The 56823-nt window shown below is 50.2% G+C and carries 57 protein-coding genes (1 of these 57 only partly in view); 25 read left to right on the top strand and 32 right to left on the bottom strand.

What is annotated here, in order from left to right:
• A protein-coding gene (recJ, locus tag AC5JO6_RS29150; RefSeq protein ID WP_496084553.1) for a single-stranded-DNA-specific exonuclease RecJ crosses the window boundary here: on the top strand, positions 1 to 1169 show its 3' portion. 883 nt of this gene lie to the left of the window's left edge; the window shows 1169 of its 2052 coding nt (coding positions 884–2052); the start codon falls outside the window, past its left edge; it ends in the stop codon at positions 1167 to 1169.
• A gap of 107 nt (positions 1170 to 1276) precedes the next feature.
• Here recJ and AC5JO6_RS29145 read toward each other — a convergent pair whose 3' ends face one another.
• Positions 1277 to 1648: a hypothetical protein gene (locus tag AC5JO6_RS29145; protein ID WP_496084552.1), complete on the bottom strand. Its 372-nt coding sequence runs from the start codon at positions 1646 to 1648 to the stop codon at positions 1277 to 1279.
• Positions 1649 to 1661: 13 nt separating this feature from the next.
• Positions 1662 to 1970: a hypothetical protein gene (locus AC5JO6_RS29140; protein ID WP_496084551.1), complete on the bottom strand. Its 309-nt coding sequence runs from the start codon at positions 1968 to 1970 to the stop codon at positions 1662 to 1664.
• A 151-nt stretch (positions 1971 to 2121) separates the two neighbouring features.
• On the opposite strand from AC5JO6_RS29140, the gene AC5JO6_RS29135 reads away from it, so the two are divergent.
• Positions 2122 to 2961: an alpha/beta hydrolase gene (locus AC5JO6_RS29135; protein WP_496084550.1), complete on the top strand. Its 840-nt coding sequence runs from the start codon at positions 2122 to 2124 to the stop codon at positions 2959 to 2961.
• A 217-nt stretch (positions 2962 to 3178) separates the two neighbouring features.
• Here AC5JO6_RS29135 and psb30 read toward each other — a convergent pair whose 3' ends face one another.
• Complete coding sequence (psb30, locus tag AC5JO6_RS29130; RefSeq protein WP_496084549.1) at positions 3179 to 3274, bottom strand: photosystem II reaction center protein Ycf12/Psb30; 96 nt, start codon at positions 3272 to 3274, stop codon at positions 3179 to 3181.
• A gap of 131 nt (positions 3275 to 3405) precedes the next feature.
• On the opposite strand from psb30, the gene AC5JO6_RS29125 reads away from it, so the two are divergent.
• From AC5JO6_RS29125 to gshB, 6 genes are all read left to right on the top strand, one after another.
• On the top strand, positions 3406 to 3546 hold the full coding sequence (locus AC5JO6_RS29125; RefSeq protein WP_496084548.1) for a hypothetical protein: 141 nt from the start codon (positions 3406 to 3408) through the stop codon (positions 3544 to 3546).
• 94 nt (positions 3547 to 3640) lie between these two features.
• Complete coding sequence (locus AC5JO6_RS29120) at positions 3641 to 4015, top strand: YkgJ family cysteine cluster protein (protein WP_496084547.1); 375 nt, start codon at positions 3641 to 3643, stop codon at positions 4013 to 4015.
• A gap of 61 nt (positions 4016 to 4076) precedes the next feature.
• Positions 4077 to 4583, top strand: coding sequence for a TMEM165/GDT1 family protein (locus AC5JO6_RS29115; protein ID WP_496084546.1), 507 nt, complete (start codon positions 4077 to 4079; stop codon positions 4581 to 4583).
• A 54-nt stretch (positions 4584 to 4637) separates the two neighbouring features.
• Positions 4638 to 4943: a TMEM165/GDT1 family protein gene (locus tag AC5JO6_RS29110; protein WP_496084545.1), complete on the top strand. Its 306-nt coding sequence runs from the start codon at positions 4638 to 4640 to the stop codon at positions 4941 to 4943.
• Positions 4944 to 5009: 66 nt separating this feature from the next.
• Positions 5010 to 5273, top strand: a complete 264-nt coding sequence (gene grxC / locus AC5JO6_RS29105) for a glutaredoxin 3 (protein ID WP_496084544.1) — start codon at positions 5010 to 5012, stop codon at positions 5271 to 5273.
• A gap of 88 nt (positions 5274 to 5361) precedes the next feature.
• Positions 5362 to 6351, top strand: coding sequence for a glutathione synthase (gene gshB, locus AC5JO6_RS29100; RefSeq protein ID WP_496084649.1), 990 nt, complete (start codon positions 5362 to 5364; stop codon positions 6349 to 6351).
• A gap of 250 nt (positions 6352 to 6601) precedes the next feature.
• Here gshB and AC5JO6_RS29095 read toward each other — a convergent pair whose 3' ends face one another.
• Positions 6602 to 7192, bottom strand: a complete 591-nt coding sequence (locus tag AC5JO6_RS29095) for a GIY-YIG nuclease family protein (protein WP_496084543.1) — start codon at positions 7190 to 7192, stop codon at positions 6602 to 6604.
• 170 nt (positions 7193 to 7362) lie between these two features.
• Between AC5JO6_RS29095 and AC5JO6_RS29090 the strand changes: the two genes are divergently transcribed.
• Positions 7363 to 7530, top strand: coding sequence for a hypothetical protein (locus tag AC5JO6_RS29090; protein ID WP_496084542.1), 168 nt, complete (start codon positions 7363 to 7365; stop codon positions 7528 to 7530).
• A gap of 116 nt (positions 7531 to 7646) precedes the next feature.
• On the opposite strand, the gene AC5JO6_RS29085 is transcribed toward AC5JO6_RS29090, so the two are convergent.
• The 5 genes from AC5JO6_RS29085 to ntcA form a co-directional block, all read right to left on the bottom strand.
• Positions 7647 to 8027 carry an STAS domain-containing protein gene (locus AC5JO6_RS29085; protein WP_496084648.1) on the bottom strand — a complete coding sequence of 127 codons (381 nt, stop codon included), beginning with the start codon at positions 8025 to 8027 and terminating at the stop codon, positions 7647 to 7649.
• A 282-nt stretch (positions 8028 to 8309) separates the two neighbouring features.
• Positions 8310 to 9365: an oxygen-dependent coproporphyrinogen oxidase gene (gene hemF / locus AC5JO6_RS29080; protein WP_496084541.1), complete on the bottom strand. Its 1056-nt coding sequence runs from the start codon at positions 9363 to 9365 to the stop codon at positions 8310 to 8312.
• 167 nt (positions 9366 to 9532) lie between these two features.
• Entirely contained in the window at positions 9533 to 9985 is a 453-nt protein-coding gene (locus AC5JO6_RS29075; protein ID WP_496084540.1) for a pre-16S rRNA-processing nuclease YqgF, read from the bottom strand.
• A 37-nt stretch (positions 9986 to 10022) separates the two neighbouring features.
• Positions 10023 to 11345 carry a DUF3084 family protein gene (locus AC5JO6_RS29070; protein ID WP_496084539.1) on the bottom strand — a complete coding sequence of 441 codons (1323 nt, stop codon included), beginning with the start codon at positions 11343 to 11345 and terminating at the stop codon, positions 10023 to 10025.
• A gap of 195 nt (positions 11346 to 11540) precedes the next feature.
• Positions 11541 to 12212, bottom strand: coding sequence for a global nitrogen regulator NtcA (gene ntcA / locus AC5JO6_RS29065; protein ID WP_496084538.1), 672 nt, complete (start codon positions 12210 to 12212; stop codon positions 11541 to 11543).
• Between the two features lie 310 nt (positions 12213 to 12522).
• Between ntcA and AC5JO6_RS29060 the strand changes: the two genes are divergently transcribed.
• From AC5JO6_RS29060 to AC5JO6_RS29045, 4 genes are all read left to right on the top strand, one after another.
• Positions 12523 to 12663, top strand: coding sequence for a hypothetical protein (locus AC5JO6_RS29060; protein WP_496084537.1), 141 nt, complete (start codon positions 12523 to 12525; stop codon positions 12661 to 12663).
• Positions 12664 to 12687: 24 nt separating this feature from the next.
• Positions 12688 to 13479, top strand: a complete 792-nt coding sequence (gene fabI / locus AC5JO6_RS29055) for an enoyl-ACP reductase FabI (RefSeq protein WP_496084536.1) — start codon at positions 12688 to 12690, stop codon at positions 13477 to 13479.
• A 346-nt stretch (positions 13480 to 13825) separates the two neighbouring features.
• Positions 13826 to 15241 (top strand): glycogen synthase GlgA, encoded by a 1416-nt coding sequence (gene glgA, locus AC5JO6_RS29050; RefSeq protein ID WP_496084535.1) that lies wholly within the window; start codon positions 13826 to 13828, stop codon positions 15239 to 15241.
• 38 nt (positions 15242 to 15279) lie between these two features.
• Positions 15280 to 15759, top strand: coding sequence for a hypothetical protein (locus tag AC5JO6_RS29045; RefSeq protein ID WP_496084534.1), 480 nt, complete (start codon positions 15280 to 15282; stop codon positions 15757 to 15759).
• Between the two features lie 103 nt (positions 15760 to 15862).
• Here the strand turns inward: AC5JO6_RS29045 and AC5JO6_RS29040 are convergent, their stop codons facing one another.
• The 5 genes from AC5JO6_RS29040 to AC5JO6_RS29020 form a co-directional block, all read right to left on the bottom strand.
• Positions 15863 to 17338, bottom strand: a complete 1476-nt coding sequence (locus tag AC5JO6_RS29040) for a CoA-acylating methylmalonate-semialdehyde dehydrogenase (protein WP_496084533.1) — start codon at positions 17336 to 17338, stop codon at positions 15863 to 15865.
• 246 nt (positions 17339 to 17584) lie between these two features.
• Entirely contained in the window at positions 17585 to 18109 is a 525-nt protein-coding gene (locus AC5JO6_RS29035; RefSeq protein WP_496084532.1) for a type IV pilin-like G/H family protein, read from the bottom strand.
• 861 nt (positions 18110 to 18970) lie between these two features.
• Complete coding sequence (locus AC5JO6_RS29030) at positions 18971 to 20683, bottom strand: transglutaminase domain-containing protein (RefSeq protein WP_496084531.1); 1713 nt, start codon at positions 20681 to 20683, stop codon at positions 18971 to 18973.
• A gap of 512 nt (positions 20684 to 21195) precedes the next feature.
• Positions 21196 to 21534 (bottom strand): hypothetical protein, encoded by a 339-nt coding sequence (locus tag AC5JO6_RS29025; RefSeq protein ID WP_496084530.1) that lies wholly within the window; start codon positions 21532 to 21534, stop codon positions 21196 to 21198.
• Positions 21535 to 21806: 272 nt separating this feature from the next.
• Complete coding sequence (locus AC5JO6_RS29020; RefSeq protein WP_496084529.1) at positions 21807 to 22535, bottom strand: LmeA family phospholipid-binding protein; 729 nt, start codon at positions 22533 to 22535, stop codon at positions 21807 to 21809.
• A gap of 139 nt (positions 22536 to 22674) precedes the next feature.
• Here AC5JO6_RS29020 and AC5JO6_RS29015 point away from each other — a divergent pair, with 139 nt between their 5' ends.
• Both AC5JO6_RS29015 and AC5JO6_RS29010 read left to right on the top strand, forming a co-directional pair.
• A complete protein-coding gene (locus AC5JO6_RS29015) occupies positions 22675 to 23874 on the top strand; it encodes an ATP-grasp domain-containing protein (RefSeq protein WP_496084528.1) in 1200 nt (399 codons plus the stop codon).
• Between the two features lie 383 nt (positions 23875 to 24257).
• Entirely contained in the window at positions 24258 to 25163 is a 906-nt protein-coding gene (locus AC5JO6_RS29010; RefSeq protein WP_496084527.1) for a succinate--CoA ligase subunit alpha, read from the top strand.
• Positions 25164 to 25349: 186 nt separating this feature from the next.
• Here the strand turns inward: AC5JO6_RS29010 and AC5JO6_RS29005 are convergent, their stop codons facing one another.
• The 3 genes from AC5JO6_RS29005 to AC5JO6_RS28995 all read right to left on the bottom strand — a co-directional run bounded on the left by AC5JO6_RS29005 (position 25350) and on the right by AC5JO6_RS28995 (position 28973).
• Positions 25350 to 26963, bottom strand: a complete 1614-nt coding sequence (locus tag AC5JO6_RS29005; protein WP_496084526.1) for a hypothetical protein — start codon at positions 26961 to 26963, stop codon at positions 25350 to 25352.
• Between the two features lie 64 nt (positions 26964 to 27027).
• A complete protein-coding gene (locus AC5JO6_RS29000) occupies positions 27028 to 27891 on the bottom strand; it encodes a hypothetical protein (protein ID WP_496084525.1) in 864 nt (287 codons plus the stop codon).
• A 131-nt stretch (positions 27892 to 28022) separates the two neighbouring features.
• Positions 28023 to 28973 carry an ABC transporter ATP-binding protein gene (locus tag AC5JO6_RS28995; protein WP_496084524.1) on the bottom strand — a complete coding sequence of 317 codons (951 nt, stop codon included), beginning with the start codon at positions 28971 to 28973 and terminating at the stop codon, positions 28023 to 28025.
• Positions 28974 to 29268: 295 nt separating this feature from the next.
• Between AC5JO6_RS28995 and AC5JO6_RS28990 the strand changes: the two genes are divergently transcribed.
• From AC5JO6_RS28990 to AC5JO6_RS28975, 4 genes are all read left to right on the top strand, one after another.
• Positions 29269 to 29787, top strand: coding sequence for a pentapeptide repeat-containing protein (locus AC5JO6_RS28990; RefSeq protein WP_496084523.1), 519 nt, complete (start codon positions 29269 to 29271; stop codon positions 29785 to 29787).
• Between the two features lie 88 nt (positions 29788 to 29875).
• Positions 29876 to 31039 carry a 5-(carboxyamino)imidazole ribonucleotide synthase gene (locus tag AC5JO6_RS28985; protein WP_496084647.1) on the top strand — a complete coding sequence of 388 codons (1164 nt, stop codon included), beginning with the start codon at positions 29876 to 29878 and terminating at the stop codon, positions 31037 to 31039.
• 187 nt (positions 31040 to 31226) lie between these two features.
• Entirely contained in the window at positions 31227 to 31412 is a 186-nt protein-coding gene (locus AC5JO6_RS28980) for a type II toxin-antitoxin system HicA family toxin (RefSeq protein ID WP_496084522.1), read from the top strand.
• Positions 31412 to 31624 (top strand): type II toxin-antitoxin system HicB family antitoxin, encoded by a 213-nt coding sequence (locus AC5JO6_RS28975; protein WP_496084521.1) that lies wholly within the window; start codon positions 31412 to 31414, stop codon positions 31622 to 31624. The genes AC5JO6_RS28980 and AC5JO6_RS28975 overlap by 1 nt, the downstream gene beginning before the upstream one ends.
• A 140-nt stretch (positions 31625 to 31764) precedes the next feature.
• Here AC5JO6_RS28975 and AC5JO6_RS28970 read toward each other — a convergent pair whose 3' ends face one another.
• From AC5JO6_RS28970 to AC5JO6_RS28955, 4 genes are all read right to left on the bottom strand, one after another.
• Positions 31765 to 34008, bottom strand: coding sequence for a CHASE2 domain-containing protein (locus AC5JO6_RS28970; protein WP_496084520.1), 2244 nt, complete (start codon positions 34006 to 34008; stop codon positions 31765 to 31767).
• A gap of 107 nt (positions 34009 to 34115) precedes the next feature.
• Positions 34116 to 34901, bottom strand: a complete 786-nt coding sequence (locus tag AC5JO6_RS28965) for a DUF928 domain-containing protein (RefSeq protein WP_496084519.1) — start codon at positions 34899 to 34901, stop codon at positions 34116 to 34118.
• Between the two features lie 339 nt (positions 34902 to 35240).
• Complete coding sequence (locus tag AC5JO6_RS28960; RefSeq protein WP_496084518.1) at positions 35241 to 36998, bottom strand: ABC transporter ATP-binding protein; 1758 nt, start codon at positions 36996 to 36998, stop codon at positions 35241 to 35243.
• 106 nt (positions 36999 to 37104) lie between these two features.
• On the bottom strand, positions 37105 to 38568 hold the full coding sequence (locus AC5JO6_RS28955; RefSeq protein ID WP_496084517.1) for a YdcF family protein: 1464 nt from the start codon (positions 38566 to 38568) through the stop codon (positions 37105 to 37107).
• Here AC5JO6_RS28955 and AC5JO6_RS28950 point away from each other — a divergent pair.
• Complete coding sequence (locus tag AC5JO6_RS28950; protein WP_496084516.1) at positions 38567 to 38689, top strand: hypothetical protein; 123 nt, start codon at positions 38567 to 38569, stop codon at positions 38687 to 38689. The two genes, AC5JO6_RS28955 and AC5JO6_RS28950, sit on opposite strands and share 2 nt — an antisense overlap.
• A gap of 445 nt (positions 38690 to 39134) precedes the next feature.
• Here the strand turns inward: AC5JO6_RS28950 and AC5JO6_RS28945 are convergent, their stop codons facing one another.
• Together AC5JO6_RS28945 and rdgB are read right to left on the bottom strand one after the other, a co-directional pair.
• Positions 39135 to 39785: a sugar transferase gene (locus AC5JO6_RS28945; RefSeq protein ID WP_496084646.1), complete on the bottom strand. Its 651-nt coding sequence runs from the start codon at positions 39783 to 39785 to the stop codon at positions 39135 to 39137.
• Between the two features lie 350 nt (positions 39786 to 40135).
• Positions 40136 to 40705 (bottom strand): RdgB/HAM1 family non-canonical purine NTP pyrophosphatase, encoded by a 570-nt coding sequence (gene rdgB / locus AC5JO6_RS28940; protein WP_496084515.1) that lies wholly within the window; start codon positions 40703 to 40705, stop codon positions 40136 to 40138.
• A 506-nt stretch (positions 40706 to 41211) separates the two neighbouring features.
• On the opposite strand from rdgB, the gene AC5JO6_RS28935 reads away from it, so the two are divergent.
• The 4 genes from AC5JO6_RS28935 (at position 41212) to AC5JO6_RS28920 (ending at position 45503) form a co-directional block, all read left to right on the top strand.
• Positions 41212 to 41439 (top strand): DNA-directed RNA polymerase subunit omega, encoded by a 228-nt coding sequence (locus AC5JO6_RS28935; RefSeq protein WP_496084514.1) that lies wholly within the window; start codon positions 41212 to 41214, stop codon positions 41437 to 41439.
• Positions 41440 to 41770: 331 nt separating this feature from the next.
• The gene (locus AC5JO6_RS28930) at positions 41771 to 42334 is read left to right on the top strand and encodes a hypothetical protein (protein ID WP_496084513.1); all 564 of its coding nucleotides are present in this window, start codon (positions 41771 to 41773) and stop codon (positions 42332 to 42334) included.
• A 413-nt stretch (positions 42335 to 42747) separates the two neighbouring features.
• Entirely contained in the window at positions 42748 to 43125 is a 378-nt protein-coding gene (locus AC5JO6_RS28925; RefSeq protein ID WP_496084512.1) for an effector-associated constant component EACC1, read from the top strand.
• A gap of 20 nt (positions 43126 to 43145) precedes the next feature.
• Complete coding sequence (locus tag AC5JO6_RS28920; protein WP_496084511.1) at positions 43146 to 45503, top strand: caspase, EACC1-associated type; 2358 nt, start codon at positions 43146 to 43148, stop codon at positions 45501 to 45503.
• Here the strand turns inward: AC5JO6_RS28920 and AC5JO6_RS28915 are convergent.
• The 6 genes from AC5JO6_RS28915 to AC5JO6_RS28890 all read right to left on the bottom strand — a co-directional run bounded on the left by AC5JO6_RS28915 (position 45455) and on the right by AC5JO6_RS28890 (position 54706).
• A complete protein-coding gene (locus tag AC5JO6_RS28915) occupies positions 45455 to 45610 on the bottom strand; it encodes a hypothetical protein (protein ID WP_496084645.1) in 156 nt (51 codons plus the stop codon). The two genes, AC5JO6_RS28920 and AC5JO6_RS28915, sit on opposite strands and share 49 nt — an antisense overlap.
• A gap of 499 nt (positions 45611 to 46109) precedes the next feature.
• Positions 46110 to 46826, bottom strand: coding sequence for an SDR family oxidoreductase (locus AC5JO6_RS28910; RefSeq protein WP_496084510.1), 717 nt, complete (start codon positions 46824 to 46826; stop codon positions 46110 to 46112).
• A gap of 232 nt (positions 46827 to 47058) precedes the next feature.
• The gene (locus tag AC5JO6_RS28905) at positions 47059 to 48555 is read right to left on the bottom strand and encodes an aldehyde dehydrogenase family protein (RefSeq protein ID WP_496084509.1); all 1497 of its coding nucleotides are present in this window, start codon (positions 48553 to 48555) and stop codon (positions 47059 to 47061) included.
• Between the two features lie 117 nt (positions 48556 to 48672).
• Positions 48673 to 49485 (bottom strand): helix-turn-helix domain-containing protein, encoded by an 813-nt coding sequence (locus AC5JO6_RS28900; RefSeq protein ID WP_496084508.1) that lies wholly within the window; start codon positions 49483 to 49485, stop codon positions 48673 to 48675.
• Positions 49486 to 50093: 608 nt separating this feature from the next.
• A complete protein-coding gene (locus tag AC5JO6_RS28895; protein ID WP_496084507.1) occupies positions 50094 to 50483 on the bottom strand; it encodes a hypothetical protein in 390 nt (129 codons plus the stop codon).
• Positions 50484 to 51292: 809 nt separating this feature from the next.
• Positions 51293 to 54706: an AAA family ATPase gene (locus tag AC5JO6_RS28890; protein WP_496084506.1), complete on the bottom strand. Its 3414-nt coding sequence runs from the start codon at positions 54704 to 54706 to the stop codon at positions 51293 to 51295.
• A 44-nt stretch (positions 54707 to 54750) separates the two neighbouring features.
• Between AC5JO6_RS28890 and AC5JO6_RS28885 the strand changes: the two genes are divergently transcribed.
• Positions 54751 to 54897, top strand: a complete 147-nt coding sequence (locus AC5JO6_RS28885; RefSeq protein WP_496084505.1) for a hypothetical protein — start codon at positions 54751 to 54753, stop codon at positions 54895 to 54897.
• Here the strand turns inward: AC5JO6_RS28885 and rsmD are convergent.
• From rsmD to hisH, 3 genes are all read right to left on the bottom strand, one after another.
• On the bottom strand, positions 54879 to 55424 hold the full coding sequence (gene rsmD, locus AC5JO6_RS28880) for a 16S rRNA (guanine(966)-N(2))-methyltransferase RsmD (RefSeq protein WP_496084504.1): 546 nt from the start codon (positions 55422 to 55424) through the stop codon (positions 54879 to 54881). The genes AC5JO6_RS28885 and rsmD overlap by 19 nt on opposite strands.
• A 30-nt stretch (positions 55425 to 55454) precedes the next feature.
• Complete coding sequence (locus AC5JO6_RS28875; protein WP_496084503.1) at positions 55455 to 55814, bottom strand: four helix bundle protein; 360 nt, start codon at positions 55812 to 55814, stop codon at positions 55455 to 55457.
• Positions 55815 to 56000: 186 nt separating this feature from the next.
• Complete coding sequence (gene hisH, locus AC5JO6_RS28870; RefSeq protein WP_496084502.1) at positions 56001 to 56654, bottom strand: imidazole glycerol phosphate synthase subunit HisH; 654 nt, start codon at positions 56652 to 56654, stop codon at positions 56001 to 56003.
• Positions 56655 to 56823: the final 169 nt, after the last annotated feature.

The raw sequence follows: 56823 nt of genomic DNA, 5'->3' as shown, positions 1-56823 counted from the left end.
AGGCGATCGGCTTTCGCTTAGGACCACGCATCAACGCTGTGGGTCGGCTGGCTGATCCGCAAATTGTGATCGAGTTACTGACCACTGATGATGATGGCATCGCGCTAGAACGGGCAATGCAGTGTGAGCAGATCAACAAACAGCGCCAACAGTTGTGTGAACAGATTGAGCAAGAAGCGATCGCGATCGTCGAAGCTGCCATCAACCAGTCTGACCGTCCAGAAGCCCAATTTGCCGCACCTGCTGAAGGACGTGTACTGGTGGTCGTGCAACCCCACTGGCATCATGGCGTGATTGGCATTGTTGCTTCGCGCCTGGTCGAGCGCTACGGTGTGCCCGTCTTTATTGGCACCTACGAAGATGCAGCACAGACGCACATTCGAGGATCAGCGCGGAGCATTCCTGAATTCAACGTGTTTGATGCCCTTCAGTTTTGCCACGATTTACTCGGCAGGTTTGGCGGGCATCGCGCGGCGGGCGGGTTCTCCTTAGAAGCGGCAAATTTGGGAGCATTGCGATCGCGCCTCCAAACCTTCGCGCACCAGTGCCTCCAACCCGAACACCTGAAGCCCTTAGTGGTCATCGACACGCAGGCGACGTTTGATCAACTTGATCTCAGCCTCTATGCCCAAATTGACGCACTACATCCCTGTGGTATTGAGAATCCCGATCCAGTTTTCTGGTCTGCCAACGTTCGTATTGATGAGCAAAAACGCATTGGCAAAGGACATATCAAGCTAATCGTTAGCCAGGATGAAGGGATGCCCGAAGCGCGCAAATTCACCGCGATCGCGTGGCGTTGGGGAGACTACTATCCTCTGCCCAATCATCTCGATCTTGCCTATCGTCTACGAACCAACGACTGGAATGGCGAAGTCTCTCTGGAACTGGAGCTAGTCGGTGCCCGAAAACCCGCCGCGATCGCGACACCTGTTGATTTTTGGCACAACGATCGCGCCTATACCTGCGAGGTGCTTCAGCACACAACAGGCAAGCAACTCAGAATCTGCAACGGGCAAGGCAAAGAGTTAATCATCCAGCAAGGTCAACCAATGGGCACCTTAAACCAAGATCAGCGCGAACCAACCTCTGTCAGCGTCTGCAAACCTTCCCCTTATTACGAAGTGATTAAAGCTGCCTTAAGTGCGCTAGAAAAAACTGACGGCTAACGGTTCAGTGCAGCGGTTGTTGAAGTCTTTACATCTAACTCAGACGGCTTCAGTAAATCCGCTGCACCTGAATTGTTAAACTGTCCCGTTTCAGTAAATTCTACTAATTACTCATCGTACTTATATTTGACTTTCATTACATATTTAGTTTCTCCTTTACTTCCCAATGTTATCTCAGCACCTTTTATACCATCAATGCTGAACCCTGTTGTAACATTGCGACTCATCTCAATTTCCATTTCATCAACTTTTTGATTACGCCCTTCCTCGATAATTTTTCTTATATTTTCAGCATCATCTTGAGTAAGATTTCCTGGCGAATTGAAGCGGTCAACAATATACCTAATACCCTCCCACAACATCATGGGTAGACCTAAGCCAGGAACTAAAGTCCCTACGTGGTATATCCACTCAACTTCCCTAAGTTCAAATTTCTTGGTCTTCTCGTCATAAACCAGTCTTATCGGCTTGCCCATCATATTCGCGTACCTATCATGAAAAGCAGTACTGGCACTTATTGAGAATATAGTTTGCAATCAGTTCACCAGTTTCTAGATCATAAACAGGAAGACTCGTCCCATCACTAAAAACGTGAGCCGGAAGAGCACTTATATTAGTAAGACCAATAAAGTTACTCAAGTCTGCATGAACAAGGTTATGAGAACCCCAAAAATTATCCAAACCAACACAATGCAACTCGCCAGTATTTGGATTAAGGATGTAATCAAAACCAATCTCTTGAAATTCTTGGTAGAGGCGAAGATTTTTAAGCTTTCTACCAAAAAGCTTCAGACTTGTCATAAGCAATACTCTGTACTACAGAATAATACTAACTCATGCTCCTGGCTAAAGGCTGAACTTGAGGACGAGTGGATATCCGAGGAGTGTCCGACATGAGGCTTGATGGTCTACATAGTAAGTCAACGTTACCGTTCGGATGGGAGTGTTACCAGTGGTACCTGACAGCGATCGCACAAGCAACCACAGCCGCCTCAGAACACTACTGCTGGGCAAATTTTCTCTTGGGCGGATGATGCGAGCAGTCCTTTTCGTTTATCTGGCGATCGGCGGGTATGCCTTCTTTTTTGCCGATCGTCAAATCTTTCAGCCACAGCCTTCTAGCTACCAGGACGATCGGACGACGATCAAGCTGTTTTCTGCACCAAATGTGCAGCTTTCTGCCGTCTATCTGCCTCATCCCAACGCCACCTACACCGTCCTCTACAGTCACGGTAATGGCGAAGATCTGGGGGATGTCCGTCCTCTTCTGGCACAAATTCAAGCGATCGGCGTGAATGTTTTTGCCTATGACTATCGGGGCTACGGCACCAGTCAGGGCAAATCGTCTGAGCAGACGGCATATCAGGATATTGACGCTGCCTACAGTTACCTGACAACGACGCTGAAGCAGCCACCCAACCGCATCATCCTCTATGGACGATCGGTGGGCAGCGGTCCCAGCATTGACTTAGCCACTCGTCGTCCTGTTGCCGGGTTAGTGGTTGAAAGCGGCTTCACCAGTGCTTTTCGGGTGCTTACTCAAATTCCCCTTTTTCCGTTTGATAAGTTTAGTAATATCAACAAGATTGGCGCTGTCCACTGCCCATTGCTATTCATTCACGGCACACGCGATCGCACCATTCCCTTTCAGCACGGACGCACACTCTTTGATCGCGCCAATCAGCCCAAAACCTTCTTGGTGGTGGACGGTGCAGATCATAATGATGTCCAGCAAATTGCTGGAGAACGTTACAATCAAGCACTACGAACATTCATTCGGTCACTTGATTAACCCGTAGCACCCTCAGAAGGCTCCCAATAAAAAAGCCCGACGTGAATCGGGCTGGTTACTACTCTCTCATACCTGGAAAAACGTTTAGACAAGCACGGCTTTGATCACTTCAACGCAGCTGATCAGCTCCTCAATGAGCGCGTCCGAAAACCAAAGCGGCTTTTAGAAAAAACTTACCACCGCAGGGAAAATACCATTCGCTACTACAACAAGTTGCTTACAGATCGCCGCCACTGGCTGCCAACAGAAAAATTACAGCAGGACCAGCAATCACGATCGCGGCTAACATCGCAAGCTGAATAATCGACTCCATATCCCTACTCCCTATCAGTCACTAAGATAAACTTGATGAGCGGTCGTAACTTTCCCGCAACAATCAAATCTTATCTGGCTAGTTGAGCCAATTCTAATAAAGTTAACAAAAGTTAAAATGACAGCAAATCGTTGTACCGTAACTATTCAGACGCTTCAACTATTGAGCTAGACAGCGGTCAGCGGTCAGCATTCAACGGTCAGCGGTCAGCGGTCAGCATTCAGCATTCAGCATTCAGCGGTCAGGCAATCAAACTAGAGGACAAAACTTAAATCGACTCCTCACTCCCCACTCCCGTTCGGCTGAACACGGTTCGGCTGAGCGCTCACGTCGAAGCCCACTCCTCACTCCTCACCCCTTCCCCTCATGACAACCTGGCGTTGCGTCAAGCAGTGTGGTGCCTGTTGCCACCTAGACCCGACCGATCGACCCGATTTAGAAGATTACCTCGCGCCTCCAGAATTAGCGCTCTATCTGAGCATGGTTGGCGATGGCGGGTGGTGTATTCACTTCGATCACACCACCCGCGAATGTGGCATTTATGCCGATCGCCCCCGCTTCTGCCGCGTTGAACCAGATGTTTTTCAGGATCTGTTTGGGATTGAAGCAGACGAGCTGAACGACTTTGCGATCGCCTGCTGCCGTGAGCAAATTGAGGGTGTCTATGGCGATCGCAGCCTGGAACTGCTCCGTTTCGACCGTGAAGTGGGCATTACAACTAGCAGCACGCTTGACCTTTAGCCTCAAGTTCAAGATAATGAAAAGAATATGAAAGTACAACACTCTTTGTTTTTGACTTGCCGTGAAAGTTTCATCATCTGCTGATGCCGCCATTTCGCTCGAAAGTATTCAGTTGGAGAGTTCATTTGCTACAACTTGTCTGTTGACAGAATCGATCTTTACCGATCCAGAACCATTGCTAGAGTTTGAACGCTTGCCCAACGATGAGCTGATCGATGGCACGATCGCACAGCCCATCGCCCATTCTGAGATAGAGCAGCCAGCATCGATCGCCGAAGACAGTGCGACTTCCCAATGGAAAGTGTTTGGCTCCACTTTTGTCACTATTTTTCTGGCAGAACTGGGCGATAAAACGCAGGTAGCGACCCTTTTGATGTCTGCTAACTCCCATGCACCGTGGGTTGTCTTTACAGGAGCCGCGATCGCTCTTGTTTCTACCAGTCTGATCGGTGTTCTCATTGGTCATTGGCTGTCATCCCGCGTTTCACCCCAAACGCTCGATCGGGCTGCTGGCGTAATGCTGGCGTTCATTTCCTTGTGGCTCTTTTTAGATGTGGTGAGGATGTAGGGAGTAGAAGGCAGAAGGCAGAAGGCAGAACTCAAAACTTAGAACTTTTTTGTTATGGATTGGCACCTGTTAGGACTCAGCTTTATTACCGTGTTTCTGTCAGAGCTAGGCGATAAAAGTCAATTGGCAGCGATCGCCCTCAGCGGCAACTCAAAATCTCCTCGCACAATTTTTCTGGGCACGGCTGCGGCTCTTCTACTAGCAAGTTTGCTGGGGGTGTTTCTGGGCGAGGGCACTGCTCATTTGCTGCCTGCTCGACTGGTCAAAATTGCAGCCGCACTAGGGTTTGCGGTTATGGCGATCCGTCTACTGCTCCCCAAAGCCGATCGAGCTGAACCATTAGAAGGTGTCTCTGAGTAGGCTCAGTTGTCTGCGTTTTATCAGCTCCACACCTTAAAATGAAGACTGAACGCTGGAGTTGAGACTATGGCTGCTAACGTCGAGATTTATACCTGGAGTACCTGCCCTTTCTGCATCCGGGCAAAAGCACTGCTCGATCGCAAAGGTGTAGAGTACACCGAGCACTGCATTGATGGCGATGAAGCGGCGAGAAGCAAAATGTCGCAACGCGCCAATGGACGACGATCGGTGCCTCAAATTTTCATCAACGATCATCACATTGGTGGCTGCGATGATATTACAGCACTGAATGCACAAGGCAAGCTCGATCCGCTGCTGCAAACCAGTTAAACGGTTCGTCGTTAACAGTCAGTAGCCGACCACTACTGATCACTGGTTACTTGATCACTGGTTAATGACACTGACTAAGGGCATCCTTGTGAAATTTGCATTCATCATCGATCCGATCGAGCGGCTTGATCCTGGGCACGATACCAGCGTTGCCTTAATGGAAGCGGCACAGGCACTGGGGCATGAAGTTTGGATCACGCAGGCAAAGCAACTGAGCGTGGCGAATGGCAAAGCGTTTGCACCATTAGAACAGGTTCATCTCACACCTGTCGAACTGGTGGAGGGACGCTGGAGCGCGGCTGACCCGTGGTTTAAGTTGGGCGATCGCGCCCTCTTACCGCTAGAGTCTATGGATGCCGTTTTCATGCGGACGGATCCCCCTGTGACGGTGCCTTACCTTTACGCGACCTATCTTCTGGACTATATCGATCCAGCCAAAACGCTGGTGGTTAACACGCCCGCAGGCATCCGGGCAGCGAACGAGAAAATGTACGCGCTTCAGTTTACCGATGCGATTCCAGAAACGATAGTAAGCCAGGATAAGCAGGTCATCCGGCAGTTCGTTGATCGCAAAGGCGTGGCGGTCTTGAAGCCACTGGGCGGTAAGGCAGGAGAGGGCATTTTAATTCTAGAGTCAGGCGATCGCAACATCAACTCGCTCGTCGAAATCAGTACCTATCAGGGACTGGTGCCTGTGATGGTGCAAACGTATCTGCCAGAAGCAAAAGACGGCGACAAACGCATTATTTTGCTGAATGGAGCGCCGATCGGGGCTGTAAATCGCATTCCCACTGGCAACGAGTTTCGGGGCAACATGGCAGTGGGCGGCAGAGTTGCTCAAACAACCATTACTGATAGAGAGCATGACATTTGTGCCCAGCTTGCGCCCACGCTCCAGCGCGATGGTTTGATGTTTGTGGGCATTGATATTATTGGTGGCTATCTCACTGAAGTGAATGTGACCAGTCCGACGGGTATCCGCGAGATCGATCGCCTGCATAACGTCCGCCTGGGACAACACGTTATTGAATGGGTCGCCCGCACTCCGCAAAGTAAGGTTGAGAAGACATTGGCGTAAATTCTGCTTGGGCGACCGAAATTGGTTCGATCGCTGTTGATGTACTTTTTAGCCCCCAAAGCGAAAGGGGCAGCAACAAGCCCCCCGTTGCTGTCCCTTTCGTTTTTTCGTGGAGTCGGTGTCTACATAACCCAACTTGCTTCCAAGGTAGCGAGTGGAAAAGACGAATAGGTGAAGTCGCTATAAAGCCGCGATGAGAAACACGTAAGGCTTGTGTTTTCTTTTGATCAGGCTTCCAGCGCGCACAGTACTACCCAATTCCCATACCGATAAACGGCGTGCCCCAAAACGCCCAATTCTCCTTATTGAAGGGCGATCGCCACTTGTGGATCAGTGCCGACTCTAAGCGCTGGCGATCGCGGGTCTGCTTGGGTGCCAACGACCAAAACGCAATGCCTAACAGTGTCTCAAGTTGATTTTGATAGTGAGCCTGCCTGTAGTTGAGCAAATAGCGTTTGCAGTCATGTTCACCTTTCCAGCGCTGCCCAGATTTCACCGTTTCGCCGACGTAGAGCAAAATTGGCAGCTCATAGTCAATGACAAAGTAAAGTGCAGCAACGCCTTGATCGCTGGCTTTCCAGCGCCAAAATTCTGTATTTTGCTGCGGTAAGCCAAACGGATCGAGACGATCGGGATCGATACTGTCAGCAGGCGCATCAAACAGGGTGCCTTGCTGGAGGGGTGGGGCGATCGTCACTTGTTGCTGATAGCACAAAAGCCGCTGCTTCCAGGTTTGCAAAGCCTCAGCACTAATTTTTAGCCCTTCAGTCTGAGTGGCATAGCCCAACGTCTTTTGCTCCGATACTGAAAAAAGTGAAAGCTGCTCACGACGCTTTGCCAAAACAATTCCTACCGATAGCGTTGTTCTTGCTAAGAATACGCTATCAGTGGCGTAAATGCCTACTGTTTGCAACCGTACGCTAAAGAATGATGCCTTGCTTCAGGAAAGACTTGAACCAATGATTTTGGACTTACGCAAAGATCCCCGACTTCTACAAGGGCGCAGGCTCGATGGCTAAGTTTTCATCAGAAGTCGGGGATCTAAACCCCTTGTACGTAAGTTCTAAACCTGAAACGATCGGGGTGTTATTTTTGCCCTACGACCAGGTTTTTATGGAAACATTCACAGACGAATTTGTCGTTGCGCTACCGACCATTCTCGCTAGGCTCTATACCTGACTACAAGGTTTGAGCTGTAAGTAGCAGCGCGATCGCCATGCTCAAAATTTACGCAAAGACCAGATAGAGTCCGAACTCAAAACCGTCTGAAGCACTTTTTGAGGGCACCGTTTGGACTAACTTGCGATGCCTCTCGGTAGCCCTTCAAGCGCCTCTTGCTCAGTTTCAAAAATCTCAAACACCGAGTCCATCATCGTCACTTCAAACACTAGCTTGGCTTCGGGATGAACGTTGCAAATACGGAAACTGCCACGTACTTTATCAGCATCGCGCATTCCAGCAACAAGCGATGTCAACCCAGAGCTATCGATAAAATTGACTTGACCCAGGTTCACCACGACATGATGACTGAGTTTGGAAATACATTCTTGTAACTTGAGCCGAAACTGCCACGCTGTTGTAATGTCAAGTCGTCCCGTCGGCGTTAGGACAATGATCATCGTCCCGTCCTGGGTTGTATGAGTTTTCTGCTCCATGTGAATCGATTTTTGCTCCATGGGGATCGCTGACCCTCTCCTAAGAACGGTGGCTATTTGGGCTGATTCTAACCGAAGCTGTGCCCTATGTCTCAACTGTTGAAGTGTACCCGCATGGACAGCTTGATCAAGCAATAATTTCATAGAGCAGACAGCGCTGACCCTGAAGACATGACCAAATGTAGCTCATAAGGGCACCTAAACCCGATCAGCGTTTTCGCCTAACTGCGCTCACGCTTACAGAGACTCCACTGTCGTTTCAAAAATTATCGTTTCAAAAATTAACCCTGTCAGTAGTCTACCCTAGACTTCTTGAGATGATAGTGTCCAGTTGACCCAATCTTGTGGCTTGAGAAAGGTTTCATACAGTGAGGCTTCTGGAGTGTTTGGTTCTGGGGTGTAGCCATATTCCCAGCGCACGAGGGGCGGTAGCGACATTAGAATCGATTCGGTACGCCCGTTCGTTTGTAAACCAAAAATGGTGCCTCGATCGTACACCAGGTTAAATTCGACGTAGCGACCACGCCGATAAAGCTGGAAGTTGCGCTCACGATCGCCATATTCATGTGCCTGACGCTTTTCGACGATCGGCAGGTAAGCAGGCAAAAACGCTGTGCCACAACTTTGGATAAAGCTGAAAATGTCTTCCCAGGTGCGATCCTTGACCGTACCAACCGCTTGGCTGTGTTGAGCCGCCGCTGTGTCGCTCTGAGAGCCAGGGTAGGTGACGGGGTAAAGAATGCCTTGTGTATCCTGGTAGTCAAAGAAAATGCCGCCAACGCCACGCGTTTCTTGACGATGCTTGAGATAAAAGTATTCATCACACCAGAGCTTGAAGGTGGGGTAATACTCTGGATGATGGCGATCGCACGCTTGCTTCAGCGTTTGATGGAAGTGAACCACATCTTCTGCAAAGGGATAGTAGGGCGTAAGGTCGATTCCGCCGCCGAACCACCAAACAGGACCCGCTTCAAAGTAGCGATAGTTAAGATGCACCGTGGGAATGTAAGGATTGCGTGGATGCAGCACCATTGATGTGCCCGTGGCGTAAAATTCATAGCCTCTTGCCTCTGGGCGCTGCATCACGATCGAGGGGGGTAGATCTTTACCCCACACTTCTGAGAAATTAACCCCACCCTGCTCAAACACGTTACCTTCTCGCATCACGCGCGATCGACCGCCGCCGCCTTCCTCTCGCACCCAGCTATCTTCTTGAAATGCTTTGCTAGCATCGCTTTGTTCCAGTCCCTGACAGATTTGATCTTGCAGGTCGCGTAGAAACTGACTCACGCGTTGCCGTGAATCGCTGGGAGGCAGAGGTGAGGATACAGCCGTTTCAGAAGTGGAAAACGCAGTCATAGTCAATCTCGATCGCTCTAAATGCTCTTTCAGACTAGCGCGAATTGTACCCCTAACCAAGCCAGTTGGAAATTATGAACCAGTGTAAAGGAGAGGCGAGAGCAGGACTAGGGAACCAAGGAGATTTAGAGCAGAAGGCTCTAGCGCAACTCAAACCTCAAAACTTCTTAAGTCACCAGCCGCTCCAAATATCGCTCAATCAACAGAATCGCCACGATATCGTCGATCGGTCGCGGAATGGTACGAAACGCTTGGGGAATCAGGCTCGTAATGCCTTGAGCAGGGTACATTTGCCAGTAGCGATCGCGTGCCTCCAGGCTGCTATGACGCTCATCGACCATGATGATGCGGAGTGGGTCGGTTAAAGCATCGCTGAGCTTCTGCTTCCAGTCTTTGGCGGTGGTTTGGTCGCCCATCACCAATAAGGAAATAGGGAATTGCTGACGGAGCGTTTGAATGGTAGCGATCGCCGACTCTGCTTCAACGACGTGGTGATAGCGCAATGTGCGATCGACCCCGATAACTGCTAACCCACACTTGCGCCGACCGGGATCAAACCCCAAAATCACTGGTTGATCAGAAACGGATGGATCAGGTTGCGAAAAGGAGCTAGAGTGCATGGCATCGCATGACAGAAGGGCATCAACGTGAGAGAAATTAGGGAGTTTGCCCGCCAGTTGGCGCTAGATTTTTTGTACGGAGCAACACCTGTCCATTCTGGCTAGCAATCAAATCAATATTGAGTGGTCCAGCAGTATAAGTCACGTCAGCGGCAACCGCTTTGAGTTCAACGGTTTGCTTGTATTGCTTCAACTGTTCAATAAAGGTAATCACGTCCTGAATGCGCCCAATCTGCACTGAGTCAGACAAAACACCAAGGTTACGAGCGCGAAAATTAGCTGCCGCTAATAACAGGTTAATGCGCTGCTGGATTTGCTCATCCGACATGGCTGAAGGGTTAAGTGACGTGCCTGCGATGGCATCGCCTGCCAGAAAAACGACCCGATTCCGCACAGCATCGGCAAAGACCTGAATAAACTTCTCACCAACGAGGTAGTTTGCACCGGAGTAGATGCGAACAATATAGTCCTGCCCATCGTCGATTTGCTCAATCAGTTGCTTGACATCTGCATTTGTAATTTGCACGATTTGCTCCGCAGAACCCGGTCTTACCAGCCGAATGGCAGTGCTGTTTGCCTCTCGTAGCAGTTGATTAACGGCTTGTTGGGCAGTCGTCGTGTTGGTTGTACGAAGTGGTAGAGAGGCAAGCACTTGCCCACGCTGAATCACGACATTGCCTGTACGTAGCCCTTGAGCCGTTAGTTGCAGTGCCTGCACCTCTCTTGCCAGGTCTTCTTGCTGTTTTTCTAAGTCTTGGAGACGGGCTTCGCGCTGCTGAATGATTTGGTCACGCGCTCGAATCTCTTGTTGTCGTTGAGTGATGACGCGATCGCGCGCAGCTTGCAGTTGACCAATCTCTGAACGCAGTCGCAGTGCTTGTTGGGAGACATTTGCAAGCCGACCCTGTGTCAGGCTCAGCGCTGTTTGCGTCCGGGCGGTTTCTGCCTGTGCCCGCGATCGCTCAGCAACCGCGCCCCGTAACGATTGATTGGTCTCCGTCAACTGCTGCTTTGCTGACTCTTGAGCGGCGCGCGACTGCGTGAGTTCGCTCTCAATCTGTCCTTTTTGGGTTCTGGCTTGTTCCAGTTCAGTGCGCGTATTTCGCAGTCGGCGCTGAATGGTGCCCAACTCAAACACCCCTGTTCTCAACTGATTGCTGGCAGCAAACAAGATTCCCAGCGTCGAGGCGGAAATGAGTATACCTGTAAAAATGGTCACCAGCGTAGCAGTTTTGCGAGGACGCAGGTTAAACAGACTCAGGCGCGCTTTACCAACACGACTGCCGATGCGATCGCCTAATGTGGCAATGACCGCACCAAGTACCAGCACTGCCAAAATCAGGATTTCCCCGCCGGACACACTTACACTCCCACAAGCCCCTGTGCTGAAACTCTACAAAGCTGCTGGGGCAATTCACATACAGCCTACCTCAAGTCGTTAAATTTTGTAGCGCGTTGCTAAACTTGCAACGGGTAAAAGTGAGGAGAGAGTGAAAAAGTTTTGAGTTTCGAGTTTTGAACTCTTTACTACTCCCTACTCCCCACTCCCCACCCCTTACGTAAACTGCTGACTCAGCGTGACTGGATTGTGCACTGTGATCTTCTTCTTATGAATTGAGATCATCTTGTCTTGCCGTAAGTCGCCCAATAATCGAGTAACCGTCACACGAGTAGACCCGATCGCCTCTGCGATTGCCTGGTGGGAGAGCTTGAGGTCGATCGTAATACCATCGTTAGTCGGCACCCCAAAATCGCGGCACAGAATCAGCAGAAAGCTGACCAATCGGGAACCCATGTCTCGGTGTGCCAGCGTTTCGATCATCATCTCGGTTTGCAAAATCCGTGACGACAAGCCGCGCAGCAAAATCATCGATAGTTCAGGGTTGTCCTTCAGCGCTTTTTCAACTTGTTCGATCGGTACTGAAAGTAGCTCTACTGAGGTAAAGGCAACGGCATGATAGAAGCGATCGGATTTATGCCCCGTAATCAGCGACAGCACCCCAAAGACGCTGTTTTCTCGCAGTAAGGCAACGGTAATCTCTTCGCCCGCTTCGTAAACTCTGGAGAGCTTGACTGCACCACGCAACAGAAAATATACACGTTCTGCCGGGTCGCCTGGGAAGAAAATGGTCTTACCCCGCTCAAACGTTTCAACAACGGGTGGAAATGCTCCACCTCCCATCTGACGGAATACAGATGCCAGCGGTCTATCTTGCGTCACTACCATATCCCCTTACCTGGTGCCCAAGAAACTGCTCAGACCGTTACAAACCAGCAATAAAGAGTGTTTGTAGCTTAGAACACTTAAACTCACTCTCATCTGCTTTTTTGTGCCTGATGTTACACATTCTCTTGCGTTGCCAAGATTGAGCGCTTGACGTGAAGTCATCTTTGCCTGAGCAGTGCTACCAGTGTGAACGCAAAATGCCATATGAACGCAAAAGCTGTAATAGCTTAAAATTATCTCACCTACAAGAAATTGGCTGAATAAATTACGTCGATCAACTTACAGGCTCAATGCTGAGCCTTCCAAATACATGACCCGGCGCTTGAAACGACACACGCCTCTCAGCATCGGAACGATCGATCGCTCCAGACGATCGCTCAAGAAGCAAGGGTTGACCATCCCATATGCTACCCGTTGTGCCCCATCTTTGAGTATTCTTGAAGCACCCTAAAGTTGCTGTTGCAGATAGATCGCTATGCTAGACCTGACCGGAAGAAATGCCCTTGTGACTGGCATTGCCAATAATCGTTCGATCGCCTGGGGCATTGCCCAACAGCTTCATAAGGCAGGCGCAAACATCGGCATTACGTACTTACCCGATGAAAAAGGTCGCGCTGAAAAAAAAGTTGCTGAACTGGTAGAACCCTTACAGCCCAAGCTTTTTGTACCCTGCAACGTTCAAGATGACGCTCAAGTCGAAGAGACCTTTGCGGCAGTGAAAAACCAATGGGGCAAACTAGACATTCTGATTCATTGCCTTGCCTTTGCGAAGAAAGAAGACTTAACCGGAAATTTTGTGAATACCTCACGCGAGGGCTTTGCTACCGCTCTAGAGATCAGCGCTTACTCTCTAGTGAGGCTGTGTGCAGCAGCAAAACCGCTGATGACCGAAGGTGGGAGCATTGTCACACTGACTTATATCGGCGGCGCACGCGTCATTCCTAACTACAACGTCATGGGCATCGCTAAAGCCGCGCTCGAAATGAACGTGCGCTACTTAGCAGCCGATTTAGGTCCACATAATATTCGGGTCAATGCCATTTCAGCCGGACCCATTCGCACACTTGCCTCTTCGGCTGTTGGGGGCATTCTGGATATGATTCATCATGTGGAACAAGTTGCGCCCTTACGCCGAACAGTGACGCAAATTGAAGTTGGCAATGCTGCCACATTCCTTTGCAGCGATTTAGCAAGCGGCATTACCGGGCAAATTCTCTATGTAGACGCAGGATATGAAGTCATGGGCATGTCAGAAACAAAAGGCTAAAGACGGAAGGCTAAAGGCTGAAGGCTAAAGGCTAAAATTTATTCTTTACGCCTTCTGTGAGTTCTAAATGCTCAGAGCAGCAGTCTGCTCCAAGGTCAGGACAGCCATACCGAAGCGCTGACGCAGCCAAACACGCAGCGATCGCGTAGCAAAGTGCGCTCAAAAATGGCTTTGGTCGAGGCGTTGGGGAAACAGATTTCAGTCGTGCGCTCGCAGAACACGCTATGGCAGCATATCTGCTGGCTGTGATTGCTCAAAACTGGCGATCGATTTAACCGTTGGTAGCGGAAAGCTGGTAGCGTTTGAGCAAGACTTGATGCAGTACTGAGGGGAACCGAGGCTTACTATGCGAATTTTGTTTGTTGCTGCGGAAGCGGCTCCGATCGCAAAGGTCGGCGGCATGGGAGATGTTGTTGGCGCGCTTCCCAGAGTGCTGCGGAAAATGGGACACGATGTCCGCATTTTTCTGCCCTACTACGGTTTTCTACCCGACAAAATGACGGTGCCCAAAGAACCGATTTGGTCGGGAAACGCCATGTTTCAAAGCTTCGACGTTTACGAAGCTGTGTTGCCTGGAACGGATGTGCCGCTCTACCTGTTTGGGCACCCCTCTTTCTTACCGCGACATATTTATGCTGGGGATATGGAAGAGTGGCGGTTCACCCTGTTTGCTAACGGCGCGGCTGAATTTGCCTGGAACTACTGGAAACCCGAAATTATTCACTGCCACGACTGGCATACAGGGATGATTCCTGTCTGGATGCACCAATCGCCTGATATTGCAACGGTGTTCACCATTCACAACCTCGCGTATCAAGGACCGTGGCGCTGGAAACTAGAGCAGATGACCTGGTGCCCGTGGTACATGCAGGGGCACAACACAATGGCAGCAGCGGTGCAGTTTGCCAATCGCGTCAACACCGTGTCGCCGACTTACGCAGACCAAATTAAAACCGCTGCCTATGGCGAATCGTTAGAAGGGCTGCTGTCCTTTATCAGTGGCAAACTGTCGGGCATTGTGAACGGCATTGATACCGAGTCGTATGATCCTGCGATCGACAAAAGCCTGACGCAGACGTTTACGGCTGACACGCTCGACCAGCGCAAAGCGAACAAAATTGCGTTGCAAGAAGAAGTGGGGCTGGAAGTCAATTCGGGAGCCTTTCTAATCGGCATGGTCACGCGGCTCGTGGAGCAAAAAGGATTGGACTTAGTGCTTCAGGTGCTCGATCGCTTCATGGCGTACACCGATGCTCAGTTTGTGCTGTTGGGAACGGGCGATCGCTATTACGAAACCCAAATGTGGCAGTTGGCATCTCGTTTCCCCGGTCGCATGTCCGTTTACCTGCTGTTTAACGAAGCCCTGTCAAGACGGATCTATGCAGGTAGCGATGCCTTTCTGATGCCATCGCGCTTTGAACCGTGCGGCATTAGTCAAATGCTGTCGTTACGGTACGGCTGTGTGCCGATCGTCCGTCGCACGGGTGGTTTAGTTGATACCGTCGAGCCACATGATCCTGCGAATGAAAAAGGGACGGGCTATGCCTTCGATCGCTACGAACCCCTCGATCTTTACACGGGCATGGTACGGGCATGGGAAGGCTTCCGGTTCAAAGAGGCGTGGCGCAAGTTGCAACAGCGCGGTATGGCAGTCAACTTCAGTTGGGATCAGTCCGCTGCTGAATATAACAAGCTGTATCATGATGCGCTGGGGCTTCCCCTTGCAACCCAAGAGGCAAGTAAGGCAACTTTTCGGGGTTAATTGGTGTCAATACGTACATGCATCCCTACTTTTTACTTATGTCCACTCCTTTTGCCCAGCGGTGGGTTGCTTTGTTAGCGATACCTTTGGCAGTGCTTGGTGCCGTTACCCTGCACCTGACCACAGCGGTTGCAAGCGTTCAGCCCGACCGCTTCACAACGGCAGAGAACACATCCGTTTTGCCCATGCGTGTGGCACAGCGATCGCGCGTCCAGCGAATGCGGTTTGCTAACGGCGAAGATTCTGCCACCGTCAAAACCAGCGTCGTGAATGGCACTCGCGATATGTACCTCCTCGGTGCCCAGAAAGGGCAGACCATGCAAGTAAAAATTACCTCTTTGGAGAATAACGCGGTCTTTGACGTTGTTGCTCCGCCAAATCAAACCGAACCGCGACGAGTGCTGAAGCAAGAAGCCGTTACCTGGAACAAGGTGCTGCCTGCTACGGGTGACTACCAGATTGTGGTTGGCTCAACGCGGGGAAACGCCAGCTATCGGCTAGAAGTGACCATTCGATAACATCGTGAGATGAGGCTTGGCAAGCCCATAGCAAAGGCACTGCAACAAAGCCAAAGCTTGCAGTTTGAACAAGTCGTTCAGGATTACGCACGATCGCTCACCGCTAAAACTGCCGCGTCCAATCCTGCCAGCGCTCAACTACGACCTTGGTTTGCGTGAAAAATTCGACTGCCTGATGCCCCTGCCCGTGTAAATCGCCAAAGAAGCTGTCCTTCCACCCACTGAAGGGAAAGAATGCCATGGGAGCTGCCACGCCAATGTTGATGCCAATGTTGCCAGCCTCGGCTTCGTAGCGAAATTTTCGCGCCGCAGCACCACTGCTAGTAAACAGGCACGCCATGTTGCCGTATTGACCACTGTTGATCAGAGCGATCGCGTCGTCGATCGTCTCTAGATGCATCAAACTCAGCACGGGACCAAAGATCTCAGTACGGGCAATTTCGCCCCTAGGATCAACATTTTGCAAAATCGTGGGTCGCACAAACGAGCCTGCCTCGTAGCGAGAAATCTTGGGTTGACGACCATCTACTAGCACCGTTGCTCCTTCGTCTGCCCCTTTTTGAATCAGTCCTTCAATCCGTGCCTGACTTTGAGCGTTGATGACTGGTCCCATCTGTACGCCCTCATCTAAGCCATAGCCAACCACACGCGTTTGAGCAACTTCTGCGATCGCCTCTGTAAATGTCTGCCGTGCATTGCCGACTGTGAAGGCGATCGAGGCTGCCAAACAGCGCTGTCCTGCACAGCCGAAAGCGCTATCTGCCATAATCCGCGTGGTCATCGCAATGTCAGCATCCGGCAGGATCACGACCGGATTCTTGGCTCCGCCCTGACACTGAGCGCGTTTACCGTTTGCAGCGGCACGGCTGTAGACGTATTTAGCAACAGGCGTAGAGCCAACAAAGCTGACTGCCCGAATCAGCGGGTGATCCAGAATGGCATCAACGACCGTTTTGTCACCATTCACCAGGTTCACAACGCCGTTTGGTAAGCCAGTTTGCTCCAGCAACTGCACGACTTTTTGCATGGTGAGCGGCACCCGCTCAGATGGCTTAAGAATGACAGTGTTGCCGCAGGCGATCGCATACGGTATGAACCAGAAGGGAATCATGCCGGGAAAGTTGAAGGGCGCAATCACCGCTGTTACGCCCAGTGGCTGACGGATCATGCTTTCGTCAATATTTCTCGCAACGTCTTCTGAGTTGTAGCCCTGCATCAAGATGGGGATACCGCAGGCAACTTCGACGTTCTCGATCGCCCGCCGCAGTTCACCCTTTGATTCCGCCAGGGTTTTGCCGCATTCCTGGGTAATGGTGAGCGCTAAATCGTCAAGATGCGCTTCTAGCAGCGGCTTGAGCTTGAAAAGATACTGGATACGATCGGTTGCGGGGGTGCGTCGCCAGCTCACGAAAGCAGTTGCGGCTGCCTGTACTGCCTGGTCTAACTCACTAGCAGGCGATAGTGGTACCGTTGCCAGAACGTCTGTCGTCGCCGGATTGATGATATCCAGGTAGGTGGTAGCTGTTGAGACACACCATGCGCCGTTAATGTAGTTCTTTAAGGTTGTCGAAGCACCCATAAAATGATGTTGTCAGGTTGGCACTGAAGTGATTTAGCGGTCAGCCGTCAGCCGTCAGCTTTTGAATTGATTGCATAGCTAACCGCAGGCTAAAACTCAACCTCAAAGAGAACGATCGTCATATCCTGATGGTCTAGCAGGACAATTCAGAGCGTGCAGTCGTCTAGAACCCTCAGTCTACGTCACTTTTCGATCGCCAGCACAGCGAGAGTAACGTCAGCGCGATCGCTCACAGGCACATTCAAGTCAGTAATTAGCCAAGTTGTCAAATGATCCAGCGCAAGAGGGTCCAGCATCAGCAACAAACGTCACACCAGCAGGATCACCCGCCTGAGGTTTCTGCGACTGGCACAACACTGCCAGCGTCGTTAATTCACCACCCGCTGCACCAGTGGTGCTACCAACGCTAACGCCTCCAACGTGTGCTCTCAGTGAAACCGGATTCTGAGGAAAAGAGACGTTGATAGCAGACGTTTCAGTATTATCTTGAATGGCGTAGGTATAGTTTGTAGTCTGAGTTTTAATGCCTAAGCCTAGAAGCGAAAAGTCTTCAGTAAAGGTATTTTTTTCTAAAAAGTATGCTTGATGAGCACGATTGAGTGCACCAATGTACTGTTTCGATTCAGTTTCTTTCGCTTTACTTGCCTGGTTTAGAAACGAGGGCAGCGCGATCGCAGACAAAATGCTCACAATCACAATCACGACCAGTAGTTCAATCAAAGTAAAGCCTTCAGAATCGCCGCGAGAGAATTGTTTGACTGACGGTTTCATACGGTTGCTCCTGCAGTATTAAGGGGTAAGCACTCAGGAGATGACACCCTTTTGGGGCTGGCGCAGGTAATGAATAATCAGTGGTCGCTCTAGCGCCTGCCCCTCACAAGACGTAAAAATGCCTTAGCTTCGGTCTTGCCTCAGTGCGGTGTCTCTGGGCGTAGTTGGTAGAGCGATCGAAAAAGTGATTAACCTAAAAACGTGCGTCTTAAGCAAATTGTCAGCAATTCTACGGAGAACCACAAGCTAGAGAAAGTCGAATTTATGGAGTCTTGACGAGACTACATGCAGCATTCATCTCCTCTACATCACCCATTGCTTGAATGCACTGAATAGGGCTTGCGCGTGCTTCAACACCAGAGGATGCCTCATACCAATTCTATAAAATCGCCCTACAGATTCGTTTTTGCGGCTGATCGCTGACCGCTGACTGCCAGCCGAAGCTTGCCTGTGTAGCCACAGTTTAGTGAAATGGTATTAGAAGGACTAACGCATACTCAACCGCGACGTGTTGAGCAACACAAGGTGGCTATCGCTCTCACGAGATCTTCCGGGCACTAAATCTTTTACGTTGTGAGCTTGTTTTTTGCATATTGTCCTAACCCACGAACCCGCAGCCTTAATCATTGGGAAAGATCGGCGATCTGGCTGATAAACGACCCTGCTGGTTTTGGGCAAGCTAGGCTCAGAGTTCTAGGTAGAATAATGGTTTCATTGGTAGTCTTGACGGTGATGACTGGCTTTACGATCTATCAGGTCTTATTGCTTTCGCACAAACGCGTTTAGCGACCAGCCATCAGTCTTTCTCTAGCTATTGATCACAACCAGTCACAAGCATTAGTTCGTTGCAGCCGTTTAGCTTCAACGGTGCACCTCATCCAGCGGTGGCAGTTCGCCAAGAATTGTAAAGCGGACGTGGTTAATGGCTAACTCACCGATCGAAACATCTGCACTATCATCCTGCGTGGTGATAGTTTCAAACGGGATGCCCTTACCGATTTCGGCATGATGCCAGGGTAAGCCCATGAAAAAGCGCGTCGGATAGGGTCCACGTTCAACAACATCATCGGGATTTGACTCCATTGGTAGCCATCCATAGCCCGGTACGTAGAACTCTATCCAGACATGGTTATAGTCCGGTTCTAAAGGGACGTGATGCTGGTCAGCTTTAGCAGGGCATTTATAACGACCCACTGTGCGACAGGCGATGCCGTTTAATCTTGCTAATGCCAAGAGTACACCGACGTACTCTCCACAGGAACCAATGCCTCGTTCCCAGACGACATCAGGCGTATCAATGTGAGGCGTAAGGCTGTAAGAGAGGCGATCGTACACGTAGTTACGAATTTTCAGGATTTTTCGCAGCAAATTGGTTTCGGTACCGATCGCCTCTTTCGCCGCTTGCTGGATCACAGGCGAATCCATTGCTAGATAGTCGTCATCGACCAGGTAACGGTCATAAAAACCTGCGGGTAGCGCGGGCAGGTTGTCAACGTCATCAGGTGTCAGGGCGTACTTAATACCGCGAACTTCTAAAAGCGCTTTCCAACCAAAGATCTGCCGTTCGTGTGCCTTAAGCGTATCAAAATGGAAGACGGCTACACGCTGCCCATCTTGTAATTCTTCTGTAAAAGGAAGTCCGATCGCCTCGACACGCAGGATTTTTTGGCGATGAGTTTCCGTTGGCAGCGCAATCCGCCACTCTAAATTGTGAACCTCGACTTCCTCTAGCGGCAGCAGTTCCTCAGCGTAAGACATCTCGATCAGATAGCCGTTAGAGAGGGTGTAGCGGTCTTGAGGGCAGTGCCGAATGTAAAGCGGATGAATAAAGGTGCGATCGCGAAAGGTCAGCTCCAACGGCTCTTCCAGGTTGTTTGGATTATCCCGAATGTACGGTTCTTCGCCAGCGTAGGAGATGTAAAGGCGATCGTGCCCTTGCTCTGGATTGGGGTAAAATGTAAGACCAGTCGGAAACTCAAATGGGGTCAGAACACAAAACTGCTGTTCGCCAGTGGCACGATCGAGGCAGTAAACTGTTTGCTCCAGGCGATCGCACAACCAGAGTTCTTCACCGCGCACCGTCAGGTTTGTAATGCCTACACCTGGCAGCGGCAATCGGGTAATCAGCCGCTGTGACTGGCGCTCAAAAATAGAGATATAGCCCTCTTTTTGGCTGGCAACATACACCGTAGATTCCCACACAGCAACACCATCCACCTCATAAGGCATGGTGACAAACAACTGCGGAGTCAGGTCATCGAAGCTGCAAACGTACACATTTTCTTCACGAGCGAACCAGATATTTTTTTGCCATACAGCCAGCCCAGTGGCACCAACAAAATCATCAACCCGATAGGGATTCATGACCGTCGCATTATCTGTCACTGGATCGACTCGCAGCAGGTAGCCCCTGACTGAATCCAGCACTACAAGCGCATCGTCTAAAACAGCAACCCCTTGAATGGCGTAAGCGCCCAAAGGTCGAACTGTGCGAGACCAAGCATCCTGTCTAGAGAGAGGCGTTGGAATGGGCATAGGAGGCTGGACTACGGGCTGCGCGTGGCTAGTTTGCATAATTGCGGCTTAGGTTGTCATACCGTTGTCTCTGACCACCAGAACCACGCTCCTTTTTTGCTCGTGCGTAGTCACTTAAAGGAACAATGGTTGCAGAATCAGGACAATCGTCAAGGTTCAATGTTCCAATCATAAACACAATCCTCTCGCTATATCTGTATCGCTGTAGCTTTACGAGAGGATCGTTCGCGGTTGTGACGAATCAGTGGAGCGATCGCATCGTCACAGCCATAGCAGTTCCAAATCAGTTGTGAGCGGCATTTAATGATTGAGCGATCGGCGATCGTAGTTAGCAGACGCAAAAAGAGCTAACCACTAGGAACTGCCATCAAACTGCTTCTCACAACTCAAATAGGATCACTCTCTAGCCGTTTTGTCCAACTGCACCTCAAGAGATCCGCGCTTTGCTCACGCTAAATGAATACGTGCGTTAGCGATCTCCTTATACGCCAAATAGACAAGCTTTCGTAGAAACGCTACGGGTAACGCTCCTACGAAGGGAAACGACTTACTTAGCCGCCGTAACCTGCCTGACGGACAACATCAGAAATTTCTTCAGCGTCTTTGACGTGGTGAAGCGCTTTTTGGCTACCGTCTGGTTCATCAACAACGAAGTAGGTCGGTACAACGATGTGATCTCCTGTAATGTCAGGCGCATCAACAGCAACCTGTTGCGCTTTCTCTTCTAATGACTTGGACTCGTCAATGCGATCGCCCGGATTGACCGTCATATTTGGGTTGCGATCGAGCGCCTCTCTTTGCGCTTGTTTTTGTGCGGGATCAACTTCTTCCGGTGTCATTGGTTGGTTGATCGTTCCTTTATTATCGTTCGGTTCAGAATCTTTATTCATGATGTGACCCTCTCTGTCTCTACTAAATCAGACTTTACTAAATCAAGGCTAAGAGTAAAACAGGTAACACACCTCCTGCTAACGGAGAGACATCGGCTCTCTCGAAAGAGGGAAGTGTGACGCTTAACCGGACTGTTAGACCCCATTGGTTAGAGGACCACTTTTTGCAGACACACCAGCCGAGCGTCAATGTGAACAAGCAGTCAATAGAGAAGCAGTGAACACAGTTGCACGACTGATGCACTTTGACTTAACTTTGACTTAAACAAGTCCTAAGTTGGGAACTGCTCAATGTGGGCGATCGCCCGAAGCAACAATTTACCTTTCTGTGCTTCCAGCATCTTCAGCCGAAGCGCCATCTCTCCAAGCTGAAAATTGCGTAGATCCAGCAGTTCATTCGCCTGGTTTAGCAGAGCATCCGTCAATTCGGGTGAGAGGTCTTTCCCTTCGATATATTCAAGATTATCCAGCGCGATCGATTGACCGTCAGCACTCACGCGCGGCACTGCTGTAAAGGCAACCCGCTTCGTTTCACCCGCTTGTTCCAACACAACATCTGTGCTCAGCAGCACCTTACTGTCGCCAGGTAGCTTGAACTCTACTTGCTTGGTATCAACGGTTACCAGTTCGCCGTTCACATGCACCTGCAGATTTTGCAGTTTGTCACGAATGAACTCAGAGTTGAACGCACGGTTGATGTCTGCTTCAGTCAGCACGATCTGCGTTTCGGCATCGGTTGGCTGGGTTAGCTCGATCTTGCCGAACGCCGCGCTGAGGGGGTTAATGGCAATCTGGTTCGTGCTAAGCTGCATCGACTCTACACGGAGATCTTTCTGCATCACCATCCCTGTGGCACTCACTGTGACAGAATCAACCGAACCTGAGAGCATTTTCCCCGGATCGGTTTTGATGTCTACATCCAGATTTTCTACCTCATCTAACTGGCTCGATAAGCCGACCTCAGCAACTTTACTGATCGCTTGTTCACCCAAATCTGGCATGTAATGGCTCTCTAAACAGGTTATCTTGCGTTAATCTAAGCCACCCTGACTAAACATGAATCGGTAGCACGGTAGAGAGAAGCTGGAAGAAGGTCTATCTTTAGAGGAAGGCTATGTCGATGGAAAAGGTGTTAGCGCTATGGATCTGTTGGAGTATCAGGCGAAGGAATTGTTTCGCGAGATGGGCATTCCGGTCTTGCCGTCTCAGCGTATCGATCGCCCCAAGGATCTCAAAGGGTTGACGATACCTTATCCAGTTGTGCTGAAGTCTCAGGTGTACATTGGTGGACGCGGGCGGGTTGGCGGTGTGCGCTTTGTCGAAAACACGATCGATGCGGTCGCGGCAGCACAGACCATTTTTAATCTGCCGATCATGGGTGAGTATCCCACCGTCTTGCTGGCAGAAGCGAAGTACGATGTCGATCGCGAATTTTATCTGGCAGTCGTTCTCAATCGATCGATCTGTCGCCCTGTGCTGTTGGGTTCACAGAAAGGTGGCATTGATGTGCAGACCGCACTCGAACAGATGCAGCATGTGGTAGTTGATCAGGAATTTTCTCCCTTCTACGCGCGTCGTCTGGCGCTCAAGATGGGGCTTCAAGGCGCGCTCATCGAATCGGTTAGCGGCATGTTGGAGAAAATGTATCGGCTGTTTGTGCAACATGATTTAGACCTTGTGGAGATCAATCCACTGGGTGTCACCGCTACGGGCGAGGTGATGGCGCTAGACGGCAAAATTACCGTGAACGATGATGCGCTGGCACGCCATCCTGCCCTGTCAGCCCTGATTGCTCAGTCAGATGTCAATCAACCTGGGCACCTCAGCGCGGCTCCTACAGCGATGGAGCCAGATGGGCAGGTTGGGATTCTATGCAACGGAGCGGGACTCATGATGGCAACGATGGATGCTGTTTCGCAGGCAGGTGGAAAACCAGCCGTTTTTCTCAATATTGGCGGTGAAACGCAATGGGATGCCTCGCCAACCGCTTTACGGGACCAGCTAGAACGCGGGTTAGAGCAGATGGTGCAGACAAAACAGGTGCGCGTCTTGCTCATTAATCTTGTCAGCGGTTTGATTCCCTGCAATGAGATTGCAGCAGTGATTGCTAAATCTCTGCTGAGCCGAGTACGTAAACCACGCAGCATTAGTGAGATCAGTCCTGAAGCGCTGATTGCTCAAGCTACTCGGTTTCCTCAACTGGTTGTAAGGCTCGTTGGGCGCGATCGCGAACTCGCACGATCGCGCCTAGAAAGCGTCCAGGTAACCCTCATTGATAGCCTCAATGAAGCGGTTACACAGGCTGTAAAGTTGGCAAATGCAGCGACGCGTAATTCGTGAGTAGTGGGGGACGGCTGTAGCTTGCTTCTGCGGAGCAGTAGGCTGAAGGCTAAATGTTTTTACTGTCGTCAGGCACTGACTAGGTTTAACAGTTGACTGGCTAGGAGTTGTACAGAAATAACAGCATGGTCTGTAGCCGTCAGCGAAAAGCTGATAGCTGATAGCTGATAGCTGATCCAAAAGCGTGCAGTTATTTTTTAGCAAGCTCTTAGTGCTTCAAAACACGTTCTCTTCCGACCTTTGGGTAATTTCTCTCTCGACAAAGTTGCTGTACTGTGACTTGAATAGCAGTAGAGTTCGCTTTTCTCATACATTCTGGATACTATTAGGTTTTTTACAGTTAGGTTTTTTCCACGGTGCGATCGTCTCCATCATCAGCGGTTATGAATTTCACCCCAAGCAGCAGAGTCCTGATACAGGGCATTACGCAACCCTTAGGTGCGACGTATGCGCCTTTGATGCAAGCATACGGTACCCAGATCGTTGCGGGTGTCAGCCCTGGATGTGGCGGCACAACGCATCAAGGCATCCCCGTGTTCGACATGGTTGAGCAAGCGCTGTCAGTCGTTGGCGCGGTCGATTCGACGGTGATTTTTGTGCAGCCATATGCAGCGCTAGATGCAGCACTGGAGGCGATCGCGGCGGGCATTCGGCAGCTTGTGCTGATTACTGAGGGCATTCCGCCGCTGGATATGGTGAGCTTACTCAGGAAGGCAGAAGTAACCGAAACGCTGGTGATCGGTCCGAACAGTCCTGGTTTGATTGTGCCGGGACAACTGCTGTTAGGATTGCATCCTGGCGAGTTTTACACACCTGGACACGTCGGGTTAATCAGTCGCAGCGGCACACTCACCTACGAGATTGCCCTGGAATTAACACAAGCAGGCTTAGGACAGTCGATCGGCGTTTGCATTGGCGGTGACGCGATCGTGGGTTCCTCCTTCCCGCAATGGCTCCAAATTTTGGACGAAGACGATAGCACTGAAGTCATTGTGCTGGTAGGTGAGATTGGTGGCGATAGCGAAGAAGCGGCAGCCCACTACATTGCCGAGGCGATCGACAAACCTGTGATTGCCTATGTAGCTGGACGCACTGCTCCTAGAGGTCGGCGGATGGGGCACGCTGGCGCAATTATCAGCTCTCAAACGGCTGAACCAGGCACAGAGGTCGGCACAGCAGACAGTAAGATTAACGCGTTTCGACGGGCAAAAATTCCTGTCGCCGATCGCCCCTGGCAGATTCCCGATCTGGTTAAGAAAACGCTGAAGCTGCCAATGAGAAAAGGTTGAGGCAGAAAGGCTAAAGGATCAACGCTTACAGCCGTTTTCATTTGCATTCACCACACCCCACACCCTACACCCCACACCCATATTCGCTTGACTGTGGCTTACCCAATCAGTAACCGCTGTAAGTCTAAAATTTAGCCTTTATCCTACTGCTCCGCAGAAGCAAGCGACAGCCCTACTCCTGCATCCCTAGCTTCGGCTTGCTGCCAGCAGTGCCTTCATCTCTGATTCACCAGCTCGTCGTACCTGACGGGTCAGGCGCAAGGTAAGCAGGCTGAGTATGCCCAACTGTCCCATCAAGGCGGTCAGCGCAGCCGTGGCTGAGACACCAGACTGTAACGCTGAAAAGGCACCGATCGAGAAGAGCCACACAAATGGCGTTTTGTCAGTAGTGATCTGCAAGGCACCTAAAACAACAGGTGGCAGGATAAGAACAGCGGCAACGGCACCTGCTGCCCAGAGTGCGCGTTTGGGAGACTTCATGAACATCATTAGCTGAGCGATCGCGGCACAGATCAGCGTCAATGTCGCGCCCAAACTCATCACAACCAGTGCGTCAAATTGTGAGTTTGCCTCAGCCCATCCCACTATCCACAGCGAGGCAACCGCAACTGCAATCAGCAGGTTAAGGGCGATCGCCGCCAGTGCCGGACTTTTTTCCCCCCAAAGCAAATCCTTGACAATAGAGCGACTCCAGAATTGTCTCTTACTGGCAACCCGCTCACGGCGATAGCGTGCCCAGTCCAGTAACAGTTGGCGCTGAGGAGTAAGAGCCGCAATCAGCACCATAAACCACAGCAGATTGAAAAAGCCCAGTACAATCAATTCGTTGAACGGTCTATAGTACTCAGGCAGTTGCCGAAAGGCAAACCCAAGCATCCAAACTTCTACACAGAACGTCATCCAATAGCTCTGACGTTTGCTAAGCAGTGTAACATCGGGGTTGCGGAAGCGACGGTTTGCCGACTGCCAGAGCCAGTAAGCACCCGTTCCCAGCGTAATGAGTGCAAATGTGATCGCAAAGCCGAGCTGCGTACCCACTGGTAGATGAAACCAATCAGACATCTCCAAATAGCGCCGATCGCCTTCGCCCCGGTAGTACGATGAGTTCGTCCAGATTTGGAAGAAGAGCGTGTAGCTGCTAAAAACGGCGACAGCTCCCACCCAACCCTGAGCACCACTCATAAAAGCATAGAGCAAGGCACCACTGTAGAAAAACGCGCAGGCTGCCGCTGTCAACAGGTAGATGCTTAGCACATTGGCGATCGAAACACCTGCCCCATTCGCTACTACCAGATGCAAGGGAATCGCCAACAAGACTGCCAGATACGGAATCACTGGTACTCCTAAAACCTTGCCAAAGAGAATATTTTGGCTAGTTTGAGGGCTGAGTCGAATGAAATTAAGCGTTCCGCGTCGTTCTTCTTTACCCAGATCGCTGACGAGCATATACACGCCTGCAAGCAACAGCACAAACGGTAACGTCCAGCTAAGCGCCTGAAACAGATCTGACCACCAACTTTGCCAAGCGATGCGTGGATTGCCGATCGCGTCATAAATACATTCAAACGAGCGATAACTCCCTCTACCTGTGCAATAGGTACTGTATCTTGAGGTCGTGTCAAAGCGATCGGTCGATCGTGCGACAGGCAACCCGACCCAAAAGTACATCAGCACCAAAAGCTGTGTCGCACATGACCCTAAAACCGTAAGAAACACAGTAAGTTTCTTCACGCGACCCTTGAGTTCACGAAACACCTGGGGATTCCAGTCGCTGAATTTATAGAACCGATCGAATGTCATAGCGATTAATACTCCAACTCAGAATCATTCGGGACATTTTGTGAGAAGCGATCTATCAACGAATTCAAGGACGCAGCGGTGGATGGTGAAAACGTTTGCGACACATGCGCCAAAACCAGACGGTAAGCGTACTTAGCCCAAGCAGCAGCACGCCTGTGAAGCCAACAACCCAGTCATTTACATCAGGGAAACCAGAATCGAGACCAGCAGACCAGTACTCCTGGTTTGCTGCATTGATGATGAGCTGTCGGCATTGAAAACCCCAATAGCCCCCCAAGCCATGTAGAACGGCATAGATAATGCCGACCAGAGGCATCACATAAGTGCCCTGTGCTTTGGCTCCCCAACTCAAGCTGTGCAGCAGCGAAAAGCTATAAACAAAGACACAGGCGATCGCTAACAGTAGATAGACACCCATGATTGCTAACAGCGGTAAACCAGCGCTGACGGCTGCCCAAAGGTGAAGCGGGATGGCAAGCGCGATCGCCCAGTACAGCAAGATTGGCACACCCAATAGTTTGCCAACCAGGACATTCTGGCTCGACGCTGGACTCAACCGCACAAAATCAAACGTACCGCGACGCTCTTCTCTCGCAATATCTTTGACCAGCAGGTAACTGCCCAGAAACAGCAGCAGCGTCAAAGCAACCCAGGTCAGCGTGTAAAAAATCTCAAACCACCAGCCCTGCCAGTTAATTCTCAGGTTGCCTGCTTCAATTTGGGCGTAGGCAGTCCATGCGGTTTCATTCTTGATGGGGGTGTCCAACAACGTCTGTACCAGTCTTTGAAAATACAGCACGATAAAGCCCTGTCCTGACAGTGACGCTGCCGCTGCGATCGTGACAGCGCGAGGCTTCAAACGCCCTTTCACTTCCCGCAAAAACTGAGGGCTGCGATCGCTAAAGTAGTCTAGCCAGTTGAATGACATTAGTGCGAAGGAATGAATCTTTGCGTTTTGTTCTCTCTGTTCTCGACCCTGATTGCTCAAACCGAATGGAGTTTTGAGTTCGTTCTGACCTTTCTAACTGCGAACCACTAACAACTAACCGCTAACAACTATTACGACGTTTGCTGATGTCCCATTTTGAGAAAAATGGTTTCCAGATTTTCTTGAGTGCGGTGGAACTCAGTGAGGGGAATGCCTGCGGCAATGAGCGATCGCAGTAAATCGGCTGACTCCTGAAGTCCACCCGAAAAATGAACGCAAAGACTCTGAGTTTCCGGTAAAGTCTCCATCCCTTCCACATGAGGACAATTGTTTAACTCCACTTTGAGTGCGCTTAAATCACCCATACTGGCAATCACAATTTGCTGGCGGCTCAGGCGATGGTACAGGCTTTTCAGGGAGGCACTTTCGACCAGATAACCCAGTTCCATGATGCCAACAGAGGTACAAAGTTCCTCTAAATCGCTCAAGACGTGCGATGAAATCAGGATGGTCATACCAACCTCTTGCAGCGCTTTGATAATTTCGCGGAACTGAACGCGGGCGATCGGGTCTAGTCCCGATACAGGTTCATCTAGCAGCAACAGGACAGGCTCATGAATAATGGTGCGACCGAGACTAAGGCGCTGCTTCATCCCGCGTGAGAGGGTAGCAATCAGGCTATGGCGCTTGTGAGTAAGCTGCACCAGTTCCAGCACGTCTTTCAAGCGGCGACTGCGGTGTGGATCTCGTAGTCGGTAGAGCCGTGCGAAATAATCCAGATAGTCCCAAACGGTCAGGTCGTCGTAGAGTGGAAAGTCATCGGGTAAGTAACCAAGCTGCCGCTTCAGATGAGGGTTGTCGCGATCGCGCAAAAGTCGATCGCCATTGATATAAATTTCGCCGATCGTTGGCTCTTCTGCGGTCGCCAACATGCGGATCAGCGTCGTTTTACCCGCACCATTGGGACCAATTAACCCATAAACTTCACCCGCTTGTACCTGCAAATCGACATCATTAACGGCAATCTGGCGCTCAAATTGTTTAGTTAGCCCACGGGTAGAAATGGCGAGTGCTTCTGGCATGGGAGTAAGAAGTGAGGAGACGTTTTGACTATTGCTTATCGAGTTGACTCTAGTGGCTTGATTCTTGCTTAGTGCCCCCTGTCTGAGCATCAAAAAGATACCCGTTACCTTAGCTTCTTCCTACAGGTTTTGGCAGGGGCATTACGGAAATTGAAACGAAAGCTCAAATTCGAGCTTTTCTCGTCTGTATTCTTGTAGGCGACAGCCATAACATGCCAGTGTGCCATCAGCGTTTGGCAGCAACCCTTGAGTGGCATTGGCTTACACTAAAACTGTAGTTTCCATACCGTGACGAATGCTGATGAGCCGCTTTTTCGCCACATTATTCTCGCTGTTGCTGATTGTCGGTGTGCTTCCCGTTCAAGCAGAGGCGGTAACGGGTGCTAAATACTCCTCTCAATACGCCCCGCCGCCGTCTTATAGCAATGCTGAACTAGCGGGCAAAGATTTTTCCGGGCAATCGCTACGTGTGGCAGAGTTTTCCAACGCCAATCTCAACCGGACAAATTTTGCCAATGCTGATCTGGCTGGTGCGGTCTTCAGTGCTTCGACGATGACGGAAACCAATCTGCACGCTGCCGACTTAACCCAGGCAATGCTGGATCAAGTGAAGCTGTCTCGCGTCGATCTGAGCGATGCTGTTTTAGTGAATACGATGATGCTCCGCACTGTCTTTGATGGCGTGAATATTGCGGGAACAGATTTTAGTGGTGCGATTTTAGATCGGGTGCAAGTTCGAGAATTGTGTCAACTAGCAAGTGGGGTGAACCCGAAGACGGGAGTGGAGACGCGGGAGTCGTTGGGGTGTCGTTAGGGCAGAGGGCAGAGGGCAGAGGGCAGAAGGCGGGAGGTGGGGAGTGGGGAGTATGTAGATGGACGATCGCGGGGAGGAGACGAATGTGATCAAGCGTGTGGGTGTGATTGGCGGTGGTCAGCTTGCCTGGATGATGGCAGCAGCAGCCAAAAAATTGGGTGTGGAACTGATCGTGCAAACCCCGTCCTGTGACGATCCGGCGGTGAGCATTGCGACAAGGACAATCCTGGCAGCGATCGACGATGCCACTGCAACCGCAGAATTAGCGACTTTATGCGATGTCATTACGTTTGAGAACGAATTCGTTAACCTGGACGCTTTATCACAGTTAGCGGGGCAGGGGATTTGTTTTCGCCCCAGCCTGGATGCCCTCAAGCCCTTGCTGGATAAATATCATCAGCGCTGTTGTCTGCGTGATTTAGGGTTGCCAACACCTCAATTTGTGGCTTTAGAAGCAGTGAGAAGTCAAACTACAGAGGGCAAGTCCACCTCAACGCTTAAGCCTCAAACCCCTCCCACGTTTTCTTTTCCCATTGTTCTTAAAACCAGACGACACGGCTACGACGGTCAGGGAACGTTTATTGTCAAAGATGCTCAGGAACTAGAGGCGGCTCTGAGTCGGTTGGAAGACACGCCACTGTTAGTAGAAGCGTTTGTGCCCTTTGAGCGGGAGCTGGCAGCGATCGCCGCCCGGTCTACCACTGGCGAGGTTGTAATTTACCCGATCGTTGAAACGCAGCAGGAACAGCAGGTTTGTCGGCGTGTGTTTGCACCAGCAGCGATCAGTGCGGCGATCGTGGCAGAAGTGGAGGCGATCGTGCATACCTTACTCAGCAGCCTGGAAGTTGTAGGTTTATTTGGCATCGAACTGTTTCTAACGGTTGAGGGTAAAGTACTGGTGAACGAAATTGCTCCGCGCACGCATAATTCTGGACACTTCACGCTGGATGCCTGCGAAACGTCTCAGTTTGAACAACAGTTGCGAGCCGTTTGCGGGTTACCGTTGGGCAATCCTGCCATGCAGGTTCCTGGAGCGGTAATGGTCAATCTTCTGGGCTATGAAGAGTCTCAAAGCGACTATCAGGAAAAGCGGCAACAGTTAGCAGCCGTTTCTAACGCTCATGTGTATTGGTATGACAAGGCAGAATCGCATCCGGGTCGAAAGTTGGGACACGTGACTGTTTTGCTAGAAAAAGAGCAGTGTGGGAGAGAGCTTGCAAGCGCGATCGAATTCATCTGGTATGGCAGCTAAACCGTTTGCTGGTCTACTGAGTTACCGATGGAAACTGTCTACTGAGGTTATCCGCCCACGTTCAGTAGACATTTATCTCAGTGGTATCTAGCAGATCGTATTTCGAGACATTGGCTCAGACAGACGATAACTACGAGCTACGTTTATCGGCGTTGACAAGTCTCTAGGCTCTCTCTAGGCTTGAGACATGAAGGTGAAGGATATCATCAAACTGATTGAGCAGGATGGTTGGTACTTAGCTCGAACACGAGGCAGTCATCGGCAATATAAGCATCCTTACAAACCAGGTCTAGTGACTGTACCTGGAAAATTGAGTGACGATTTAGCGCCAGGAACTTTGGATAGTATTTTGAAGCAAGCGGGTTTGAAATAATGCAGTATCTTATCGTCATTGAGAAGACAACAAATGGATATTCCGCTTATTCTCCTGACTTACAGGGATGTGTCTCAACGGGGGCAACCCATGAAGAGGTTGAACAGAATATGCATGAAGCGATCGTGTTTCATCTTGATGGCTTGAAACTGGAAGGTTTAGAGATTCCACGACCGACAACCTCATCAGCCTATGTTGAAGTCGCCGCCTAATACTGAGCTTGAGCTAACGATATTAAACTCATCTGTGAAAGGTTATTTGTTTTGGCTCAAGGGTGCTGTCAGGTCAGTTCCGACAGAGGTTTTCTTTGCAGGTTACTCGTTTGATTAGCGACTGTCGAAAGGATTAAACCCTATGCCGATCGCCGCAGCCGATCGAGTGCCGCCGATACTTCGGGAGCCAAACCAGCAAAGCGAATAGGCGTTCCTGTGAACCGAATCCGCACACAGTCTGGGTTGGTCGCTGCTCTATTTAAGACCTTGGCGTAGAGGTCATCCAGTTCAGCAGCAGCTTGAGATGGAGTAAGTAAATTAAGTTTGAGGTTGCTGAGTGGGGTAAGGAAGTGATCCGATCGCAGTTCAGCGCTTTTATCCGAAAGGCTAACCAACGTGCCTTCAAACAGGGTGCCCACTGCATGTTTGCCTTCTAGAACGGTGTAGCGCACGGGTATTTCTGACGTGAGCATGACGAATGCTTCTTTTTCTTCGGGCAAAGAGAGATTGTGCTTGCCGCCGATGCCGTTGACATTGTGGAGAGTAACGGGGTCTTTGATGCCTTTAGGTTCAACCTGGATGTGTCTGTCCACATTCACAATGTTTCCAGCATCGCGGAACGTGCCGTCCGAAATGAGAATTTGTCCGCCAACGGTATAGGATTCGATGCGGGCTGCCAGGTTGACGTGATTGCCGATGACGGTATATTTGGCGCGTCGTTGAGAGCCAATGTTACCGACTACAACTTCGCCTGTATTGATGCCAATGCCCATTTCGATCGCGGGTAGCCCAAGCTGCTGATTTTGCTGATTGACCTCTGCCATTGCTGACTGCATGGCGATCGCGCAGGCAACCGCACGTTCCGAATCGTCCTCCCGATAAATGGGCGCACCAAACATGACAAAAACGCCATCCCCAATAAACTCATTGATGGTGCCGTTGTAGCGGTTGACTGTATCCGACATCATGCCCAGGTAGAGGTTGAGAATGGTTACGACCTGTTCAGGCGGCAGGCGTTCAGAGATGGCTGAAAAGCCACGCAGGTCAGAAATCAGAATGGTTACTTTCCGGCGTTCCCCACCGAGGGTTAAGCCACTTGGCGTTTCGAGCAAGCTGGCAACGACTTCATCGCTCAGATAGCGCCCAAACGTGCGGCGCATCTCAGCCGCAGACCGGGCGACATAACCCGTGATGACGATCGCAGACCCCATTAACGCCAGGAAGGGCGGCACAACAGGAAGCCACCATCCCTGTAAAAAAGCGATGTAGCCACCCGTCACCAGACAGCCTGAGGCAAACAGCACGCTGACCGTATTCCAGGGACGTATACCTGGTCTGCCCATATAACGCTGTCGCCAGCTTAAAATCGCCCCAACTGTTGCCCATCCTAAAATCCACAGTCCTTCTAGCGGTTCGCTCCAGGTTTTCAGTGTGGGCATTCGTTCATCCAGCGCGGCACTGAGAATCTGGCTGATCAGGTTGGCATGAATGGTGACCCCTGCCATCCGTGTAGGAGCGGTTAAACTGCTGCTATATGGCACGTAGAACAAGTCTTTCAGGCTTTCGGCTGTGGCACCAATCAGCACAATGCGATCGCGCATCAAATCGGATGGCACCTTGCGCTCCAACACCTCTGTTAGCGTGATTGTCTGAAAACGCTGCATGGTGCCCCGATAGTTCAGCATGACCTGGTAGCCGCCTGCTTGAGCGCCGACATAGCTGCCCGTATTCGCGGTCAACGGTGGAAAGATGGCTGCACCTAGCTTTATGGTCTGATCAGCAGTCATCTCTGGCTCAATGCCGTTCTCTTTCAGGTAGAGGGCTGCCAGCGTGAACCCAAAGCTGAAGACGTTTTCACCTTGCTCATCTTCGAGGTAGAACAAGCCCCGACGGATTTTCCCATCGCCATCCAGCGCGAAGTCATTTGCGCCAACCTGATCGCGCTGCTTTAGAGCGGGAGGTGGTTTCACCGGGGAACTATCGCTGCTGCTGCCAACTTTCTGGACACCGATGAGATTGGGTGTCGTTGCAAAGAGGTTAGCCAAGGTTTGACCACCTGGCTCTACAGGCAGATCGCGGTAGAGATCCAGCCCGATCGCCGCTGGTTTCTGCTGCTTAATCGTCTCCAACAAACCAGCGAGTTCTGCATCTGTCAGCGACCAATGCCCGACCTTCTGCACATCTGCCTCGTTGATTTCAACAATGACAATGCGAGGGTCGATCGCCTCTTGAGGACGCAGGAGAAAAAACTGATCCAGCACTGGAAATTCCAACGCTTGCAGTAAGCCCAGCGATCGCAGACCCAGAACGACGAACGTGACGCTGGGCACCGCGATGATCATTCCGCGCCATTGCCAGATCTTTTGTTTCAGCACGTTCCACATAGGGCAGTTCCAGGGCACTCAGACTCACAATTGAGCGCTCAGCTATGAGCTTTTTCTGATCACTAATCACTGCATCCGGACGATGGTCACGCCTCCAGCGATCGCAGCTACGGCTTCTCAGTGTTAGCAGTCACCAGGGGTGCCGCTGCAATTGCCTCTAACCCGACCGATCGCACCACGTCACGCCAGTCATTGAGAAACCTGGAGTTTTGTGGATATTTCTGCTGGAGGTCTGCAAGTTCGGTCAACGTTTCGTGCCAGATGCCAGCCTCGGCATACAGGTTTGGACGATTACCCGGTAAGGTCTTTTGGAGGGCTTTTGTCAGCGCGACATCGGGGTTCGATCGCTCAATCCATCCTTCTACCGTGGGGCTACCACTCAAGCCAGTAGTCGCATCGCAGAGCGTTGTCATAAACCAGTGATACTGCTTCCCTACTTGCAGGGCTGGGGCACTGTCTGGGAGGTCAAAGCGCACAATGCCTGCTGTGGCGGGTAGCGCAAAAGTGGTTTCGTAAACGACTTTGGTATCGTCATCGCTAAGGAGAAGGAACGCGGCTGTTTGTGCGGAAGATTGGGGAATGTAGACAAAAAAGCTGGGGCGCTCGGCAAAGGTGAATCCCAATCTGGTGTTCGGCACAACCGCTGTGAGCAGTTTGTTTGTCGGTTGCTGGCTACCTCGCAAACAGGAGCCACGGCTTGCCCCACCGGCGGTCGATCGCGGTGCACCCCGTTTCGGCACTTTAAATTTAAGACTAACCTTGATGGGTGATGCGATCGCAGGACGGGGCACAGCCGTCTGTGTCGCGGCTGGTAGCTCAGTGACCAGCACAGACGGCACCAGTAAAGTTAGAGAAAGCAGCGTGTGGTAACGCCAACGTTTTGTGCCGAGCATCGTAACTCCTCCCTCAGTTCTTTCAATAAGTGATTATAAGAGTGGTTACCTGTGAACTCACGACTGAATGTGAGGTTTCTAGACGTTTTCTACGTAAAGCAACTAGTTTCTTAGCCCAGCCATCCAAATCGAGGTAGCGCATCTGCTAAAACTCAGCGCGATCGGTCTACTCTCTACCCAGCTTTAAAACACAGTTGACTCGCTGATAGGCGTGGATCGCTACCTTAGACTACCCGTCGTCTTTGGGATACGCTCACCATCACTGTAAAACGCAACAAAGCATTGGATAAAACGCTTGACAGAAGCGAATCGATACGGAGAATGATCTGGAAGCACCGTTTATTGCAAGACTTCCTCTAGCTGGTGCTGGTTCCATAGGGTTTTGTAAAGTCCTGTCTGCCCCAGCAAGGCAGCGTGAGTCCCAGACTGAACGATCGCGCCCTGCTCCATGACAAAAATGCGATCGGCACTCGCGGCTGCCGATAATTGGTGAGAGATGAAGAGTACCGTTTTGCGATGGGTGCCTTCAGAGAGATTGCGCAAAATTTGGGTTGCGGTCTGGTTATCGACGCTGGAAAGGGCATCATCCAGAATCAGAATCGGTGCATCGACCAGTAACGCCCGCGCTAGGGCAGTGCGCTGCCGCTGACCACCCGACAGCGTAATGCCGCGTTCGCCGACGATCGTCTCGTACTGATGCGGAAAGTTGAGAATCTCGCTGTGAATCTGTGCCTGTTTGGCAGCCTGAATCACCAGCGCTTCATCTGCACCTGGCTCCCCGTAGCGAATGTTGTTTTTAATCGTCGTGCTGAAGAGAAAGCTGTCCTGAGGCACATAGGCGATCGCGCCACGCAAATCGGCAAGCCGCACCTGGGTAATGTCGTAGCCATCCAAAAACAGTTGACCGGGGGCAATGTCTAATAAACGGGGTAATGCGTTCGCCAGCGTCGATTTGCCAGCGCCGATCGTTCCTACAATGGCAACGGTTTCCTGTGGCTGAATCGTAAAGCTCACCTGTTGCAGTGCGGGCTTCACGGTACCGCTGACGGTTGGAAAGGCAAAGGTCAGGTTTTGCGCGGTCAACTGACCTTGAACCTGCGATCGTGATAGAGCGATCGCATCAGGACGATCGCGAATTTTGGGCTGCACGGTGAGAATGGTTTCGATGCGATCGACGCTCACCTCGCCTCGCTGGTATGCCGTAATGGTGAAGCCAAGCAGGGCAGCCGGAAACGCCAGTTGACCCACATAGAGTAAAAGCGCGACAAAATCCCCGACTGTAATGGCACCTTCATTGATGGCGCTGACCCCAAACCGCAGCACGACCAGCAGCCCTACGCTTGCCAATCCAGGTAGCAGCGGCAGCAGCGTACTGCGCGTCAACGCCAGCGAGATATTTGCCTCCAAAAGCTCCTGATTCCGTCGTTGAAACGCCTCTCGCTCATTTTCTTCCTGAGCGTAGATCTTCACCAGGGCAATGCCGCTCATGTCTTCTTGAATCAGTTCGCTCAGATCAGACAACTGCTCCTGCACGACAATCTGCTGCGCCCGAAGTCGCGTGCTAAACAACTGCACCAAGATCAGCATCACTGGATAGACCGCCAGCGACAGCAGCGTCACTTTGACATCGATTTTGAGCATTGCGGGTAACGTCAGCGCGTAGGCAAACAGCGTATTCGCTACGCTGAGTACCGCAAATCCCAGCAAACGGCGAATATTATCGACATCGCTCGTCGATCGATTGATGAGATCGCCAACGGTATTAGCAGCGAAATAGGATGGCTCTAGCGTCAGCAAATGGGCAAATAGCTTCTGCTTCAGGTCAAACTCAACCTGACGACCCACACCAAACAGCAGCGTCCGCGAGATCATTCGCACAATCCACGTTGCCGATGCCATGCCCAGCACCAGCACCACGTAGTAAAAAACCTGATCAAAGCTAAACGTCACCTGAAGCGTGTCGATCGCATCCCGAATCTGCAACGGAATGCGAACCCCCAGAAAATTCACAATGAAAAGTGCTAGAACGCCTGAGACTGCTGCTTTCCAGTGAGGACGAAGGTATTGCCCCAGTTTTCGCAGTCGAGATTGAGCCATTGTTCGGTATGTCGGTGTTGCTGTATCAGTGCGGAAACTCTCTCATCCTAGACGAATCGGAGCCGCGATCGTTCACTGCTGCTTGCCCACATTTCTCCTTAGTCGTCTACCACTGTTGAGAAGGTTGGTCAGAAGGGGGACTGTTGCTGCGTGTGCCAGTAGACGGATTGTCTGTGCGCGTAGGATCTGTGCGCGTAGGATCTGTGCGTGTAGGATCTGTACGTGTAGGAACGGTGCTTTGAGAAGGAGAAAAGGGTTGGTCAGTAGAGGGAATCGTTTGAGGAAAGGTGGAACCTAACGGGGATGTTTCTAGCCGTGAAGGCGGAGAAAAGGCTTGACCGCGACCTAAGGGTTCCACAGCAACGCCACCACAGTCTCTAAGATCCCGAAATTTAATCCAACCGCGCAGAAAATAATAGAGCGCACTGGAATATTCTTCGATCGCCTGTGACCCCAAATAGAGTGCATCAACGCTGGGCAAAAAGTCAGTTGCCTGAAGATTGTGCTCCACCAGGTCGCGTTCTGGCGCTAAATTATCCAGCTTAGACCGAGCGGGCACGGTGTAAAAATCAGTGGGTCGGGCGATCGGGCAAAAGCCAAACACTTCTCGGAAGGTGCGAAACGTCCGCTCCGTGCTCATGGCAGTATTGACAACGGTCAGTTGATTGCCATAGCTGATTCCGTCCAGTAGCTTTTTAATATTTTCAGCACTTTTGCGAATGCTGATGCCATCGTGGTCTAAACGCATGGCACCGCATGGCACCCCCAGATACTGGTTGAGAAACGTCTCAATATCTTTGGCTTCCGACGCGTTCTCCTTTGTCTCTCCCTCTTTGAGCTTGCGATCGAGCCTCTGAGGAGCGCTAATCACGATCAGGCTACCAGGGTTCTGTCGATAAAGCTGGGCGGCATACAGCAGGCGATCGGCTTTATCAGTCAGTTGAATCGGCAGTTGAGTGCGTCCCTCTGTCAGTGCCCGATACGTTGCGAGGGTCATCGGTTCTTCGCCGTCTGGTGGTCTTGGCGTGGCGGGTTGGGGTGCCCCTGCTGGCGGTCTTGTTGGAGGGCAGGTCGTTCTTGGTCCTAAAAACGGACGTGTTGTGCCCTCTCCCATAAGCGCAATAATCGGCGTGCTGCCAGCGACCTGCGTGGGAGTAGATTGAATCATTTTGATGCCTTCCCATTCCAACTCTTGAGCCAGAAAGTAAGACACGATCGGTAGGCAACACGCCAGCAAAAGCACCAGTCCAATACGAATAATATTACCGACAACCTTGTTGATTTTTGCTCCGGTCAGCAAAATCAGGAGCAGAATCACAGCCAGACTGAGCGGTCTAAACGGCAACGAAATCAGATTCCAGAGCGTTCTAAAAATATCCGAGCTATTAAAGCCGACTGGTTCGATGGTAAAACCCACCCCCAGCATCAGCAGAATGAGCAGCAGCACCAACATGCCCAAGAACGCTTTTGGCAGCGCTTTGAGCAGCACAAACCAGGTGACTAACCCAATCACAATCCAGAGCAATACCTGGGTCAGCAGCAGAAAAACATCGGTAAGCAGTAAAACCATGCTGAGCGTTCCTACCTGCCTGCTACATCTGCTTGATGACCATGCCAGCGCGATCGCCTATTCATATCAACCGACCGTCCACACTGTCTTTTACAGAGACCATGATGCAACCAAATGGTGAATTAGCAACAATTCATTGACAACTGACAACAGGTATTCGTCTGAGTCCAAAGTCAGGACGATCTGAAATGCCCATTTAAATGATACGTTTTTTAGCACAAATTAGTACAAATGTCCGTTTGGCGCGTTTGCTTGGAGCTGATGATGGCGATCGCACCTCGCTCTCAAAGAACTAAAGCATTGCAAAATAGGGTGGGTTGCTTTTCTACCCAGTTAAGTGATCGGTTGAGGCATCTTTAGGAGGTTATCGCAGTGTCAGTCATTCTTGCTCTCATTGTCTTTGGCATTCTCTTTTTCGCCCTAGCGAAAGAGCTAGTGAGCAAGTAGCAGCGTATGGTGGCTGTTGGCGATTGGTTCAGTATCCGCAAAACAATGCAAAAAGGGCGCATCTAGCGCCCTTACTCCTGTAAATCCTTTTGTCCAAAACCTTAAAACGGTGAACGATTTTAGAACGCGCCCACTTTTGCCACGATGACGTAGATAGTGCGTGCAATCAGAGACAGATCGTAAAGCGGATGCCATTGCTCTTGATAGCGCAAATCAAGCTCGACAATATCTTCAAAGTCTTTGACCATCGATCGACCGTTTACCTGCCATTCTCCGGTCATACCCGGCTTGACATTCAACCGTTTCCAGTGGTGGCTATCATAACGTGAAACTTCATCAGCCGTAGGTGGGCGTGTGCCGACGAGACTCATTTCACCAAGCAGCACATTCCAAAACTGGGGAAACTCATCCAAACTGCTGCGGCGCAAAAAGCGACCCATTCTCGTGACGCGAGGATCGTCCTGGTTTTTGAAGATCAGCCCACTTGCCTCGTTCTTTACCTGCGACTTGAGAGCATCTGCGTTCTGCACCATAGAGCGAAACTTATAGATGCGAAACGTTTGACCCAGCAGACCGTAACGCTCTTGAACGTAAAAGATAGAACCGGGGCTATCTAGCTTGATAGCAAGAGCTAGAGGGATAAAGAGAATTACCAGTAGCAACAAGCCAACTAAACTACCCACAATGTCGACCAGGCGCTTGAAGAGTGAGTGAGCCGATCGGTGGGGTACTTGAAGCTCGGCAGAAGTAGGCAGCGACGAATCAACCATTGTGTTAGGGAACGTGGATTGCATGACCGCTTCAGCCTCTGGTAGTGACACCGTGTAAATACGTATAACTTCTGGAGAAATTATAATACCTACTTCATAGCGGTCGATCGTATCCGCTGATCCACTGACTCAATCTTTTTGATAACTTTACAAACCCACTTTTTTACCGATTTTTTATAAAGTTCTTGTAAAGCCTACGTGTATTTTTGCGCCAGCAGAGGGAACAGCGCCTGTCGAGTCATCTTTGGTCTTGCTGCATAATGCCAATTTCTCTGTAGAACGAATGCTATGCCCCAACGGTTCTCGAAGAGTGAAAGCGACTCAAGCCAAAGGTGGTAATAGCGCTCGTTTTAAAGCGCTTGAAATTGCGGCAGCAGCGCTTGGAGGGCTTTACCGCGATGACTTAAGGCGTGTTTTTGCTCACTTGTCATTTCAGCAAACGTGAGCCGCTGTTCGGGGACGTAAAAAATGGGGTCATACCCAAAGCCACCCGTGCCACGTGGAGCGTAAAGAATATTACCAGCGCAGATGCCATCTGCTTGCAGCACGATCGCACCATCCGGGCGGGCGATCGCCACAACACAGACAAACCGCGCTTCACGATTCAGCTCATTCCCCAACTCGTGCAGCAGGCGATCAATTCGCTCTACATCTGTCTTCCCATAGCGGGCAGAATAGACACCTGGTGCTCCATCCAGCGCGTCTACCTCTAAGCCAGAATCGTCAGCGATCGCCCACTCCCCGGTTGCCTTTGCCACTTGCGACGCTTTCAAACGTGCGTTTTCAGCAAACGTAGCGCCCGTTTCCTCAATCTCTAGCGCATCGGGCTTCAGCGCCAGTTCCCAATCCAGTCCTGCTAACAGCGCCTGCATTTCTTGGAGTTTGCCGGGGTTTCCGGTTGCTACGATTAACACTTTCATCGCTGACTCATCCTTATAGAGCAGTCCTAAATATAGAGCAGTCCTAAATCATTGGTGAGCAAGACTATCGATTAGCGGTCAGCGGTCAGCGGTCAGCGATCAGCTTTTTTGCGGACGGCTGACCACTCATACCAGCGTCATGCTCATCATTCAAACGATAATATTCGGTTGTTTTAGTACACGTAACGCTATGTGAGCCTTCAGCAGTCAACTCTCAGCTCTAAATGCCATGCTGAGGGCTAACCATTGTTGGATTACCACCGTTGGAATACCATACAAACCTATAGCAGACCTGGATCATTTGTGAGCGAGACTGAATCAGTTAGCGGTTAAGCGATCGGCTTTTCTGCTGACCGCTGACCGCTGACCGCTCATACCAGCGTCATTCTCATTACTTAAGTAGGATCGCCATACTTTGAAATCACTATACTTCGAAAGAGTTGCAGCATAAGTCGCTGGCTGTTGATAAGCTGTAGAATGAACTTTGGCTACTAGTAGGTAATCTCATGCAAAAGCGTACCGCGTTCGATAGCACTCAATTGATGCGTCGAGCTGATGAATTGATTTCAGCCGCCTCCAATCGTTATCGAATTACGGTTCAGGTAGCGAATCGGGCGAAGCGTCGTCGGTTTGAAGATTTTGACAGTGTGGATGACCCCATGATGAAGCCCGTCATGCGAGCGATCATTGAGATGTCAGATGAACTGACTCAGCCTGAAATCATTGGTGAGTAGCGCTGACGGTATGGTCTGTCAGAATTGACCTGAAGGGCGATCGCTACTTATAGCAATAGTCAGGTGGGTTGGGAGCATGTCACTTTCGCAAGTGCTAGATTCTGCCCTCATCCCCAACCCTTCTCCCCGAGGAGAAGGGAGCAAGGATTCAAAGTCCCTCTCCCTGGGGAGAGGGATTTAGGGTGAGGGCGCAAAGGTGACATGCTCCCGGTGGGTTAGGACGAGGTGCAGAGGTAACCCCCCGCACCTCCTTTAATTCCAACGTCCTAGCTTTTATAGCGATCGATACTGATCTCAACATCTTTCTCTAAGCACTGCATAGGCGATGGTAATGGCAAAAAAACGTGTGGCAGTTCAACGCGCTTGCATACTTCTACTCTCGTTCATGAGTGGCTTGCTCATTGTGACGACTTTAGCAGTCTTGCTGCCTGACGCACTCGTGCGATCGCCTGCGTTAGCTCAACGAGTACGACCAGAAGCAGTTTGGCAATCTGTGTATGAGCGAGTACCGTCGTTACCCAAAGAGAACCAGTACGTGAGTAAAGAAACTGGCAAAGTTGACGCAGATAATACGCTGGTCGGTCGTTTTGTGCGCTACCACCTCTATGTTGCTGGACGATCGCCGCTCTATCGCTTTGACTGGAAATTGACCGTAGCAGATTACCTGGGGTTGGGTCTCAATGGTGCTTTTGATGAGACAAGCTACCCCAGTCGTGCAACCTTGCGAACAAACCCAGCAGAAGGTGATCAGGCAGCGATTAATCGGCTCAGTCGATCGCAGCGCGAGGCATTAGTGCAGGCATTAGTAGATGCCTTCTCGCCAGCCGCCGATTCATCACAAGTAACGCCTGTTTCTCCACCCCAGTTGCCCTCTAGCCCAGCAGCAAACCCTTAGCACTTTAGCGATCGCGCCCGCTGAAGCCATAGCGGTAGTACGCATGGTCAAATGGATGTGACTATCGGCTCGGTAGGGATGCTGAAGAGAGATATCTTTAGGATGCTCAATACAATGGTCGTTTGCTTTGTAGCAAGGCACATTATATAAGCGGCGATCGTGCGCCTAATTCCTAATCAAGTTAAACGACCTACATAAAGTCGTCTTGCTCGACGTGCAAGCTCGATGCCGCTACCTGTAAGAACAGCTCAACCCCTTAAAAGGCAGAGAGTTTGTAATCTAGAACACCATTAAATGGTCAGTCAAAAAGTTACCCGACAGGGTACCAAAATGAACTAATTATTTCTGCTAATGTATAAGCGGCGGGAATTTCATCAGAACTTCATAAATTCCAGTAGCTCAAGGGGAAAGACGTGACAACCGCGAGAAATGTCAAGCTAACGCTTGCAGTTGTTGATCCAGAGTTAGATGAAGAGGAAAAAGACTTAGAGGCTCGTAGACTTCTCAGAAATCTGAGAGAAATGAAAGACGAGGTTGAGCGCGTCGAACTTGCTACAAGAGAGCCAACAGCAGGTACCAAACCTGTGCTTGAAACTTTAGTCGGAATTCTAACCGCTGAGGTCAGTGCTAAGAATATAAAAGCGGTGTTTGAGCGACTCAGTGAATACTGGAAGCGCCCAATCGAGATGGAAGTTGAGGCAAATGGACGCAAGCTGAAACTTAAAGTTAGCAGCCAGAAGGATTTGGAAAAGGCGATCGAGGCGGCTCAAAAGTTTGTAGCAGGATCATAGAAGGGGTAACAAGGACTAGTATGGCGAAGATAGCACTACTGATTGGGATTAGTGACTACTGCGAATTACCTCGGTTGCCGGCAACGACAAGGGATATAGAAGAATTAGAGCAAGTATTAAGAAAAACAGAGATCGGTGGATTTGACGACGTTCGGCTTCTAAGAGATCCAAATGCTCACGACATGAAAGTGGCAATTGCAGAGTTGTTTGCAAACCGTAAGCGTGAGGATTTAATACTGCTGTTTTTCTCAGGACACGGAGTTAAGGACGATCGAGACGGAAAATTATATTTTGCTACAGCCGATACGCGAAAGGCTCATGCTACTTGGACAGCTGTTTCTGCTCAAGAAATCTTAGATTTCATGCGAAATAGTCCTAGTAAACGACAGGTTGTAATTTTAGATTGTTGCTATAGCGGAGCGGCTGTAACTGGCGTAGTTGAGAAAGCGATTAATATTGAGAAAGCGGTTGATGTTGATTCAAATATTAAAGGTTTGGCGATTTTGCCTAACGTTAATGTGAATTCACACATTGATGATTTGGGTGGCGAAGGTCGAGTTGTCTTAACCTCATCAACATCAACACAAGTGTCTTTGGTAGATTCAGAGCTTTCTGTTTATACCAAATTCTTGATTGAAGGACTTGAGACAGGATCAGCAGATGAGGGTGACAACGGTTTTATTACAGCTCATGAATTACATAAATATATCAAGCAGAAGCTTACAACAGCTGGCTCACGAATGACACCAGAATTTTACCCTTCACATGAAGGGTTTGAGATTGTTTTAGCTAGATCTCACAGATCTCAAAGTGGTAATCCAGAACTTGAGTATCGTAGAGATGTTGAAAAATACATTATCGGAGCGCGGAACAGCTCTGAAAAGATTAGTAATTACCTTGCCAACAATAAAATTACTGGTAGCACACCTCGCAAAAACCTTGATGCTTTTCGAGACAAACTGAAACCTCTTGGTTTGACTGTGCAAAGAGCTGATGAGATTGAAAGCGAAGTTTTAGAGCCGTTAAAAATTCTTGAGGAGAAGAGACGCAAGTACCGAGAAGCATACATTGATGATCTTCAAAACGATCAATATTCTTTGCATGATGAAAACCGTAGGGAGTTAGATAAGTATCGAAGAAGGCTTGATTTACAAAAAACTGACCAGGACTTGATTGAGCGTCAAGTTCATCTAGAAACATACGAAGAACGATGCCGAGAATTAGGCAATCAAAGGGCTAATCAATTACCTGACGAGTTAAGTGTTTTACGAGCCAAACTACAGCCTCACCTTACAGATGATGTAGTAGATTCTCTTCATAAAAAGTATTTTCCTAACGTAGGTTCTTCACCAAAACGTATCACTCCTTGGGTTTTTGTTGCTTTAGCTCTAGTTGTTCTTGGGGTTGCCCTTTCACAACGTACACGAGATGCTCAAAACCCAACTCCATCACCAATCCCTAACAGTCCAAGCAGCCCAGACAATTCTAATCAACTCGATCGTATTTCAGATGTTCCAGATGTTCCAGATCTACCCAATGTAGAGTTTAAGTACGGTGGCAGCACAACTTGGGCACCGCTTCGGAGACCAAAAGAAGAAGGGGGAAAAATACTCCCAGCTATCCAGGATGCATTTCCAAACTTTCGGTTGAAATACGAGAAACCGCCTGAAGGACAGAAAGATGGATCAAGAACTGGCATCTCAATGCTGACTAAAAAGCAGCTTGACATTGCTCTGTCATCTGATGAAACCCCTGCAAGTGAGAAACAAGCATCTAATTTATTTGAAGTTAAAGTTGGGAAAGACGCAATTGCAATCATCGTTAATCCTGACAGCGGGATCACAGAGCTAACAATTGAACAATTGCAACAAATATATAGAGGTGGAATAACAAACTGGAAAGAATTAGGAGGCAAAGACTTGCCTATTCAACCCTACTCTCGTTCGTCAGAAAGTAGCACGACCGGCTTCGTTGGAGAGAATGTTTTTAATGGTACTCCTGCTAGCAACCTGAAACGCCCTGATACCCCTACGAAAGGTATAAATTTCGTAAAAAATGATCCAGGAGGCATTTTCTTCTTATCAGCACCAGAAGTATTTAGTCAGGATTCAGTAAAAGATGGCAGTGTTGTGGTGCTTGCTCTTAAAAAAGATGCTTCTTCTCTTTCGATTGCTCTAGATAGCAACAAGAATTTTGCTCTCGACCAGTCTATCTTTCAGGATGGGAAGTATCCACTTGTTCGAGGCTTATATGTAGTTTATAGGAATGACAAGACAGAGGCTGAAAAGGCAGGAAAGGCTTACGCTGCTATGCTTTGCACTAAGCAAGCTCAGCAACTTCTCAAAGATCTTGGATATGGTCGAGGTGATTGTAAGTAACTCGGTGGATTAATCTCGGCATCCAACGCGGAGATTTTATTGACTACAATATCCCAAACGTTGGCGAAATCAGCTCCAAAGTAATTGTGAGTTAACCGATCGCACATTCCAGCCATAGCTCACCATTCAATAGAACCTTAGTTCCGACGCAACACATTCGTAGAAGTTTAAGCGACGACATTGCAACGCTTGATGCCTGGTTAAAACCTCTGACAACCTCCGAGGTTTAGCCAGAATCAGCTTCAGTCTTCCCAGTGCTCTTGAACGCAGCTTTTAAATGATGAGGCTGACTTGAGAACCCTGTTCCGTTTTAAACACCTCAATACGCGATTGAAATGCCTCTTTGAAGTGAGGCACATGGGAACAGTGAGAATGCAAGCGAAGTCAGCCGCGATCGCGTTGATGGCGGCAATCAGGCGATCGCACTAAATCTAACTCAACTTTTGAAGCAAACACTTGATCGCGCTTCTCGCAGGGTGCGTTAATAAAATGGTGAGTTTGCTTTGCAGCAACTTACTCTGCAACGTTGGCGGTTGCGAAGCTGAAAGAAAAAACTTTTCTGTCGGCTTCGCAAGGGTGATGCAATGCTTGCCTGTCAAATCGACATTACACAGGTTGATTAGTCGGCACTGCCAGCATTCGAGGAATCAACACATGATCAGGCTGTTCGAGCACAAACCGGACACAACGAGCAATATCTTCTGGTTGGAGCGCGCCACCCGAATTGATGTAATTTTTGTCGTCCTCACTCCAGTGATCATATAAGTTTGTAGCCACAGTACCAGGGGCGATCGCGGATACTTTGATCCCCGTTCCTGCCAGTTCCATCCGCAAAGCATCGGTAAACGCTTCAACTGCGTGCTTTGTACCGTTGTAGGCACCATATTGAGGTGCGGTTTTGAGTCCAGCAATACTGGATGTGTTGATGAGAAAGCCACTGCCTACTTGTTTGAAATGACGCACTGCCATGTATGCCAGTCGATAAACCGATTCCACATTGAGGCGTACCATTTGGCAAACCGCTTCAATATCCACTTCTTCAATGGAGCCAACGGTCATCGCTCCGGCATTATTGATGACGACATCCAGTTGCCCAAAGGTGGCGATCGCAAAATCGACCAGTTTTTCAGGCACGTCAGGATCGGTAACGGCAGCGGCAACTACTTTAGCGTTTTTGAGCGATGCCGCAAGTTGGTCAAGCTTGTCTTGCGATCGTGCTGTTAGCACCAAATTCATGCCAAGAGCATCTAGGTCTTGAGCGATCGCCTTGCCGATGCCGCTACTTGCTCCTGTGATGATGGCGGTTTTTCCTGCGAGTTTCATACGTGCAATTCTCCAAATGTGAATGTATTAGTTCAGAGGATGTCTTAAAAGCTGTAAGGTGCGCTCCTAAATGCCCCCCTAGCCCCCAATTCTGGGGGAGCCAGACTTTCAAAGTCCCCCAAAATTGGGGGATTGAGGGGGCAAAGACGGTGTCCTTGACACTTCTCAGACATCCTCTCAAAGCAAAATTGTTAGAGGAATGATTCACAAAACCATACCTGGCGAAGACAATCTAGGACAGATCAACCCAAACGGTTTTCGTTTGCAGGTAAAACTCCAATGCTTCTCGACCGTTTTCCCGTCCATAGCCGCTCATCTTGTAACCACCAAAAGGGCTTGAGGGATCGAATTGACCGTAGGTGTTTACCCAAACTGTGCCTGCCTTCAACTGGGCTGCGGCTTTGTGCGCCTGCTTGATGTTGCGAGTATGCACACCCGCAGCCAAGCCATACTGGTTGCTATTGGCAATGCGAATGGCATCATCGAAGTCATTGAAGGGAATGACTGAAAGAATGGGACCAAAGGTTTCTTCGCGGGCGATCGTCATCTCACTCTTCACATCCGCAAACACAGTTGGTTCCACAAAGTAGCCCTTACCTGTACCAATATTTGCAGCTTTGCCACCGCTGACTAAACGCGCCCCATCTTGTTTGCCAACTTCCATGTAGCGGAGTACATTTTCGTATTCGCTGCGGTTGGCGATCGGTCCCATTTGACTTTTAGGATCAAGCGGATCACCGACTTTGGTTCGCTTTGCCCATTCCACCACACGCTCCAGCACGTCGTCATACACCGATCGCTCGATCAACATGCGCGATCCGGCATAGCAAATTTCACCCTTGTTGTAAAACATCCCGTAGTAAGCGGTTTCTGCTGCGGCATCCAGATCAGCATCCGCAAAAATGATGTTGGCAGACTTACCGCCCAACTCCATCGTTAGATGTTTCAATGTGTCGGCTGCATCTTTGATGACGCGAATGCCGCTTGCCGTTGAGCCTGTGATCGCAACTTTATGCACATCAGGATGGGTTGAAAGCGTGTGCCCAACCGTGCTTCCCGGTCCTGGAACCACATTAAACACCCCATCAGGAATTCCTGCTTCCTGCATAATTGCTGCCACTTTGAGCGCAGATAGCGGTGTTGACGAGGCAGGCTTGTGAACGATCGTATTGCCTGCCGCCAGTGCAGGAGCAAACTTGTGAATGGAGAGAACGAGGGGGAAGTTGAACGGCGTAATGGCAGCGATGACTCCTAAAGGTTCCCGCAGCGTATACGTGTGTAATCCCTTGGTGGTTTGTTTAACAGACCCTTCAATTTTGCTTGCCCAACCTGCAAAGTAGTGAAACACATTCGCTAAATGGGGAATATCGATCGCCATGCTGTCTGTAAACAGCCGCCCCATTTCTTTTGCCTGCAAAAATGCCAGTTCTTCACCATACTTCAGAAACAAATCTCCAATGCGCCAGAGGATTTTACCTCGCTCGTGACCGCTCATCTGTCCCCAAGCACCCTGTTCAAAAGCACGGTGAGCCGATGCGATCGCCGCGATCGCATCTTCTTTTGTGCCTTCTGCAACCTGGGCAACCACCGCCTCTGTCGTTGGATCAATGACATCAAATGTTTTGCCACTACTGGAGTTACGCCAGCTACCGTTGATATAAAGCTGGGTCAGATTAATTGTAAAATTGGGATGAGTCGATGACTGCAAGACATCAAGTTGTGCGACCATGTTTTTCCCCTTAAGTGAAAGCCATAGACCAAATCAATTAATTTAGCCATAAGCTAACCATAGAAGGCTTCACGAGGATACAATAGGCACTTCTTGCGTTCTTTTTGACGATTCTTGCTATTGCTTTCGCAGTTGCATCGGTGTGAGTCCTGTAGCTCGCTTCAGGTGACGTGTTAGTTGGCTTTGCTCATTAAACCCCACTGTTTGAGCAACTTCTGCGATACTCAGTTGGCTCTGCAACAGTAATTGCTTTGCCCGTTCTACGCGCTGCCGAATCAAATATTGATGAGGAGATGCGCCAGTAGATTGTTTGAATAAACGGCAAAAGTGGTATTGGCTCAGACAACAAAGCGCGGCAAGCTGTTCTAAAGACAAGTCTTCTGCTAAATGCTCACTGATAAACTCAAGGATGAGGTGTAGTCTTACCCTTGATAGCCCGCCCTTGTAATTGCAGGGCAATACCCGACTGTTTGAATATTGCTTGACTAGCCTTGCTGCAAGGGCAGTCATCAAACTCTCTGCGTATAAAGTTCCAGTTGCGCCTCCGCTCTCGACTTCTGACAGCAAGTGCTTGGCAACATTGGCAACTAATTCATCTTCAAAATTTGGTTGCGGAATGATTTCGATTCGTTCTCCAGCACTAATGTCTCGTGCGGCTCTTTCAACGAATTTGGGTTCGAGGTATAAAACTAAAAAGTCAGCTTGCGAAAAACTGTGACCAATGTGTGGCAATCCGAATGGATATAAGAGCGCATCGCCGCAGTTATGTGTAATGGTGCGACGACGAGTTCCGGTGTCGAAAATGTCTTTTTTGTAATTGCCGCTTAGTAGAAAACCGATGATGTGTGTGGGAAAACAAATTTCTGGAGTGACCGCATGATCAAAAATACGATGGCGTTCTAAGCGAAAGCCATGCCATTTAGCCAGCAAGCTCTTACTTGACAAAACAGGAGCAAAAATCCCGCTAACCTCTGAGAGAGCGTCGAGTTTAACAGTATTGCTACATGCTGTTTGTTTTGCTGGGTGTATCATGGCTAACACTTACAACATCACATAAGAGGCAATGACTTTCAGCTCCCTTCTGGGGAACAGAGTTGGGGATGAGAGCAAATCATCCCGCCAATCAGCAACGCCCATCATTTGCACTACGATCGCATCTCTCGCTCAGTATATCAAGGGTTAAAGCGATTGGTGGCTGGGTTAGCTATCTTTTCAGATGAGCAGCTAAGTAGTGACATAGATAAATTTGGTCACCCTACCGACACCTCCCAAACTACCGCCTTATCAATCTTCTCAAAGCAACTCAGCCATAAACATTGACAAGCAGCTTCTTAGCAGTTGCCCTTATCGAGGAATTAAGCGGCTCAACAAGTTATTGGACGGAGCAACTCCCCCGATTTGCTTCGGTGGGAAAAGAGATCGAATGCTTGCTGTCTATCGACCTCAATTAATGAAGGAGATAGACAGCAACTAGTCTGCATCGTAGCTTTAGTTGGGGATTAAACAGAGTATTCCGTTTAGCGGCTGAGTTCGTAAACCTAAGCGGCAGGGCTTTGACTCTTGGGGTCTTCACTGTCGGTTTTTACCGTGCGACGTGCGGGACGTTTTCGGTCTTTCCGGCGGGTGCCACCAGCCATCGCATACTCGTTACTATTCTTGCCAAACTTAGACGCAACTCCCATCAGCATGCGCTCTGACCATTCAGAAAGGAGCGTTTTTCCCTCCCCGATCGCAATACTGGCATCGTTAACTACTGCTAGAGCAGTGTTGTAAACCTCCAGCTTCTGCCGCGTCTCGTTAATTAACTGCTCATAGGTTTCTACAGTCAGCCCGTTGCCCAGGTCGAGGGATACACTAACAGCTTTAAGCGCTCCCAAACGCGATTCAGCTTTATCTAAAATTCGAGAGACTTTTTTTGGTCTTGGCATCAGAGTTCACCCGTATGATTGAACGTTTAGTCCAAACTAACTCAGACAAACTGAGGCAAAGAACCGTAAGTTTTGCTAAAAATGTCGGCTCTTTTTGCTCAAAGGTTCAGAAACGTCAGTGAACTTACGAACTGAAAGAGCGACGATCGCTCAGGAAATCTACTGCCCTGGCAACCAATCTCTTAGGCTGCTAAATTGAGATTGTATGCAGAATCTGTAAGAGGCGATCGCAGCCATAGCAAAACTCCCCCAGTTCAACCGAATCAACTGACGAAACGAAGATCCGTTTGAACAGAATCAATTTCGGCTAATCCAGATCAAAGAAATACTTAAACTGAATCAATATCAGCATAAGGAGATCTTATTTCTCAACGCTGCGAATCAATTTCCGCTCAAGCTGAATCAAGATCGACTAAGCCTGAACTACTATTGGCTTGACCTGAATCGCTTCCCGCTTGACCGGAATCAAGATCAGCTTAGCTTGAATCAAGATCAGCTTTTCGGCGTTGCTGAATCCAGGGATGATTTGCCCTCATCCCCGACCCTTCTTCCCAGGGAGAAGGGAGCTAGAACGCTTGTTCCCTCTTCTTGGGGAGAGGGAGAGGGCTAGTTAACGCGATGTGCAACTAGTTCGCCCTCATCCCCACCCTTCTCCCTGGGGAGAAGGGCTTCCAGACCGTTCCGGTTCCCTCTCCCATCGGGAGAGGGCTAGGGTGAGGGCAGTTTTGGCAGGTATTTTAGGAAAGTCGCACATTGCGTAAGTTAGCCAGAATCGGCTTCAGTCTTCCCAGTGCTCTTGAACGCAGCTTTTAAATGATGAGGCTGACTTGAGAACCCTGTTCAGTTTTAAACACTTCAATACGCGATTGAAACGCCTCTTTGAAGTGAGGCACATGGGTAACAGTGAGAATACAAGCGAAGTCAGCCGCGATCGCGTTGATGGCGGCAATCAGGCGATCGCACCCTTCCGCATCTTGCGTACCAAAGCCTTCATCAACGATCAGCATTTGTAGTGCCGTGCCCGATCGGTGTGCGAGGAGCCGTGCGAGTGCCAGCCGAATGGCAAAGTTAACCCGAAACGCTTCTCCACCCGAATAGGTTTCATAGGGACGAGTGCCGTGGGCATCGGCAATCAAAATGTCCAGCGTTTCAATCAGTTTTGCGGTTGGAGGCGCTGACGTTTTGGTAGAAAGCTTTGCCTGACGGGTTTGGTCGCGGCGATGAGAGCGTTGCGTCACAAATTGAATGTGCAGTTGGTTCGCACTGAGACGACTGAGAATTTGGTTGGTTTCTGCTTCGAGTTGCGGCAGTGCGTTCTCAATCATCAATGCCTGAATGCCATTCTTACCAAATGCCTGCGCCAGCTCTTGATAGATGCGCTGCTGGCGTTGAGCGGTTTGTAATTGAATTTTGAGTGTTGAGTGTTGAGTATTAAGTGTTTCGAGCTGCTGCTGTTGTTGCTGTATGCGCCCCAGGCAGGCGAGTTGCTCATCTAATTGCGATCGCCGCTGCTGGATTGCCTGTTCCAGACTTTGGATGTGAGCGTGACCGTCAGGGGTTTGCTCTAGCTGTTGTACAAGCTGCTGTACGTGCGTTTGAGCCGCTTGATAGTTGGTGGTGCGATCGTGCAGAGTCTGAGTCAAAGCACCAACCCGTTGCTGCGTCTGAGGATACTGTTGATGGGCACGTTCTAACTCTTGATAACGAAGCTGCCAGTTTTGCGCTTGCCGTAGCGCTTGACGAATAGTGTTATGTTGTTCTGGATCATAGCCAAGTTCAGCAATGTGGTGATCCAATAGGGCAAGCTGCGCAACGGTTTCAGCGCGTAATTGCTCAACGCTAGTTTGCTGTGCTGCAATTTGGATCTGAAGGTCAGGCTGCCGCTGAGTAAGCTGTGCCTGTCGCCGTTGCGCTTGCTTAATTTCGGCATGACGGATTTCTGCCCAACGCCAGCGATCGACTTCGCCCCGTGCCAGTGCATGATTTTTTTCGTCGTAGTTTAACTGTTGCAAGCTGCGATCGAGCCATTGCAGTTCTTCTTGCAGGTCAGTTGAGTAGTTACCCTGGAGCGATCGTTCTAACGCAGCCGCTTCTGCTATGACTTGTTGCAATGTTTCCTGCACAGCGATCGTCATCTGAAGCTGTTCGTGTAGTTGACCGCGCCGTTCTAATACTGCACTATAGGGCTTCAGTTCTTGCTCCAGGTCACGATACTCCTGCCGCAAGATTTGAATTTCACGCTCTGATGCCGATAGCTGCTCTCGGATCACCCAAATTTGCTCTGTGACCGCTTGCTGCTCAGCCTGATGTTTTTCTAACACCAGATGCCAATGGTGTTCATCAAGTGGGCGATCGCAGAGAGGGCAGGGGGGGTAGGGTGTGGGGTGTGGGGTGTGGGGTGTGGGGTGTGGGGTAAGGAAGTTTTGAGTAGTGTGTGCCGCCGTGCTAGAAAGTTTTGAGTTGCTTTCCCTGCTTCCCTTGCTCCCTTGCTCCACTGCTTCTGCCTTCTGCCCTCTGCTTTCTGCCTCCTGCCCTCTGCCTTCTGCCTTCTGCCTCAACAATTCAAGTTTCTGCGCTAAATCTGCCAACTGCGCTTCACAGTGTCGCTGCTGTTCTTGAAGCTGTTCCATGAAACTGCGACGTTCTAAGCCTCGTTCGCGCACTTGCTCCTGGTAGGCGCGTCGTGCGTCCAGGGCAGTGATGCGATCGCTCACTTCCAGTACCGCTTGTTTGAGTTGAGGCTGGCGTGCCTGCTGCGCGTGGAGTTGCTGTGCCGAAGCATGGAGTTCTTCTAGTCGAGTCGTCAGGCGAGTGTGCTCTCGGTCGAGCTGGCTTTGAAGCTGCTGGCGGCGCTGCAAGAGTGGAGAAGCCTGCACTTGAAGTTGATCCAGGGCACTGAGATGAGCGCGTGCTTGCTGGAGTTGTTGCATGGCAGCAGCGATGTCGGTTGCTTTGCTGAGCGTCTGGTGTAGTTCCGTTTCTTGCTGTACCAGTGCCTCTAGCTGTGCCTCTAGTTGCTGTTGTTGGTGCTGTCGATCGGCTAATTGTTCCTGCTGCTGCTGTTGATACTGTTGACGCTGCGTCTGGGCAACCTGATACGCCTGAAATCGGGTCGATAGCGTCTCTTCATGCGCCTGTAACGTTTGAAAATGCTGGTAGCCCGCCACGATCGCCGCTTCTTGCTGAAGCAATGCTCCTAACTGCTGCTGCTGCTGTTGGGCAACGGTTAACTCCTGCTGTAAGCGCTTGCAATCCTGTTCGAGATGGCGCTGTTGTTGCTGCTGCCAGGTAAGCTGCTGCTGCCAGGTCAGTCGCTGCTGTTGGACTGCTTGCAATGCCTGAAGCGTCTCGCTATCAACGGTTTGCTGCTGTTGCATCACTGCCAGCATAGACTCTAGCGCTGATTGTTCTTGCGTAATGCGATCGCGCTGCTGTAGCTGCTCTCGGGTCGTCTCCAGATTGCGTTCCAGTAAATCAATCTGTCCCTTGAATTGGCGCGATTGATCTTTTGCCTGTTCTGCTACACTGTCGTACTGATCGAGCTTCAGCAGATCTGCCAGAATTTGCTTGCGCTCAGTCGGACGCTTCAGCATGAACTCATCTGCCCTTCCCTGCCGCAGATACGCCGAATTCACAAACGTCTCATAGTCCAGCTTCAAGTGTTCCAGGATCAACTGCTGGGTGGCACGAACGCCTTTAGCGGTGAGAGTCCGGAAGCGTAGGGAGTGGGGAGTGGGGAGTGGGGAGTGGGGAGTGGGGTGTGGGGTGTGGGGTGTGGGGTGTGGGGTGTATGTGAGAACAGGTTGAGTTGCTTCCCCTGCTTCCTCTGCCTCCCCTGCCTCCCCTGCCTCCCCTGCCTCCCCTGCTTCTCTCCTCTCCCCTGCTTCCTCTGCCTCCCCTGCTTCTCTCCTCTCCCTCCCCTGCGCCACCTGAAACTCCAACGACGATGCTTGCCCTCGATAACGACTGCGGATGATGCGATAGGTTTGTTGATTATTGATAAAAACGAAATCCACTTGCGCTTCTTGAGCACCAATGTGAATCACGTCATCTTCGGCAGCCGCACGGCTTTGACCCCACACAGCCCACGCGATCGCCTCCAACAACGACGATTTGCCTGCACCATTGGCACCACAAATGCACGCTGTGTGCAAACCCCGAAAATCCAGGGTCGCTTCACGATAGCTCAGAAAGTTTTTGAGAACGAGCTTCAGGGGAATCATGCTGTACAAAAGCCGCAGAGCTACTTTTCAGCTTAGCAGTACGTTTGCACTTTAATACAATTGCACTTGTTAAAGCTATTGGCTATCAGCGGTCAGCGGTCAGCGATCAGCGGTCAGCGGTCAGCTATCAGCGGTCAGCGATCAGCGGTCAGCAAGAAAACGCTGTTAGCGATCAAGTGCTCGATCGATAAAAGGTGAGTGCTGTATTGCTATAGACTTTTTGACGGCACATTTCTAGTGTGGATGGTGTTAGAACGTTTAAGCGATCGGGGTTATGTTCCACTGCCAATTCGCCATCGGATGCTAGTAGTTGAAGCTGCGCGATCGCCTCAATCACTGACGCATACAGATCGCTTTCATACGGTGGATCAAAGTAAATGCGATCGAATTGTTGCCCTTCCAACGATTTGATTCGCTGTCGCACATCACCGCGCAACACTTGAAAGGTTTGCGAGTCATTCGCTACTTGTTGCCAATTCTGTCGAATGATGGCACAGGCACGAGTGGATTGTTCAATCCCCACCGCAACCGCTGCACCTCGACAGAGCGCTTCTGCTCCCATTGCGCCACTGCCTGCACACAAATCGAGCCAACGACAGTCATCGATCGTCCCTTGCCAGATATTGAACAATGCCGATCGTACGATCGCCAACGTGGGTCGGGTTTCTTGACCTGGCAACGTTTTGAGTTGACGATTACCGTAGATTCTTAAAGTCATTTTTAGCTATCAGCTATCAGCTATCAGCTTTCAGCGGTCAGCTTTCAGCTTTTGAATTAGGGCAGTGAGCATTCGTTTAACTTCAGTAACTTCAGAAATTAACGCTTGGTGCTTCAAATGGTCTAAAAAACCGAGATCACAAGCAAGCAAAAGGTGGTATTCCAATTCGCTGGCAGAACCCATTGCCATTTGTAAGAAACGAGCAAAATCTGCATCCGTTCCCCTCCCGCAACCTTCAGCGATATTGGCAGCGATCGAGGCAGAAGCACGTCGGGCTTGGCTGGTCAGCCCATACAGTTCGTCTTTAGGAAAGCAATTGGTCAGCCGATAAACATCAAGAGTCGTTTGATGGCTTTTCTGCCAAACTTTCAATTCTCTAAAATCTTTCATTCCTATCAATCAACTTTTAGCAGTCTTCTCCCTCCTAGTATTTCCCTTGTTTGGCTATCAGCTATCGGTTATCAGCTATCAGCTTTCAGCTTTCAGCTTTCAGCTTTCAGCTTTCAGCTTTCAGCTTTAAATTCTACGCTGAGTCTCTTACCTGACGGCTGACGGCTGACGGCTGACGGCTGACCGCTAATTCTTCAAGCTGACCGCTGACCGCTGACCGCTGACCGCTGACCGAACAAAGTTCGCCAGGATTTGCAGCCCTGATGTAGATGATTTTTCGGGATGAAATTGGACTGCCATCAAGTTATCTTGCTCGATCGCAGCCGTTACCGTTTGGCTACCGTGTGTAATCGTTGCAGCGCGTACAGCCGGATCACTTGGGTCAACATAGTATGAATGCACAAAATATAGCCACGGATCAGCGGGTAACTGCTGCCAGAGAGGAGAGTTTGGCTGCGTGAGTTCTAACTGGTTCCAGCCCATGTGAGGGATAGTAATCCCCGGTTCGTGATGAAAGCGTTTGACGGTGCCTGCGATAATACCTAAACCGGGTTCTTTGCCTTCTTCGCTGGATTCAAAAAGAATCTGCAAGCCTAAGCAAATGCCCAAGAAGGGTTTGCCACTGGCGATCGCTCGTTTAATCGGTGCTTCCAAATGGCGCGATCGCAGATGTTGCACAGCCGGATCAAAGGAACCAACACCAGGTAACACGATCGCATCCGCCAGATCCAATTCAGTTGGAGAATCGGTAATCTTAGGCGTAGCACCTGCGTTCTCAAGCCCTTTGCAAGCAGAATGCAGATTGCCCATGTCGTAATCCACCACGGCGATCGTCGGCATCTTTCGTCCCTTTGTGCGCGTTCACTCTCTAGAATTGTAGTTGGGATGAGCGGTCAGCGGTCAGCGGTCAGCGGTCAGCGGTCAGCGGTCAGCTTGAAGAATTAGCGGTCAGCCGTCAGCGGTCAGCGGTCAGCTTGAAGAATTAGCGGTCAGCCGTCAGCCGTCAGCG

The organism is Tildeniella sp., from assembly GCF_059505325.1.
The sequence above is the reverse complement of the archived record's forward strand: the minus strand, read 5'-3'. Positions and strand labels throughout refer to the sequence as shown.

What these genes read in the sequence shown, in the direction of transcription:
- AC5JO6_RS29145 (WP_496084552.1), bottom strand. Translation starts at nt 1,648, where the DNA reads ATGATGGGCAAGCCGATAAGACTGGTTTATGACGAGAAGACCAAGAAA.
- AC5JO6_RS29140 (WP_496084551.1), bottom strand. Translation starts at nt 1,970, where the DNA reads ATGACAAGTCTGAAGCTTTTTGGTAGAAAGCTTAAAAATCTTCGCCTC.
- psb30 (WP_496084549.1), bottom strand. Translation starts at nt 3,274, where the DNA reads ATGGAGTCGATTATTCAGCTTGCGATGTTAGCCGCGATCGTGATTGCT.
- AC5JO6_RS29120 (WP_496084547.1), top strand. Translation starts at nt 3,641, where the DNA reads ATGACAACCTGGCGTTGCGTCAAGCAGTGTGGTGCCTGTTGCCACCTA.
- AC5JO6_RS29110 (WP_496084545.1), top strand. Translation starts at nt 4,638, where the DNA reads ATGGATTGGCACCTGTTAGGACTCAGCTTTATTACCGTGTTTCTGTCA.
- grxC (WP_496084544.1), top strand. Translation starts at nt 5,010, where the DNA reads ATGGCTGCTAACGTCGAGATTTATACCTGGAGTACCTGCCCTTTCTGC.
- AC5JO6_RS29090 (WP_496084542.1), top strand. Translation starts at nt 7,363, where the DNA reads ATGGCTAAGTTTTCATCAGAAGTCGGGGATCTAAACCCCTTGTACGTA.
- AC5JO6_RS29085 (WP_496084648.1), bottom strand. Translation starts at nt 8,027, where the DNA reads ATGGAGCAAAAATCGATTCACATGGAGCAGAAAACTCATACAACCCAG.
- hemF (WP_496084541.1), bottom strand. Translation starts at nt 9,365, where the DNA reads ATGACTGCGTTTTCCACTTCTGAAACGGCTGTATCCTCACCTCTGCCT.
- AC5JO6_RS29075 (WP_496084540.1), bottom strand. Translation starts at nt 9,985, where the DNA reads ATGCACTCTAGCTCCTTTTCGCAACCTGATCCATCCGTTTCTGATCAA.
- ntcA (WP_496084538.1), bottom strand. Translation starts at nt 12,212, where the DNA reads ATGGTAGTGACGCAAGATAGACCGCTGGCATCTGTATTCCGTCAGATG.
- AC5JO6_RS29060 (WP_496084537.1), top strand. Translation starts at nt 12,523, where the DNA reads ATGACCCGGCGCTTGAAACGACACACGCCTCTCAGCATCGGAACGATC.
- fabI (WP_496084536.1), top strand. Translation starts at nt 12,688, where the DNA reads ATGCTAGACCTGACCGGAAGAAATGCCCTTGTGACTGGCATTGCCAAT.
- glgA (WP_496084535.1), top strand. Translation starts at nt 13,826, where the DNA reads ATGCGAATTTTGTTTGTTGCTGCGGAAGCGGCTCCGATCGCAAAGGTC.
- AC5JO6_RS29045 (WP_496084534.1), top strand. Translation starts at nt 15,280, where the DNA reads ATGTCCACTCCTTTTGCCCAGCGGTGGGTTGCTTTGTTAGCGATACCT.
- AC5JO6_RS29040 (WP_496084533.1), bottom strand. Translation starts at nt 17,338, where the DNA reads ATGGGTGCTTCGACAACCTTAAAGAACTACATTAACGGCGCATGGTGT.
- AC5JO6_RS29035 (WP_496084532.1), bottom strand. Translation starts at nt 18,109, where the DNA reads ATGAAACCGTCAGTCAAACAATTCTCTCGCGGCGATTCTGAAGGCTTT.
- AC5JO6_RS29030 (WP_496084531.1), bottom strand. Translation starts at nt 20,683, where the DNA reads ATGCAAACTAGCCACGCGCAGCCCGTAGTCCAGCCTCCTATGCCCATT.
- AC5JO6_RS29025 (WP_496084530.1), bottom strand. Translation starts at nt 21,534, where the DNA reads ATGAATAAAGATTCTGAACCGAACGATAATAAAGGAACGATCAACCAA.
- AC5JO6_RS29020 (WP_496084529.1), bottom strand. Translation starts at nt 22,535, where the DNA reads ATGCCAGATTTGGGTGAACAAGCGATCAGTAAAGTTGCTGAGGTCGGC.
- AC5JO6_RS29015 (WP_496084528.1), top strand. Translation starts at nt 22,675, where the DNA reads ATGGATCTGTTGGAGTATCAGGCGAAGGAATTGTTTCGCGAGATGGGC.
- AC5JO6_RS29010 (WP_496084527.1), top strand. Translation starts at nt 24,258, where the DNA reads ATGAATTTCACCCCAAGCAGCAGAGTCCTGATACAGGGCATTACGCAA.
- AC5JO6_RS29005 (WP_496084526.1), bottom strand. Translation starts at nt 26,963, where the DNA reads ATGACATTCGATCGGTTCTATAAATTCAGCGACTGGAATCCCCAGGTG.
- AC5JO6_RS29000 (WP_496084525.1), bottom strand. Translation starts at nt 27,891, where the DNA reads ATGTCATTCAACTGGCTAGACTACTTTAGCGATCGCAGCCCTCAGTTT.
- AC5JO6_RS28995 (WP_496084524.1), bottom strand. Translation starts at nt 28,973, where the DNA reads ATGCCAGAAGCACTCGCCATTTCTACCCGTGGGCTAACTAAACAATTT.
- AC5JO6_RS28990 (WP_496084523.1), top strand. Translation starts at nt 29,269, where the DNA reads ATGCTGATGAGCCGCTTTTTCGCCACATTATTCTCGCTGTTGCTGATT.
- AC5JO6_RS28980 (WP_496084522.1), top strand. Translation starts at nt 31,227, where the DNA reads ATGAAGGTGAAGGATATCATCAAACTGATTGAGCAGGATGGTTGGTAC.
- AC5JO6_RS28975 (WP_496084521.1), top strand. Translation starts at nt 31,412, where the DNA reads ATGCAGTATCTTATCGTCATTGAGAAGACAACAAATGGATATTCCGCT.
- AC5JO6_RS28970 (WP_496084520.1), bottom strand. Translation starts at nt 34,008, where the DNA reads ATGTGGAACGTGCTGAAACAAAAGATCTGGCAATGGCGCGGAATGATC.
- AC5JO6_RS28965 (WP_496084519.1), bottom strand. Translation starts at nt 34,901, where the DNA reads ATGCTCGGCACAAAACGTTGGCGTTACCACACGCTGCTTTCTCTAACT.
- AC5JO6_RS28960 (WP_496084518.1), bottom strand. Translation starts at nt 36,998, where the DNA reads ATGGCTCAATCTCGACTGCGAAAACTGGGGCAATACCTTCGTCCTCAC.
- AC5JO6_RS28950 (WP_496084516.1), top strand. Translation starts at nt 38,567, where the DNA reads ATGCTGAGCGTTCCTACCTGCCTGCTACATCTGCTTGATGACCATGCC.
- AC5JO6_RS28955 (WP_496084517.1), bottom strand. Translation starts at nt 38,568, where the DNA reads ATGGTTTTACTGCTTACCGATGTTTTTCTGCTGCTGACCCAGGTATTG.
- AC5JO6_RS28945 (WP_496084646.1), bottom strand. Translation starts at nt 39,785, where the DNA reads ATGGTTGATTCGTCGCTGCCTACTTCTGCCGAGCTTCAAGTACCCCAC.
- rdgB (WP_496084515.1), bottom strand. Translation starts at nt 40,705, where the DNA reads ATGAAAGTGTTAATCGTAGCAACCGGAAACCCCGGCAAACTCCAAGAA.
- AC5JO6_RS28935 (WP_496084514.1), top strand. Translation starts at nt 41,212, where the DNA reads ATGCAAAAGCGTACCGCGTTCGATAGCACTCAATTGATGCGTCGAGCT.
- AC5JO6_RS28930 (WP_496084513.1), top strand. Translation starts at nt 41,771, where the DNA reads ATGGCAAAAAAACGTGTGGCAGTTCAACGCGCTTGCATACTTCTACTC.
- AC5JO6_RS28920 (WP_496084511.1), top strand. Translation starts at nt 43,146, where the DNA reads ATGGCGAAGATAGCACTACTGATTGGGATTAGTGACTACTGCGAATTA.
- AC5JO6_RS28915 (WP_496084645.1), bottom strand. Translation starts at nt 45,610, where the DNA reads ATGTGCGATCGGTTAACTCACAATTACTTTGGAGCTGATTTCGCCAAC.
- AC5JO6_RS28910 (WP_496084510.1), bottom strand. Translation starts at nt 46,826, where the DNA reads ATGAAACTCGCAGGAAAAACCGCCATCATCACAGGAGCAAGTAGCGGC.
- AC5JO6_RS28905 (WP_496084509.1), bottom strand. Translation starts at nt 48,555, where the DNA reads ATGGTCGCACAACTTGATGTCTTGCAGTCATCGACTCATCCCAATTTT.
- AC5JO6_RS28895 (WP_496084507.1), bottom strand. Translation starts at nt 50,483, where the DNA reads ATGCCAAGACCAAAAAAAGTCTCTCGAATTTTAGATAAAGCTGAATCG.
- AC5JO6_RS28890 (WP_496084506.1), bottom strand. Translation starts at nt 54,706, where the DNA reads ATGATTCCCCTGAAGCTCGTTCTCAAAAACTTTCTGAGCTATCGTGAA.
- rsmD (WP_496084504.1), bottom strand. Translation starts at nt 55,424, where the DNA reads ATGACTTTAAGAATCTACGGTAATCGTCAACTCAAAACGTTGCCAGGT.
- AC5JO6_RS28875 (WP_496084503.1), bottom strand. Translation starts at nt 55,814, where the DNA reads ATGAAAGATTTTAGAGAATTGAAAGTTTGGCAGAAAAGCCATCAAACG.
- hisH (WP_496084502.1), bottom strand. Translation starts at nt 56,654, where the DNA reads ATGCCGACGATCGCCGTGGTGGATTACGACATGGGCAATCTGCATTCT.